Genomic DNA, 55,735 nt, shown 5'->3' on the forward strand with positions numbered 1-55,735 from the left:
CGGACCACGCGCTCGTTGGGGACGCAGTGGGTCATCTTCAGGCCGGCGACGTCGCGCGGGCCGTTCTTGCCGAGGTTGGCCAGGCGCTGGCGGTCCTCGTCGGTGAGGTCCTGGCTCTGCAGCGGCTTGAGGTGCTTGACGTCGTCGGGGGCGATGCCCAGGCCGTCGCCGACGCGCAGGCCGAGGTCGTCCTCGACCAGCAGGAAGTGCCACACCATCCGCTCCTGGATGGGACGGTCGCACTGCTTGAGGTTGGTGACCAGGTTGTTGACCAGGTCGTCGCGCTCCCAGTCCTCCATGAGCAGGTAGCGCTGGCCCGCCTGCTTGTAGTCGTTGGTGCGCGGGATGCGCTTGCGGGTCACGCGGCCCTCGATGAGCGGGCCCTGCTCGTCGTGCGTGGGGTACTGCGCCTCGCGCAGACCGCCGTTGATGGACGGCTCGTAGTTGACGTGCGGGTTCTCGCCCCGCCCGTCCACGTGGTACGTCATCTGGCCGTCGCGCAGGTTGGTGCGGACGTCGGTGCTCTTGGCCTGGTTGACCGGGAGCTGGAGGTAGTTCGGGCCGACGCGGTAGCGCTGGGTGTCGCTGTAGGAGAACGTCCGGCCGACCAGCATCTTGTCGTCGGAGAAGTCCAGGCCGTCCACCAGCACGCCGGTGCCGAACGAGATCTGCTCGTTCTCGGCGAAGACGTTGTCGACGTTGCGGTCCAGGACCATGCGGCCGACGGGCTGGGGCGGGAAGTCGTTCTCCGGCCAGACCTTGGTGTCGTCGAGCGGGTCGAAGTCCAGCTCGGGATGCTCCTCGTCGCTCATCATCTGGACGACCAGCTCCCACTCGGGGTGGTCGCCGCGTTCGATGGCCTCGTGCAGGTCCTTGCTGGCGTGGCCGAGGTCGTGGGCCTGGATCGCGGCGGCGTCGGCCTCGGTCAGGCTCTTGACACCCTGCTTGGGGATCCAGTGGTACTTCACCAGGACGGTCTCACCGGACTCGTTGACCCACTTGTAGGTGTTGACCCCGAAACCCTGCATGTGCCGGTAGTCGGCGGGGATGCCGCGCGGGCTGAACAGGTTGACGAGCATGTGCATCGCCTCGGGCGTCTGCGACATGAAGTCGAAGATCCGGTTGGGGTCCTGGCGGAACGTCACCGGGTCCGGCTTCAGGGCGTGGATCACGTCGGGGAACTTGATGGCGTCGCGGATGAAGAACACCGCGAGGTTGTTGCCGACCAGGTCCCAGTTGCCGTCCTCGGTGTAGAACTTCACGGCGAACCCGCGCGGGTCCCGCGCCGCCTCCGAGGAGTCCCGCCCGCCGATCACCGTGGAGAAGCGCAGGGCCAGCGGGGTGCGCTTGCCCTCCTCCTGGAACAGCTTGGCGCGCGTGTAACGGGAGATCGGCTCGTCGCCCCACTTCCCGTACGCCTCGAAGTAGCCGTAGGCGGTGAAGCCGCGGGCGTGGACGACGCGTTCGGGGATGCGTTCGCGGTCGAAATGGCTGATCTTCTCCAGGAAGTGGTAGTTCTCCAGGGTCGCGGGACCGCGCGCGCCCACGGTCCGCTGGTTCTGGTTGTCGTAGATGGGGTGGCCCTGGCGGTTGGTGAGGACGTCACGACGGTCGTCCGGCCGCGGTCCCTGGGATGAGACGTCGGTCATGGCGGGGATCTCCTCTTGGTCCATGGGAGGGTGGCCCTACCCCGCCGCGGGATCCCCATGCGCCGGGAAGGTCATCGTTCCGCCAAATCGGAGAAGCTCCGCGAAACGGGAGGTCACCGGCCTTTCCGCTGCTTTTCCGATCCGTTCTCGGTGATCGGGAATCGCGGGGCCCCGCTTTTGTGACGTTTTCCTCCCGTGCACGGTCGGTGTGATGCATCCTACGGTAAGTGACCGCCCGACGCGCGGCGCCGTTCCCCCGTTGCAAGGACGTGATCGATGCCCGCACCCGCCGCACCCGCGTCCGCCTCTCCCCTGGAACGGGCGCTGCTGGCCTGGCTGGTCGCCGTGATCGCCATCGGCGGCGGCTGGCTGGGCGCGGTCGTGCTCGCCGACCCGGGGCTCAAGCGCCTCGTCGCCGGGGGCGGCGGGGCGTTCGCGCTGGCGGTCGCGCTGGCCGTGGCCGTCGCCGCCTACCACGCGACGGCCGCCCGCAACGCCCGGACCGCGCTGGCGGCGTTCGCGAGCGGCGGGGACCGCCTCGAACACCGCCTGTTCGAGGTGTGCGACCGGACGCTGCCCGCGCTGGCCGCCCGCGTCCGCGACGGCGCGCCCGCCGACACCGTCCTCGCCGAGCTGCCCCCGCCGTCCGACGAGTCCCTCCGGCACCTGCTGATGGTCGTCGCCCACGAGCTCGCCGACGCGCGGCGCACCGCGACCGCCGCCCGCGCCACGGCCGCCTCCGTCGAGGACGACCTGGCGCACCTGCTGGAGGTGACGCTGCCCGCGATGGCCGAACGCGTCCGCGCCGACTGCGCCTCCCCCGGCACCCTGCGGGAGCTCTTCGAACCCCCGGCCACCGGGGCCGTCGCCCGCCTCCAGGAGGCCGTCGCGGCGGAGCTGGCCCGCACGCAGGAGAGGGGGACGGCGACGACGCTGGCGTGCGCGGAGGGGGCCGCGCGGCTCCAGGCGCAGGCGGCCGGGCTGCTGGCGGTGCTCAGCGAGCTGGAACACCGCTACGACGAGCAGGCGGTCTTCGGGGACCTGCTGGACGTCGACCACCGCGTCTCGCAGATGGGGCGCGTGGCCGACACCGTCGCGATCCTGGCCGGAGGGAGGCCGGGGCGCCGCTGGACCGCCCCCATCCCCATGGAGAGCGTGCTGCGCGGCGCGATGGGCCGCATCGCGGACTACCGGCGCATCCGCCCCCACGCCACGGGGACCTGCGCGGTCGCGGCCCACGCCGCCGAGGCCGTCATGCACGCCCTGGCCGAGCTGCTGGACAACGCGACGGCGTTCGCCCCGCGGGACACCGACGTGCACGTCTACGTCGAGGAGGAGGACGCCGGGGTGGTCGTCACGATCGAGGACGGCGGCCCCGGCATGTCCCCCCGCGAACGCGCCCGCGCCGAACGCCTCATCGCCGACCCCGACCTGACCGCGACGTCCGGCACCCGCCTGGGCCTGCCGGTGGTGGGCCGCCTGGCCCGCCGCCACGGCCTGCGCGTGGGCTTCCGCCCGTCGGCGCGCGGCGGCGTGGGCGTGGTGATGCTGATCCCCCTCGACCTGGTCACCCGCCCCCTCTCCCCGCCGGACCAGGCTCCCGCGCTCCCGCTGGAGGCCCCACGGCGGGAACAGCCGGCCCTCCCCCAGCGCCGCCGGACCGAGGGCATGGCGGCCGTCCCCCCGGAGACCCCGGCCACACCGCCGGAGAACGACCCGGAAGCGGCGGCGGCCCGCCTGACGGCGTTCCACAAGGCCACCCCACCCATCGACCACGACACCCCCACCCACACCACCCCCCTCCCGCAAGGCGCCGTTCCCCTCAACGACGCCACACCCCCACAAGGCACGGCCCTCCCACGCGGCGCCGCGTCCTCCAACCACGGCTCCCCTCCCAACGACGCCACGCCAGCGCAGAACGTGGCCCTGCCGCACGGCGTCGCCACCCCGGAGGAGGCCGCGTCTGCGCAGGAAGCCGCATCCTCCGGCCATGGCTCCCCCGCATGCACCGATCCCCTCCCGCGCGACGCCTCCGCGGAGGAGGCCGCGTCTGCGCGGGAAGCGGTGTCCCCCGGTCGTGATCCTTCCGTGCGTACCGGTCCTCTCCCTCAGGACGCCACGTCCCCGCAAGGTGCGGCTCTGTCGGGTGATGTCGCTTCTCCGGATGAGGGGGCGCCCGGGCGGGGAGGCGCGTCTTCCGGTCGTGGTTCTTCCGCAGGTGCTCCTTCGCGTGACGGCGTCTTTCCTCGCGGTGTCGGGTTCGTGCGGGGTGGGGGTTCTGATGTGGGGTTCTCGTTCGGGTGGGGGGTTGTCGGGCCTGAGGAGGCCGCTCCCCGGCGGGTCTCGGGTGAGCCCGGGGACCGCAGGGTCGCCGGGAGGCGGGACGAGGCCGGGGACGGTGGCGCGGGGTCGTGAACGGGGGCGGAGCACCGGATGTCAGGGATAGCGGGAAGGAGGCCGGGGCCGCGGTTCGGCCGGGGCCCGGGACCATCATGAGCAGCCAGGACGAGGGGCTCGCCCATCTGCTGGAGGCGTTCCAGGCGGAGGCGGCGGGGGCGCGGCACGTGCTCGCGCTGTCCAGGGACGGGTTGAAGATCTGCCGGTCCCCGGGGCTGGACGCCGACCGGGCCGACCAGCTCGCGGCCATCGCCTCGGGGATCCAGAGCCTCGCGGTCAGCGCCTCGGCCGAGTTCGGCCGGGGGATCGGGGCGGGGCAGGCGCTGGTGGAGTTCCCCGGCGGGATGCTGCTGGTCGTCCCGGCGGGGGACGGCGCGAACCTGGCGGTCGTGGCCGACGCGGACGCCGACGTCGGCCGGGTCGTCCACGCCATGAACGACCTCGTCGCCCGGCTCGGCGCGCGGCTGTCGGCCGCCCCGCGGCGGACATGAGGACCGCCGGGCCGGAACGGCTGTACGTCGTCACCCGCGGGCGCCGCGACCCCGGCGGCCCCGAACTGGACCTGATGACGCTGGTCGAGGCGGCCGACACCGCCGCGCCGCCGGGCGCGCCGTCGGAGTATCCGCGCATCCTGCGGCTGTGCCGGCGGCCGGTCGCCGTCGCGGAGATCGCGGCGCATCTGGGGTTCCCGGTCAGCGTGGTCCGGGTGCTGCTGCGGGACCTGCTCGCGGCCGGGCTGGCCGTCGCCCGTCCCCCGGCCTCCGGGCCGGCGGGAACGACCGACATGGAGACGTTGGAGCAGGTGCTCGTTGGACTTCGGAATCTGTAAGCCGGTGAAGCTGTACGGCCTGGCCGCCGACCCCGTCGAGGTGTACCGCACGCTGCGGGAACGCCACGGCCCGGTCGTCCCGGTGCTGCTGGACGGCGACGTCCCCGCGTGGCTGGTGCTCGGGTACCGGGAGGTGTGCCGGGTCGCCGGGGACGCGCGGACGTTCGCGCGGGACTGCCGCCGGTGGAACGCCTGGGACCGCGTCCCCGAGGACTGGCCGCTGATGCCGCACGTGGGGTGGACCCCGTCGGTGGTGTTCGCGGAGGGCGCCGAGCACCGGCGGCGGTCGGGCGCGCTCGGCGAGGCGCTGGACGGGGTGCGCCGCCCGGAGATGGCGCTGGCGTGCCGCCGGATCGCCGACGGGCTGATCGACGGGTTCGCCGCCGACGGGCGGGCCGACCTGGTCGACGGGTACGCGCGGCCGATGTCGCTGCTGGCGGTGGCGTGGCTGCTGGGGCTGCCGGACGAGGACGTCCCGGAGCTGGCGGAGGAGATCGACGCCGCGCGGAACGTGACGGGCGCCGTCGACTCCTGCAAGGACGCCCACCGGCGCATGCACGCCCGGATGCAGCGGCTCGTCGGCGAACGCCGGTACCGGGCGCGGGACGACGTGCCGTCGAGGCTGCTGGCCCATCCGGCGGGGCTGACCGACGAGGAGGCGGCGCTCGACCTGCTGGCGCTGCTGGTCTCCGCGCACCGGCCGACGGCCGACTGGATCGCGAGCGCGCTGCGGGTGGTGCTGGCGGGCGGCGCGTTCGCCGGGGAGCCGCGCGGCGACGGCGACGCGCTGCGCGAGGCGCTGTGGGAGGACACGCCCGTGCAGGGCGTGATCGGGCGGTGGGCGGTGCACGACTGCGTGCTCGGCGACCGCCGGATCCACCGCGGCGACCTGCTGGTCCTCGGGCTGGGCGCGGCGAACGCCGACCCGCACGCCCAGCCCGACGGCGCCGCCCCGAACCGCGCCCACCTGTCGTTCGGCCACGGCGAGCACGGCTGTCCTCCCCCGGCCCCGGAGCTCGCCGAGGTGGTCGCGCGGGCGGCGGTCGCGGCGCTGCCGGACCGGCTCGCGGACGTGCGGCTCGCGGTGCCGGCGGCGGACCTGGAATGGCGGGCGTCGCCGTGGACGCGGGGGCCGGCGGCGTTGCCGGTGGAGTTCACCCCGGAATGTTGATCATGGTTTCCGGGGTCGGGAAAAGTGATTTCGGCCACCCCGGCCCTCCATTAAGATCAAAATTTGTGAACGGGTGATCCCCTGCGGAGCGGGCGTTTCCGCCAACCGGTCTAGACCATTTTGGTATTGGGGGCGGGTCATCCGGGAAGATCTCTGTCTCACACTTTCGCCGACCGCCGCCCCACCCGGGCGGCGGCCCTCGGCGACGGCCCGACAGGAGGACAGCGACACCATGAGCACCCCTCTGGCCAACCCCCGCCGCACCAGGCTCGTCGCCTGGCCGTCGAAGCAGGGTGCGGAGGAGCAGAAGCACGAGCAGGCGACGACGACCGCCGCCGACTCCTCCTCGACCACGGCGACGGAGCAAGCCACCGCCGCCCGCTGACGGAGAGACCCGCGGGAGAACGCCGCCCGGCCGCGCGCCGAGGCGGCGTTCCGCGTGCCGGGCCCGGAATGTCGGCGACGCCCGTTAGGTTGCGACGCGATCCGACGAGTGAGGGGAACGGCATGGGCGCCTGGGGAATGGGACCGTTCGACAACGACTCGGCCCTGGACTTTCTCGGTGACCTGTCCGATCGGGGCGGGGATGTCACCGAGGGGCTGCGGGACGGGATGGCCGCGGTCGTGAACGCCCGCGAGTACCTCGACTCCGACGACATGGAGGGGGCCATCGCCGCCGCGTGCCTGGTCGCCGCGCGGATCGAGCCGGGCGTGCTGGACGATCCCAACGGCCGCGAGTATCTGGAGACGCTGGCGTTCACCGTGGACGCCGGGATGCGGGAGCTGGCGGGGAAGGTGTTCGCGCGGGCCTTCGAGCCGGGCGACAACGAGTGGTACGCCCTGTGGGACGACGGCGGCGCGATTCCCAAGGTCAGGGACGCGGTCGCGCCGTACCGCGGGGTGCTGTAGCGCCCGGGAAAACGGGATGCCGGGGCCGCCCCGCGGTGCGACGATCGCGTCCATGGACGTCTCGGTGCAGTGGGTGCGGACCTCATGGACCAAGCGGTCGCGGGGCGCGCCGGGAGCGGTGCGCCGCAACGCCTGCCCGCTCGCGTTCCCCCTTCCCGACGCGCCGCAGCCGTTCCTGCACGGCGTCACGATGACCGAGTGGGAGGACTTCCGGCCACGCTTCCGGTCCTCCGGGGAGCTTCCGCCCACCCGGTGGGTGACGTTCGGGGAACGGGACGGGCTGCTGGTGGTGGGCTTTCCCGGGGTCACCGGTTCCCGGCCGCGGTGGCGGTCGCTGCCGCTGCGCCGTCGCCAGACCCTGCGGCTGCGGACCACGTGGGCGGAGAGCGTGAGCTACTACAACCCCACGCGGATCTACCACCACGACACCTTCAACATCGCCTACGGTCCCGTCTCGGCCGAGGTGTTCCTGCGCCCGCCGTCCCGCGAGGTGGACCTGCGTCCCGGCAGGCCCGCGTCGCGTTAGGTTGCTCCCGGTGACGTGTGACGAGGGGGGACCTGTGGGGCCGTTCGACAACGACTCGGCGCTGGATCTGCTCGACGAGCTGGACGAGGACCCGGACGAGGCCGTGGCGCGGCTGCGGGCGGTCATGGGCCGGGTGCTGGACGGGCGGGCCGGCGAGTCGGCCATGGACCGGGCCGTGGCCGCCGCGTGCCTGGTCGCCGCGCGGGTCGAGCCGGGCGTGACCGACAGCCCCGACGCCGCGGAGCTCCTGGAACGGGTGCCGTTCGCCGTGGACGAGGAGCTGCGGGGCCTGGCCGGGCGGGTGTTCGCGCGGGCGTTCGCCGCCGGGGACGACGAGTGGCGCGCGCAGTGGGAGGCGGTCGGGGCGCTCCCGGACGTCGAGGCCGGTCTCGCGCCCTACCGGAGGGTCCTGTGAGCGGCTTCCACGGCCGATCTTCCGGCCGTTAGAGTGCGGTGCCCGTTGTGCACCCCTCCGGAGGGAAACCGTCCATGGCATTCCGTACGTTCCTCAAGTCGCTCGGCGCCAACGCCCCGAGCGTGGAGACCGTGATCGCCAACCGCGCCGTGCGTCCCGGGGACCGCCTCCAGACCCACGTGACCGTCAAGGGCGGCGGGGCCGACGTCCGGATCGACCGGCTGGTGCTGGAGCTGGTCACGCGCGCCGAGGACCGCGAGGGCGACGAGACGGGCTGGAACCGGCCGGTGGCGTTCGCCGAGCGGCACTTCGGGCCGTTCGAGCTGCGGGCCGGGGAGACCCTCGCCCACGGGATCGACTTCGACGTGCCGTGGGAGACGCCGCTGACGTACGTGCTGGGGCGTCCGCTGCGGGGCGGGCGGGTCGCCGTCCGCACCACCCTGGAGATCGACAACGCGGTGGACCGGGGCGACTTCGACGAGATCGCCGTGCACGCGCTGCCCGCGCAGGACGTGTTCGTCGAGGCGTACCGGCGGCTCGGCTTCCGGCTCGACGAGGCTGAGGTGAAGATGGGTGTCGTGCAGGGCGGCGACAACCAGACGATGCCGTTCTGGCAGGAGATCGAGTTCTACTTCCCCGACCACTACCGGCGTCCCCAGGGCGAACAGCTGGAGACTGGGTTCTTCGCCCGTGCCGACTCGCTCGACGTGTTCCTGGGCTCGACCGGGGCCCACCGGTTCGAGTACGCGGGGCTGACGGTGGAGGCGTGCGAGAAGTGGCTGGACGCGTACTGCCGGGAGGAGTGGCAGATGTGAGCGTCTTCCTGGAGACCGGACGGCTCGTGCTGCGGCGCGTGACCGAGGACGACGCGGACGCGCTGGTGGCGCTGGACGCCGACCCGGAGGTGCGGCGGTTCCTGGACACCGGCGGGCCCGTGCCGCCGGAGGTCGTCCGCGGCGAGGTGCTGCCGCGGATGCTGGCCGCCTACGAACGCCACGGCGGGCTCGGATGGTGGATCGCCGAGGAGAGGACGTCGGGGGCGTTCCTCGGCTGGTTCGAGCTGCGACCGCTGGACCGGCCCGGCGAGGCCGAGCTCGGCTACCGGCTGGCGCGCGCCGCCTGGGGCCGGGGGTACGCGACCGAGGGCGCGCGGGCCGTCGTGGACAAGGGGTTCCGCGAGTTCGGGATCCGGCGGGTCGTGGCGACGACGATGACGGTCAACACCGGGTCGCGGCGCGTGCTGGAGAAGACCGGGCTGCGGTACGTGCGGACGTTCTTCGAGGAGTGGCCCGACCCCGTCGAGGGCGCCGAGCACGGGGACGTGGAGTACGCCCTCACCCGCGAGGAGTGGCTTCACCAGTCCGAGCAGAGCCGGCAGCCGAACTGACCCTCGAACACGTCGTGCTCGGGGCAGCGTTCCAGGTGTCCGGGCGGCGGGGGCGAGGTCCAGTCCCGGCGGTGGGGCGGGCGTTCCATGGGCAGCGGTGTGAGGCCCTCGACCATGGCGCGGAGGTCGCGCAGGTGGGACGGCGCCCGGGCGGGCTCGTAGTCCAGGCGGTCCCAGCCGTGGCGCGCCTCCGCCAGGTCGATGACCCGCAGCAGGAACGCCTTCTCCCGCCGCCAGTCGCCGGTCCAGGGCCACTCGCTCAGGTCGTGGCCCGCGAACCCGCGGCTGTGGCGCTGCCCGTCGGCGAGGTCGACCGCCAGGTTCAGTTCCCACGGCGTCTCGGCGATCGCGCAGGCCGCCAGGGTGAGCACGTCGTAGAACGCGTCCGTGCCGCCGTTGGTCATGGACAGGTCGCCGGCGCCGGAGCCCTCCGCCGTGAACGTGTTGCCCACGGGTCAGCTCGCCGGGTAGCGGTCGCGCCAGTACCGGGTGCGCGGGTGGCGCGGCGAGTACTGGACGGCGAGGTCGTCGGCGAGCGCGGTGATCGTTCCCCGGCCCTCCAGCACGGCCAGCCAGTCGGCGGGCAGCGCCGCGTCGCCGTGCCGCGCGCCCAGGAGGTTCCCGCAGATCGCGCCGGTGGAGTCGCTGTCGCCGCCGTGGGTGACGGCCAGCGACAGGGCGCGGGCGACGTCGTCGGGCTCGGCCAGCGCGCAGTGGACGGCGATGGCCAGGGCCTCCTCGGCGACCCAGCCGCCGCCGAGGCCCTCCACCCTCTCGGCGCTCGGCCTCCCCTCGGCCGCCAGGTCGATCGCCCCGCGCAGCGCCCGGCTGGTCTCCTCGTGCGACGGATGGGCCCGCAGGAGTTCGAGGGCTTGCAGGACCGCGCCGAGCAGCGACTCCCCCGCCATCAGGTGGGCGACGATCGCGGCGAACGCTCCCGACGCCAGGGAGCCGGTGGGGTGCCCGTGGGTCGACAGGGTGCTGCGGGCCGCCAGCTCGAACGCCCGTTCCGGCGTGTGGACCAGCCCGAACGGGGCCGACCGCATCACGCCGCCGCACCCCTTGGAGTCGGGGTTGACCGGCCCCTTCTCGCCGAGGGGCGTGGCCGTTCCGGGGTCGACGCCCGACCTCAGGCCGGTCAGGCAGGCGTTGCCGGGGGCGCGCAGCGCGTACAGGAACCGCTGGTGCCGCAGCCAGCCGGTGCGGACCGGGTCGTCCTCCACGGCGGGGGGCTGCTCGTGGGTCTGGGTGTCGAGCCAGCGCAGGTGGGCGTTGCGGACGAGGTCGACGGTGTCGTCGGCGCCGTGGTCGACGAAGCGGGCGTGCGCGCGGATCAGTCCCTCGGCGGTGAACAGCGTCATCTGGGTGTCGTCGCTGATCAGGGCGGACCGCCCGCCGTTGGCGAGCACCGGCCCGGCCACCCCGCCGGGGCCGTGGACGGCCCGCAGCTGCGCGAGGCCGTGGAACTCGACGGGATAGCCGAGGGCGTCCCCCAGGGCCCCGCCCAGCAGGCACCCGCGCACCCGGGAACGGAACACGGCCTCGCCGACGGCTCCCCACGGCCTCGCGAACTCCACCACGTACGTCTCCTCCCGCGATCGCACGGAAAGTCTAGGTTGACAGGGTGGCGGTCGCCGCCGAGGGTTGTTGATCACTTGCCGTCGCGTCGTCTGGAGCCGCCTTCCATGAACAGGGCCCTTCCGGTTCTCGGTCTCGTCCTCGCGCTGCCGCTCGCGGCCTGCGGGACGGCCGGGGAGCACCGTTCCGCCTCGCCGGTCGCCGCGCAGCGGACGGCCGCGGCCGAGCGCGCCGACAAGTACCGCAACTACGCCGAGCTCTCCCGGCGCGAGAAGGAGGGACGCGACTACCGGCGCGTGCTGCGGAGCCCGCGGAACGCGCGCGTCGCGCACATCGCGGTCCACGGCGGGGGCATCGAGCCGCCGACCACGCAGCTGGCGGACCACGCGGCGGCCCGGCGCGGGGACGCCTACTACTCGTTCGTGGGGCTGAAGAAGCGGGGCAACAGCGCCCTGCACCTCACCTCCACGCGCTTCGACGAGCCCAAGGCGCTGAAGCTGCTGCGGGGCGTGAAGTACACCGTGTCCTGGCACGCCGCCAAGGGCGACCGGGCGGTCACCTACGTGGGCGGGCGCGACACGGCGCTGGCCCGGAAGGTGACGGCGGCGCTGCGCGCGAAGGGCTTCGCGGTCGCCACCCCGCCGGACGGCATCGAGGGCACGCACCCGAAGAACATCGCCAACCGCAACGCCCGCGGCAAGGGCCTCCAGCTGGAGATCAGCACGGCGCAGCGCAAGCGGTTCTTCCGCGACGGACGGCTGGACGCGGAGTGGATCAACAACCCGCGCAACCGCACCCGCGCGTTCCAGGACTACGTGAAGGCGGTCAACTCGGCCCTCGCGGGGCTGTAGGCGACGACCGGCGACGGGGACCGGCGCCCATGGCAGCGCACACGGCCGACGAAGGGGCCCGGTGGTCCGGCGCGGCCCGGCTGGAGCCGGGGGTGCTGTCGTTCACCGGCCGTCTGGGCGGCACGGCGGCGCACGCCCACGCCGCCGTCCAGATCCTCGCCGTCACCAGCGGCGCCGTGGTCCTGGTCGACCGCGACGGCCAACGGCGGCGGGCGACCGCGGCGGTCATCCCGGCCGCGGTCCGCCACGCCGTCGAGGTCACCGGGCGGGCGTACGGGACGACGCACTACCTGGATCCCGCCGGTCGCGCCGCGTCCGCCGCCACCGCCCGCGTCCGCGCCGCCGGTGACCCGCACCAGGTGTCCTCCTGGGTCGCCGCCGCCCCCTTCCCGGTCGCGCCGGACCCCTCACCGGGCTCCCGGCGGGCCGAACTGCACCCGGCGGTGGCCGCGCTGGTGAACTCGGCGTCGCCTCCCCCGGCGGGCCCGCCGCCCCTGGACGCGGTCCCGTCGCTGACCGAGGCGGCCGCAGCGGTGGGGCTGTCGGCCACCCGGTTGCGGCACCTGTTCACCGAGCAGCTCGGGCTGCCCTACACCGCCTGGCGGCGCTGGGTCCGCCTCCAGCGCGCCATGGCCGCCGTGCAGCGGGGCGCGACCCTCACCCGGGCCGCGCACGAGGCCGGGTTCACCGACAGCGCCCACCTCACCCGCGTGTGCCGGGCCATGTTCGGCATCACCCCCACCCACGCCCTGCACGCCACCGGATGGCGGGATTTTTCACAGCCCTGACCTACGGCGCTCGCCCGGGGCTCGCACCTGACCAGGTCCTGGCGAGCGCGGCATCGCGCGCTCGCGTGCGTGGCTGGGGCCGCCCTTTGAAACAGGCGCCGGGGCACGGGGCCCGAACGCGGCCGCTCCGTACAAGGCCCGCTCCCCCGGCCGGGGCGAGGCTGGCGGCATGAGCACAACCACGATCACCACCGGCGCGCCCTCGCGGCCGGTGCGGGCCGCCCGCGCGGTGGTGCGCCACGGGTACGCCCCGGCGATGCTGCTGGGCGTCAACGGCGCCGCCATCGCGCTCACCGCCGCCGGAATCACCGACGGGCTCGGCAAGCTGTGGCTGCTGGCATTGCTCGCGGTCGCCGTGGCCGCGTCGTTCGCCGCCGAACGGCTGCTGCCCTACGAACCCGACTGGAACCGTTCGCTGGACGACGGCGGCCGCGACACCGCCCACTCCCTGGTCAACGAGACCCTCGTCCTGGCGAGCGTCGCCGCCATCCCCGTCCTGGCCGCCACGGTGCCGACGGCCGACCGGTGGCCGCACTCCTGGCCGCTGTGGGCCCAGGTGCTGCTGGCGGTCCTGGCCGCCGACGCCGGGATCACCCTGGTCCACTACGCCAGCCACAAGATCGGCGTGCTGTGGCGCTTCCACGCCGTCCACCACAGCGTGAAGCGCTTCTACGGCCTCAACGGCCTGATGAAGCACCCCCTGCACCAGACCGCCGAGATGACCGCCGGGGTCACCCCGCTGCTGCTGGTCGGCCTGCCCGTCCGGGTCGCCTCGGTGCTCGCCCTGGCGGTGGCGGTGCAACTGCTGTTGCAGCACTCCAACGCCGACTACCGCGTCGGCCCGTTCAAACACGTCCTGGCGCTCAACGAGGGACACCGCTTCCACCACCTCAAATGGGCGGGCGTCGGAGACGTCAACTTCGGCCTGTTCACCCTGATCTGGGACCACGCCCTGCGCACCTACTCCTACGACCCGGCCCGCCGCTTCACCTCCGACGACCTGGGCATGGCCGCCAAACCCCACTACCCGGCGCGCTACCTGGCCCAGCTCGCCGAGCCCTTCCGCGCCTCCGGCGCCTGCTCCTCCACCACCGAGGACCCCCGGTAGGGGCACAGCGCGACCGGAAGAATTTTTGCTGCGCCACGCAGATACTTCGGCTATGTTTGCTGCGTTACGCAGATTCTGCGTGACGCAGCATAACCGTCCCCCTTCCGGCCGCCCCTCGGGAGAACCGATGACCGCCACGCCCGACGCCGCCCTCGATCCGTTCGCCGTCACCACCCGCGCGATCACCGAACCCCATCCCGCCCGCGCCGCCCTGCGCGCCGCCGGGCCCATCGTCCGGGTCGAGGCCCCGGCCGGCGGCCCGGCGTGGATCATCACCGACGACGCCCTCGCCCGCGAGGCCCTCGTCCATCCCCGCATCGTCAAGGACCCCGCCCACGCGCCGGCCGGCTGGGACCCGCGCGCCGCCGCGCTCGAACCGACCGCCGCCGCCCAGCCGTCGCTCACCACCACCGACGGCCCGGCGCACACCCGCCTGCGCCGGGCGCACGCCCCGCTCTTCACGGCCCGGCGGATCAACGGCTACACCGAACGCGTCACCGCGCTCGCCCGCGACCTGCTCACCCCCCTCGCCGACACCGGCGGAACGGTCGACCTGGCGGCCGACTTCACCACCCGGTTCCCGCTCACCGTGGTCTGCGACGTGCTCGGCGTACCGCTCGACCGCATCGACCAGGCCATCGCTGCCTGCCGGGGCATGTACAGCAGTGACCCGGGCGAGGTCGGCGCGGCGATGGCCTCCTTCGGGGACCTGGCCGCCGCCGCGCTGGCGGAGGGCCGGCACGGCCTCGCCGTCGAGCTGCGCGACCGGATCCCCGAGGAGTTCACCGAGCCCCAGCTGCACTACCTGCTCTTCACCCTGATCTACGCCGGGCAGCTGACCACCGACCCCGCGCTGGGCTTCCTGCTCGCGCGCGTGCTCGGCACCGGCCCCGCCGCGCGGGACGAGGACGCGGTCGAGGATCTCGTGCGGGACACGCTGCGCAGGCACGCGCCGGCGCCCTTCTCCCTGTGGCGCTTCACCTCCGACGAGATCGACCTCGGCGGCCTGCGGCTGCCCGCGCGCTCGCCCGTCCTCATCGACATCCAGGGCATCAACACCGACCCCGGCCGGCCGACCGGGCCGGACCTCACCTTCGGCGCGGGCCCCCACTACTGCACCGGCGCGCAGCTCGCCCTGCTGGAGCTGGGGGCGGTCGTGAACGTCCTGCGCACCGACTTCCCCCACGCCCGCCTCGCCGTCCCCTACGGCGAACTCCGGCAGACCGACTTCGGCGGCATCCAGGGAAGCAGGCTGACCGCCCTGCCGGTACGGCTGCGCGGCTGAGTCCGCCCCGAAGGCGAGGTCGCTTGCCGACCGTCCGCGCGGCGTCCCGGCGAGCAGGAGATGCCGGTGCCCCGGCGCCCGCGACAGCGCGCTCGTGTGGCCCACGTCACCGGCCGCGGGTGTCACAGCGCGGGAGGCACCGGCATCTTGTGCGTGTGACACGGTCGGGAACCAACGGGCGGGAGCCGGGCATGAGCGAGGGCGATTCCATGGGCGCCGCCACCGAGGCGTTCGTGGCCCACCGCAATCTGCTGTTCACCGTGGCCTACGAGATGCTCGGCTCGGCCGCCGACGCCGAGGACGTCCTCCAGGAGACCTGGTTGCGCTGGGCGGACGTGGACCTGGCCACCGTGCGGGACCAGCGGGCCTACCTGGTGCAGGTCACCACCCGCCAGGCGCTGATGCGGCTGCGGACCCTGGGCCGCCGCAAGGAGTCCTACCTGGGCCCCTGGCTGCCCGAGCCGCTGCTGACCACGCCCGACGTGGCCGAGGACGTGGAGCTGGCCGACAACGTCTCGATGGCGATGCTGCTGGTACTGGAGACCCTCACCCCGACCGAGCGGGCGGTGTTCGTCCTGCGCGAGGTGTTCGACTTCGGCTACGACGAGATCGCCCAGGCCGTCGACAAGAGCCCCGCCGCGGTCCGCCAGATCGCCCACCGGGCTCGCGCCCACGTCGCGGCGCGCCGACCGCGCGAGGCCGTCTCCGCGGCCGACACCCGCGAGGCGCTCACGGCGTTCCAGCGGGCGATCGAAACCGGCGACCTGCGAGAACTGCTCGACAGGCTCGCGCCGGACGTCGTCCTGCTGACCGACGGCGGCGGGGTCGTGCGGGCCGCGCCGGTGCCCATCGTGGGGGCCGACCGCGTGGCCGCCGTGCTGCGCGGACTCGACGCCGCGATGTCGCTGCGACCGGCGCAGGTCAACGGCCACCCGGCGCTGGTCCTGCGGCGCGACGGCAAGGTCGACACGGTCCTGGCGCTGCGCGTGGACGACGGCCTCGTCACCGGGCTCTACGCCGTGCGCAACCCCGAGAAGCTGTCGCACATGGAACGGGAGACCGCCCTGCGCCGCTGAGCGCCTCCCGCGGCTACCGGACGGTCATGGGCGCGAGGCCGAGGTCGGCGAGCGCGGTCCCGCCGGTGGCGGCGTGCTCGCCCCCGGCGAGCACGAGCGTGCGCGCCCACTGGTAGCGGCAGCCGGCCGCGTCGAACGCCTCCGCGGCGGCCAGCAGGCGCGGCAGGTCGCCGTCGAGCAGCGCCTCCGCCCGGTCCACCTGGGCGGTGGCGACCGGGTTCCCGGCGACCGTGGCGCGGGCGGCGTCGATCCGGTCCCGGGCGTCCGGGTGCCCGGCGAGCACCGCCGTCTCCGCGCGGAGCGCCACGTACCAGTGCAGCCAGACCCAGCAGACCCACTTCCACACCCGGTCCGGCTCCGGCGCGACCCGCCCGGCCGCCGCCTCCGCGTCCCCGTGGTGCAGCAGGACCATGGCGTCGAAGATCGCGCCGTAGCCGTGGCGGTGCTCGGGTGTGGTGTCCGCCCGGTCGACGACCGCGAGCCACGACGCCCGGGCTTCGTGGTCGCCGCGGAGGCCGTGGGCCATCGCGACCGCCGCGGCGGCGGCGCCGAGGGCGAGCGACCGCGGGCGGCCGCCGTGCTCCCAGGCGTCGAGGAACCGCACGCCGCCGGCGAGCACCCCGTCGACGTCGCCGCCGAACGCGTCCGCGACCAGCAGCCAGGCCGTGGCGTGGTCGCCCGCCTCGGCCAGCAGCGGATGATCGGCGAGCCGCCCGCCCCACCGGCGGGCCTCCGGCAGCCGGCCCACGCCGAGCGCGGTCGCGGTGGCCACGTTGAGGGCGTCCACCAGCTCGTGCGTGGCGGCGGGGGTGGGCGGCAGCGCGGTCAGCGGGTCGATCCGCAGCCGGGCGGTGGCTGCGGTGTCGAAGGACGCGCCGGTCCAGCTCTGGGCGGCGGAGAGCGCGTCGAGCGCGGCGGACTCCGCCACCGGGTCGCCCACGCGCCGGGCCAGCGCGACCGCCCGTTCGGCGTACTCGACCGACTCCCGGGCGGTCTTGCCGGTGCTTCCCTGGACGGCGCCGAACGCGTCCGCGACCACCGCCGCCTCGGCCAGCGCGACCGCCGCCACGGCCGCCGGGTCACCGCCGGACAGCTCGCGCGCCGTCGCGAGCATGGCGGTCGTCTCCGCCACGGGAGGGACCCGCGTGAACGAGGTCGAGAAGCGGTACGCGACGGTGGCGGCGGTCGCCAGGTCGCGGGCCGTGCCGGCGGCGTCCCCGGCCCGGCGGGCGGCCTCCGCGGCGGCGCGGTGCAGGCGGAACATGTCGTCGCCGAGCCTCCGGCACCCGGCCACCCCGGCGGCGTGCCGCAGCGCGGCGGCGCTCGCGGCGGCGTCACCGGCGAGCGCCGCCGCCTGCTCGTACCGCTGCTGGGCCTCGCCGAGCAGGGTGCGGGTGAAGGCCGGCCCGGCCATCGACAGGGCGAGCCGGTACGCGTCCGCGCGCCGTTCCGGCCGGTCGGCGGCCCAGGCGAGGGCGGCCCGCAGGTCGTCGGCCACCGCGTCGAACCGGCCCCGCCAGTCCGCGCCCCCGGCGCCGGCGAGGGCGGTCGCGGCGGCCAGGCACCAGTCCAGGTGCCGGGAGCGGACGTCCGCCGCCTCGCCCGCGCCGTCGAGGCGTTCGGCGCCGTACTGGCGGATGGTCTCCAGGGCCCGGTACCGGGTGCCCGTCGCGGACGGCGTCACGACGAGCAGGCTCTGCTCGGCGAGCCTGCCCAGCCCGTCCGCGACCGCGACCGGGTCCAGCGGGGCGAACCCGGCCACCTCCGCGGCCGCGTCGGCGGTGAACGGCGCGACGAACGCCGACACCCGCCGCAGCAGCGCCCGGTCCCGCGGGTCCAGCAGGTCGTGGCTCCAGTCCAGCACCGCCCGCACCGACCGGTGCCGGTCGTCGGCGCGGGGCCCGCCGGCGAGGATCCGGAGCTGGTCGGAGAGCCCGGCCGTGAGGCCGTCCAGCCCGAGCGTGGGCAGCCGCGCCGCCGCCAGCTCGATCGCCAGCGCCACGCCGTCGAGCCGTTCGCAGACCGCCGCGACCTGGTCGCGCGCCATCGGGTCCGGCGGCCAGCCGACCGCCTCGGCCCGGTCGACGAACAGGGCCGCGGCCTCCGACTCGTCGCCGCCGGCCCGCGACAGCGGCGGGACCGGGAAGACCCGCTCGAACGGCACCATCAGCCGGGCCCGGCTCGTCGCGAGCACCCGCAGCCGCGGGCAGGCCGCCAGCAGCCGTTCCAGGAACGGCGCCACCCCGTCGCGCACGTGCTCGCAGTTGTCCAGCACCAGCAGCGCCCGGCGGTCCGCCAGCGTCGCCAGCACCGCGTCGTCGATGCCGCGCCCGGGCTGCTCGCCCACGCCCACGGCCGCCGCGACCGCCGCCCCCACCCGTCCCGGATCGGTGACCGGGACCAGGTCGACGAACCACACCCCGTCGGCGAAGTCGGCGGCCGTCTCCTCCGCCACCGCCAGCGCGAGCCGGGTCTTGCCCACCCCGCCCGGGCCGACCGCGGTCACCTGCCGGTGCGCCTTCACCGCCCCGGCCAGCTCCCCGCGTTCCCGCACCCGCCCGACGAACGTCGTCAGCGGCGCCGGGAGGGCGGGCGCCGGGCGCGGCCGCTCGGCACGGGCGGCCTCGGCCGCGCACCGGGACAGCGCCCGCCGGTCCGGCACCTCCAGCTTGCGCAGCAGCGAGGAGACGTGCGACTCGACCGTGCGCACGGAGATGGACAGCCGCGCGGCGATCTCCGCGTTGCTGAGGTGCTCCCCGAGGAGCGCCAACACCTCGGCTTCCCGAGCCGAGACCACCGGACTGGACACCGACCCATTATCCGTGGTGCTCTCCGTGATCCACACGGATGTGGGCCGCGCCCCGGGCGGGAGAGGCTGTGACCACGGCGATCGGGCCCGGCGGGACGCGCCGGGCCGAGCGCGCCCACGACCCGAGGAGTGACCATGACCGGACCTTCACCCCAGGGAGCCGGGACCGTGCCGCGGCCGGGGCCCGGCCCGGCGGAGACCGCGGCGATGGACACGGCGGCGGACACGGCGGCGGACACGGCGGCGGACACGGCGGCGGACACGGCGGCGGACACGGCGGCGGACACGGCGGCGGACGCCGCCCCACGTTCCCGCGCCCGGCGCCGCCGCGACACCGAGCACCGGCTCGCCCACGACGTCGACGTCTGGGTGGCCAGCGCCTCGCCGGACGGCGTGCCGTACCTGGTGCCGCTGTCGTTCGACTGGGACGGCGCGGCCCTGCTGCTGGCCACCTCGGCGAACAGCCCGACCGGCCGGAACCTGGCCGCCGCCCGGACCGTCCGGCTGGGGCTGGGCCCCACCCGCGACGTGATCATGATCGAGGGCGAGGTGGAGGTCCTGGAGATCGGCGCGCTGCCGCCGGAGCAGGGCGACCGGTTCGCCGCGCGCACCGGCTTCGACCCGCGCACGCTGACCTCGTCCTACCGCTGGTTCCGCGTCACCCCGCGCCGTGTCCAGGCCTGGCGCGAGGAGAACGAGCTGTCCGGACGCGACCTGATGCGCGACGGCGACTGGCTGGCCTGACGACCCTGACGACCCTGACGCCCCTGACGGCACGGTGGTGGTGGGGGCGTCCGGCCGTGCCCGGTGGGATGATCACGGCTTGGCACCGGGCCCGCGACGGGACGCCGCCCACACCTCATCTGTACCCCGCGTCCCAGGTGTCTCACCCGCGGGCGTGGACGGTTCAGGGCGCCCGCCGCCGGGAAGGGGGACGGGCGCCGCCTCGTCGGAGGCGGCGAGGTCGAGGAGCGTCATCGCGTCGTGGTCCGGGCTGCCGGGGGGCGCCATGTAGACGACGAGGCGCTGGCCCTGCGCGCGGTTCAGGGTCATCCCCTCGTGCGAGAGCGTCATCGTGCCGACCTCCGGGTGCCGGAGGGTCTTCTCGCCGTCGCCGATCGTGCGCACCTCGTACCGCTCCCAGAGCCGGGCGAAGTCGGGGCTCTTGACGATCAGCTCGCCCACCAGCGAGGCGAGGTCCGGGGCGTCCGGGTCGGTGCCGGCGATCGCCCGCAGCTGGGCGACGCACCCCACGGCCTTCCGCTCCCAGTCCACCCACAGCCCGCGGGCCGCCGGGTGCAGGAAGGTGTAGCGGACGGTGTTGCGCTGCCGTTCCGGCCAGTCGGTGATGCCGTGGAGCAGCCGCAGCCCGGCGGGGTTGGCGGCCAGCAGGTCGTTGGTGCGGCTCACGACGTACGCCGGGTTGGGCCGGAGCGTCTCCAGGAGCCGCTGGACGGTGGGGCGGACCCGCCGCGAGGGCAGGGGACGGGGTTCGGGGGCCTGCCGCGCCGCGCGCGCCGCCAGTTCGCGCAGGAAGTCCCGCTCCTCGGCGTCGAGGCGGAGCGCGTCGGCCAGCGCGTCGACCACGGAGGGGCTCGGACGGGTCTCCTTGCCGCGTTCCAGCCGCACGTAGTAGTCGATGCTCACCCCGGCCAGCGCCGCCACCTCCTCCCGGCGCAGGCCCGGCGTGCGGCGCGTGCCGGTTCCGGCGGGCAGCCCGACGTCGGCCGGACGGACACCGCCGCGGCGCGCCCGCAGGAACCTCCCGAACTCGGTCATACCACCATCTTGCCAGCGGGGGGACCATGGTTCCGGCCCGGAGCCTGGCCCTGTCACACCCCCCTGTGGCGCGCCCCGGAAGAGCGCGGTCTGTCCCATCCCCGCGGGTCTCACCAGCCTGGACGGATGAGCACTCTCGCACCGGGCCGCGCGTCACGGGACGCGCGGCGACGCACGGCCGCACCGAAGCTGGTCCTGGCGACCGCGTTCATGGGCATCTTCCTGCTCAACCTCGACGCCATGGCGGTGAACGTGGCGCTGCCCGAGATCGGGCGCGCCTTCGGCGGCGGCACGGCGGGCCTCCAGTGGATCGTGGACGCCTACACGCTGATGTTCGCCGCGCTCCTGCTCTCCGCCGGCGCGCTCTCCGACCGGATCGGGGCGAGCCGCGCGTTCGGCGTCGGCGTCGCGGTCTTCACCGTCGCCTCGGCGGCCTGCGGGCTGGCGCCGGGGCTGGGCGAGCTGATCGCCGCCCGGCTGCTCCAGGGGGGCGCGGCGGCGATCATGCTGCCGTCCTCGCTGGCCCTCGTCCGGCAGGCGTTCCCCGACGCGGGCCGGCGGGCGCGGGCCATCGCGCTGTGGACCGTCGGCGGAGCCGTCGCGGTCGCCGCCGGCCCGGTGGTCGGCGGGGCGCTGTCCGGCACCCTGGGCTGGCGGGCGATCTTCGCCGTCAACCTGCCCGTCGGCGTCGCCGCCCTCGCGGTGCTGGCCCGCGCCGAACGCTCGCCGCGCCGGGCCGGACCGCTGGACCCCTACGGCCAGCTCGCGGCGGTCGTCGCGCTGGTGGCGCTCACCTTCGCGGTGATCGACGGCGGCGAGAACGGCTTCGGCGAGCCCGTGGTGCTGGGCTGCCTGGGGCTCGCCGCGGCGGCGACGGCCGCGTTCGTCGCGATCGAGGCGCGCACCGCCGCGCCGATGGTCCCGCTCGGCCTCTTCCGTTCGCGCACGGTGACGCTCTCGGTCGTGATCGGCTTCGTCGTCAACGCCGCCTTCTACGGGCTGGTGTTCGTGCTGAGCCTGTTCTTCCAGGACGTCCTGCGCCTGTCCGCCATGGCCGCGGGGCTGATGTTCCTGCCGATGACGGCCGTGATCGCCGGAGCCAACCTGGCCTCGGCCAGGGCGGCGGCGCGCTTCGGGCCACGGGTGCCGATCGCCGTCGGCCAGGCGGTCTGCGCGCTGACGATGGTCGGCCTGCTCTGGGTGGACGAGGGGACCGGCAGGCCGGTGATCGCGATGATGCTCGTCCCGGCCGGGCTCGGCCTGGGCTTCGCCATCCCCTCCCTGACCACCGTCCTGCTGAACGACATCGCCGCCGACCGGGCCGGAATGGCCGCCGGGGTCCTGAACTCCTTCCGGCAGACGGGCGGCGCGCTCGCCGTGGCCGTCTTCGGAACCCTGGTCGCGGGCCGAGGCGATTTCGTGATGGGACTGCGGATCACCCTGTGCGTCGCAGCCGCCCTGCTGGCGACCACCACAGCCGCGGCCCTCCTACTGCCCCGCAACCGCCACTGAGAACCGACCCACGCTCGCCGCGGCCGCGCGAGCTATGCGGACCGGCCCGGCAGTTCCAGGTCGTCGCGGGCTTGTTCGTAGTCTTCCGGCCAGATCCACAGGCGTTGTGACGGCGGCACCCGGTGGTAGCCGAACGGCCCCACCACGCTGCGGTCGCGCAGGTCCACGCAGATGCGCTGGAACGCGGACGCGACGGTCGCCTTGGGGTCGGGCAGGTTCCGGACGCCGAGCTTCACGCACGCCCGGAACTCGTAGGCCAGCAGCACGTCCGCGCCGAACTCGGCCCACATGCCGCGCCGCTCCGTCCAGGCCGCGTCGGCGTCGCGCAGCAGCAGCCGCAGGTCGGGCGCGGACGGCAGCGACGGGTGGACGAGGAACAGCGCGCCCCAGCCGGAGGCGACCATGTCGAGGTTGAACGTGCGGCGTTCGGGGGCGTCGCGGGGCGGCACGGGGTCGTTCGGCCCGCCCGCGAACCAGGGGGACAGGTACGCCAGCAGCCGCCCGTAGCGGTCGATCTTCTCTCCGGCGGGCAGCACGGCGACGCGGCGGCGTTCCCCGCCGGGCCGGGCCAGGCGGCGGTCCAGCAGCCGGTCGAACTCGGCGCTGGCGCGCTCCCCGGCGGTGATGTGGCGGTGGGCGGCGTCGGGGGTGAGGCGTTCCAGCAGGTGGTCGCGGAGTTCGTCGGGCAGGGCCGCGCCGTAGGTGCCGTCGGTGAGGCGCTGGCGGCAGCGGTCGAGGACGGCCTGCGCGGCGGGCGGTGCCCCGGCGTACCCGGCCTTCTCGGGCGTGTCCACCGACACCATGCGGATGGGCTGCTCGACGACGGGCGTGTCCCCGTCGGAGGTGCGGACGAGACGGCGCGGCGCGGGCTTCCGGGCCGGCGACGGGTCGGAGACGGTCATGAGGACTCCCAGGAAGGGATGAGACCTCCAGCTTCGCACCATTTGGCCTAATTGTGACCTCCGCGGGACATCGCCGCTGGGAATGCGGACCGTTTCTCCGTATGTTGTACGGAGTTAGTGACCGTCACCTACCGGAAGAGAGGCCCGTTGCCCCAGCAGCCGATCGCCGCCCCCGTCCCGACGTCCCGCGAGGAGCCCGAGATGACCGCCACCCCCACGACCGACACGACCGGCGCGCCCGGCGCGACCGGCGCGACCGGCGCGACCGGCGCGACCGGCACGACCGGCACGACCGGCACCAACGACACCGCCGCCGCGGGCGGCTTCGACGCGGGGAGCGAGTTCGACCGGCAGGTCTCGGTGCTCGTCGGCAAGGGGTATCCCGCGCTGGCCGGGATGGCCGACGAGGCGTTCGCCGAACTCCTCGCGCCGCTCCGGGCCTCCGCCGAGAAGCGCGCCGACGCGATGAGCCCGCCCGAGGAGGGGCGGGTGCCGTTCCTGGTGGTCGTCACCCGCGAGGTCGTGCCGGTCGAGGAGATGGTCGCCCGCACCGCGCTCCCGCGCCGGACCAAGCCGGGGGTCATCGACCGCCACTACAAGGAGGGGGACATCGAGCGTTTCGTCTCCACCAAGGAGGCCGAACCGCCCGCCCCCCGCGCCTACCTGCTGTTCGACGTGGACCGGGGCGAGGAGTTCTGCGGCGCGGTGCCCAACGACGCCATGGCCGTCATCGCGGACCGGGGCCGCACGCTGCTCACCATGGAGGAGGGCCTCGCGCTGGTCACGCAGTTCCCGGCGGTGCTGGCCAAGAACAAGTGCTTCTCGCTGGGCGGCTCCCGCTGCGGCGACCGCCGCGTCCCGGCGCTGTGGATCAGCCAGAACGCCCCCAAGCTCGGCTGGTGCTGGGAGGGCAACCCGCACACCTGGCTCGGCATGGCCTCCGCCGCCGGCCGCGCCGCCTGACCCCGCGGGGTGCGCCCCACGCGCCGGGCGCACCCCGCGCCACCTGCCGGAGACGTCCGGGCCTGCCGAACCCGAGGGCCGATCTTGGCAGGTTCCGCCCGTTGACCCGGAGGCCGGTCCGTACTGGTCTGGACCAGAGATGATCTCCGAAGGAGGCGCGATGCGGAACCGGCTGACGGCGACCCTTCTGACGGCGGCACTCGGCCTGCCCCTGGCCCCCGCCGCCGCGCACGCGCAGGCTGGCGGCGACCGCTGCGACCCCCGGGCGCGGCTCGCCCGGATGACCGACGCCGAGAAGGTCGGGCAGATGGTCATGGCGGTCACCCACGACGGCCCCGACGGGATGCCGAACGAGCAGACCCGCCGGGCGATCCAGGACCTGAAGATCGGCTCGGTGATCACCTCCGAGCCCCGCACGCCGGGGCTCGCCGCCCGGTACTCCAACCAGGTGCAGCGCTGGGCCGCCGGGACGCGGCCCGGCCTGCCGCTGCTGGTGTCGGGCGACTTCGAGTTCGGCACCACGCACAACGTGCGCGAGGGCACCACCCCGCTGCCGAACGCGATGGGACTCGGCGCGGCCCGCGACCCGCGCCTGGCCCGGGACGCCGCCCGCGTCACCGCCGCCGAGGCCCGCGCGATGGGCTTCCACTGGAACTACGCGCCGGTCGCCGACGTCAACACCAACCCCGCCAACCCGATCATCGGCGTTCGGTCGTTCGGGGAGCGGACCGGCCTGGTGCGCGACCTGGTGGACACGCAGGTCCGCGCCTACCGCGACGCCGGGGTCGTCGCCACGCCCAAGCACTTCCCCGGCCACGGCGACACCCGCAACGACAGCCACCTCGACCTCCCGGCCGTGGAGTACGACCGGGCCACCCTCGAACGCGTCCACCTGCCGCCGTTCCGGGCCGCCGTCGACGCCGGGGCCGAGGCGATCATGACGGCGCACGTGGTGGTCAAGGCGATCGACCCCGACCTGCCCGCCACCCTGTCGCCCAAGGTCCTCACCGGGCTGCTGCGGCGGGAGATGGGGTTCCGGGGGCTGATCGTCACCGACGGCATGGACATGGACGCCATCGACAAGAACTGGGGCACCCGCGAGGCGACCGTCATGGCCGTCAGGGCGGGCGCGGACGTGGTGATGTCCACCGGCGAGCACCAGACGCAGGTGGACGCCGTGGACGCGCTGCTGGACGCGGTCCGCTCCGGGGAGCTGCCCCGCCGGCGCGTGGACGAGTCGGTGCTGCGCGTCCTCAGCCTCAAGTGCGCCAACGTCAAGAACCGCTACGTCAGCCCCGCGCTGGCCGAACGCGTCGCGGGCAACGCCGCGTTCCGGCACCGCGCCGCCGAACTCGGCCGGGCCGCGACCACCCTGGTCAAGAACGAGGGCCGGGTGCTCCCCTTCGACGCGCGCGACACCAAGCGCACCCTGGTCGCCGGGGTCGCGCAGACCGAGCAGCTCGCGAACGCCGTGGACGCCGTCGCGTCCGGCCCCGTGACGAGCTGGCAGGCGTCCACCGTCAACCCGACCGACGCCGAGATCGCCGAGGCCGTGCGGCGGGCGAGGGAGGCCGACCGCGTCGTCGTCGCCACCTACTCCTCCGGCCCGCTGCCCGCCGGACAGGCCAGGCTCGTGGACGCCCTGCTGGCCACCGGCAGGCCCGTCGCCGCCGTCGCCACCGGACTGCCCTACGACTACGCGGCCTACCCGAGGGTCAAGGCGTACGTGGCGAGCTACGCGACCACCGCGCGCGCCCAGCGGATCAACCTGACCATGCACCGCACGACCGCCGAGGTGCTGTTCGGGCGGCGGCCCGGCGGGCGGCTGCCGGTGACGATCGCCGGGCACTTCCCCTTCGGGCACGGGCTGACGTACGGGGGCTGACGGACGGGAGCCGCCGGGCGGGGACTGACGTACCGCGGCGTTCGGCACGTACGGTGGCAAAGGTGAGCGTGGTTCGAGGCGAGGCGCGGCGGCGATGGCTCGTCGTCGCCGCCCTCGTCGCGGCGCTCGTCGCGGTCCCCGTCACCGTCGCCGCCTGGCCGGTCGGCGCGCCCGCCCCCGCGCCGGACCGCCTGCGCGCCCTGGTCCGCGCCGCGTCGGCCGCCCCCCACGAGGGCCTGGTCGAGACCCGCGGAACGCTCGGGCTGCCCACGCTGCCCGGCCTGGAGGACGCCACCGGGCTGCTCGGCGGCACCAACCGGATCCGCGTCTGGTTCGAGGAGCCGCGCCGCTGGCGGGTGGCGCTGCTCCAGCCCGCCGGGGAACGCGGCTTCCAGCAGACCCCCGGGGAGCTGACCATCTGGGACCACGAACGCGAACTGCTCACCAAGGTCCGCGGCGACCCCGCCGTCCGGCTGCCCAACGCCACCGACCTCACCCCGCCCGCGCTGGCCCGCCGCCTGCTGGCGCTGGCCGGGAGCGGCGACCGGGTCACCGCGCTGCCCGCCCGCCGCGTCGCGGGCCGCGCCGCCGCCGGGCTGCGCGTCACCCCGGCCGACCCGGGCACCACGATCGGGACGCTGGAGGTGTGGGCCGACCCGCGCACCGGCTTCCCCCTGGAGACGCGGATCACCCCGCGGGGAACCGGACGGCCCGCGCTGACCAGCCGCTTCCTGGACCTGGAGCTGCGCCGCCCGGACCGCGGCGCGGTCTCCCCCACCCCGCGGCCGCACCTGCGGACGGTCAGCGTCGCCGCGCCCGACCTGCTGACCCGGATCGCCTACCGCAGCGACCGCCGGCTGCCCGACACCCTCGCCGGACGTCCCGCGCTGGACTCCACGCCGTCGGTCGCCAGCCTGCGCGCCTACCGGGACGGGTTCGCGTCGTTCCTGGTGGCGCCGCTGCCCGGCATGTACGGCGGGCGGGTGTACCAGGCGGCGCTCCAGGCGGGCGCGCCGGAGATCCGGATCCAGCGCGGCACCGTGGCGCTGCTGCTGCGGTCGTCGCTGCTCAACGCGATGCTGGTGCGCAACTGGGGCGGCGAGCCCACGTTCCTGATCATCGGGGCGGTCGGCCAGGACCGGCTGACCGCCGTGGCCCGGGAGCTCTATCCATGATCGTCACACGGGCGCTGACCAAGCGCTTCGGCCGGGTCACGGCGGTGGACGGGGTCGATCTGGACGTCGGGGAGGGCGACCGGTACGGGCTGCTCGGCCCCAACGGGTCCGGCAAGACCACCCTGGTCCGGATGCTGCTCGGCCTCGTCTACGCCACCTCCGGCGAGATCGAGGTGCTGGGCGAGCCGGTCCCGCGCCGCCTCGGCCGGGTGCTGCCGCGGGTCGGCGCGCTGGTGGAGGGGCCGGGGGCCTACCGGCACCTGTCGGGCCGCGCCAACCTGCGCCTGCTCGACGCCGCCGGGCCCGGCGGCGCCCGCCGCGACCGCCGCCACCGGATCGAGGAGGCCCTGGAGCGCGTCGGGCTGTCCGGCGTCGACGAGCGTCCCGTCCGCGCCTACTCCCTGGGCATGCGGCAGCGGCTCGGCCTGGCCGCCGCGCTGCTGCGCCGCCCCCGGCTGCTGGTCCTCGACGAGCCCACCAACGGCCTGGACCCCCAGGGCATCCGAGAGATCCGCGACCTGCTCGCCGACCTCAACGCGGACGGCACCACGATCCTGCTGTGCAGCCACCTGCTCGCCGAGGTCGAGGAGCTGTGCACCCGCGTCGGCGTGATGGACCGGGGGCGGCTGGTCCTCCAGTCCGACCTGGCGGAGATCCGCTCCCCCACCGGCCGGGTCGCCGTCCGCTCCCCCGACGCCGACAAGGCCGCCGACCTGCTGGACGGCCGGGTCGAGCACCGCGACGGCGACCGGCTGCTGGTCCGCGCCGCCGACGCCGCCGAGCTCAACACCCTGCTCGTCACCGAAGGCCTGCGCGTCACCGAGATCGGAGCGCAGCGACGCTCCCTGGAGGAGGTCGTCCTGAACCTCACCGGCACCGGCTCCGACCGGCTCGACCGGGAGCCGCAACGATGATCACGACCGAGCTGGTGAAGCTGGTGCGGCGGCCCCGCACCTGGGTGTCGCTGCTGCTGCTGTGCGGGCTCCCGGCGATCGTGGCGGTGTTCCTCGGCGTCACCGAGATCGCGCCGCGCCCCGGCGAGGGCCCGGCGTTCCTGTCGGCCGTCCTCTCCAGCGGGCAGCTCTACCCGGCCGCGGCACTGGCGATGGTGCTGCCGCTGTTCCTGCCGGTGTCGGTCGCGGTGGTCGGCGGCGACTCGGTCGCGGGCGAGGCGGGCGCGGGCATGCTGCGCTACCTGCTGGTGCGGCCGGTCGGCCGGACCCGGCTGCTGGTGGCCAAGCTGGTCGCGCTGGTCGCCTACGTGCTGCTGGCGGTCGTCCTGATCGTGGTGACGTCGTACGCGATGGGCGTGACGATGCTCGGCGACGCGCCCGCGGAGGCCCTGGCCGGGCAGGACCTGCTCAGCTCGGTGTCGGGGACGTCGCTGACCCGCACCGAGCTGCTGCTGCGGGTCGCGGCGACCATGCTCTACGTCGGGGTGTGCATGCTGGGCGTCGGCGCGATCGCGCTGTTCCTGTCCACGCTGACCGACTCGGCGCTGGGCGCGGCGCTCGGCGCGCTCGCCGCGCTGATCACCAGCCAGGTGCTGGTGACGCTGGACGCCGCCGCGTCGGTCCGCCCCTACCTGCTGACCCGCTACTGGCTGGCGTGGGTGGACTTCTTCCGCGACCCGATCCTGTGGCGCGACATCGAACGCGGCCTGGCGCTCCAGGCCGTGTACGTGCTGGTGTTCCTGGCCGCCGCCTGGGCGAACTTCGCCACCCGCGACGTCACGAGCTGACCGTCACCCGCGCGGCGCCCCGCAGTCGCCGCGCCCGGGCCGCGACGGCGGCCCCGCGTCCAGCGCCCGCGTGACGATCGCGGTGACCAGCGGGTCGGCCGGGAGCCCGGTGTGGCCGACCCGCGCGTTCGGGCACACCTCCTGGACGCCCACCCCGGTCGCCCCCGGCAGCCGCGACGCCTCGGGCCGCACGGTCTCGTCGTCGTCGGTCCACACCGAGACCCAGCGGGGCGGGTCGGGCGCGCGGTCCCCCAGCTCCCGCAGCAGGCCGCTGCCGGGCACGAGCTGGCGGCACGCCTCCGGGCAGGCGCCCGGCGCCAGCGCCGACCCGGCCGCCGCCAGGTCCGCGCCCTGGTGCGGCGACCCGAGCGTGACGATCCGCCGCGCCTTGCCGGCGCCGTCGTGCTCGCGCACCCACAGGCGCGCCACGACGCCGCCCGCCGAGTGCGCCACCACGTCCACCGACGGCGCGCCGCCGCGCAGCGCCTCGGTCACCCGGCGGTCCAGCACCCGGGCCTGCTCGCGCAGGTCGCCGGTGCCGTCGCCGGGCATCTCCACCACGGCCGCCTCCCGGCCCGCGCCCCGCAGCCGGGCCGCCAGCACCCGCAGCCCGCCGGTCCCGCCGCCGTACCCCGGGACCAGCAACACGGGCCCGGGACGGTCCTGCGCCACCGCGTCCGCGCCGGAGGACCGCGCGAGCAGCACCCGCCCCGCCACGGCCCCGACCAGGAGCAGCGCCAGGGCCCCCACCGTCAGCACGAACACCCGCCGCTGCGGGCTGAGCCCCGCCAGCCGATCACGCATGCATCCCAGAATGCCCGGAGAATCCCCGAACGGCACGACTCCCCGCGGAGTACCGGCCCCCGCCCGCCTACGCCCGGGGGCCGAGGACCGAACACCTCCCCCGCCGGACGCGCCGCCCCGCACCCGGCGGCGAAGGTGGTGGCGACCGCGAGAGGAGGCCCCGATGGCCCGTCAGACCCGCGTCCGCCGCCGTCCCGCCCGGCGTTCCACGCCCGGCCCGGACCTGCGCACACCGAGCGGCCGCCCCCTCCCCTACTGAGCCCCTACCGACTTCCCGGGAGCACGCCATGCCCATCCTGCCGGAACTCCGGCCCATGCTGGAACGCATCGCCGCCGCCCGCGCGCGGCAGGCCGTTCCGCCGTCCCTCACCGGGCAGCGCACCATGATCGCCGCGCAGCAGCCGATGCGGCTGCGCCTGATGGAGCCCGCCCCGAAGGCCGACCGCGCCGAGCACCGCGTCCCCGTGCCCGGCGGGGAGATCATTGTGCGGGTGTTCACGCCGCCCGGCGCGGACGGGCCGCTCCCCGCCCACCTGCACGTCCACGGCGGCGGCTGGTGGCTGGGACTGCACGAGCCGCACGACGCCGCCTGCGCCCGCCTCGCCGTGGACGCCGGCTGCGCGGTCGTCTCGCCCGACCACCGGCTCGCGCCGGAGCACCCCTTCCCGGCCCCGGCCGAGGACGTGTACGCCACGCTGCTGTGGACCGTCGAGCACGCCGCCGGCCTGGGCGTCGACCCCGGGCGCGTCTCGGTCGGCGGCGTGTCCTCCGGCGGCAACCTCGCCGCCGCCGCGGCGCTCATGGCCCGCGACCGGGGCGGCCCCGCCCTGGCCGCGCAGCTCCTGGAGGTCGCGCCGCTCGACCTGACGCTGACCGCGCTCGCCGACGTCGAACCCGTCCCCGGCCTGCCGCTCACCCGCGAGGACGTGGCACGGTACGTCGGCCACTACGCCGCCGGCACCCCGCGCGAGCACCCGTACCTGTCGCCGCTGCGCGCCGAGGACCTGTCGGGCCTCCCCCCGGCGCGGATCATGACGGCGGAGTACGACCTCCTGCGCGACGACGGCGAACGCTACGCCGCCCGCCTCACCGAGGCGGGCGTCCCCGCCGCCGTCACGCGCTGGGCGGGCCACATCCACGGCTCCCACGAGATGACCGCGCTGCTGCCCTCGGCCCGCGAGTGGCAGGCGCTCAACGCGGCGTTCCTCCGCGACCGGCTACGGCGCTGACGGGCCGGTCCCGGCACCGGTGCGGTCGATGGCCGCGCGGATCTCGGCCAGGTCCTCCCCGGTCAGCTCCAGGTTCCCGGCCGTGACCCAGCCGTCGACCTGGTCGGGCCGCCGCGCCCCGACGATCGCGCCGGTCACGCCGGGCCAGGCCAGCGTCCACGCCACCGCGACCGCGCCCGGCGTCACCCCGTGCCGGTCGGCGACCGGGCGCAGGGCGTCGGCCAGCGCGAGGTTCGCGGCCAGGCCGGTGGTGAAGTCGGGGGCGGCGCGCCGCCAGTCGTCGGCGGGCAGGGCGGCGGCGCGTTCGGCGGTGAACGCCCCGGTCAGCAGCCCCGACTGCATCGGCGAGTACACGATCACGCCGGTGTCGTGGGCGGCGCACCAGGCGACCTCGTCGGCGAACGACCGGTTGATCGCCGAGAACGGCGGCTGGAGCGTGTCCACGTGCCCGGCGCGTTCGGCGGCCTCCAGCCGGTCCACGCGGTGGTTGGACAGCCCGACCGCGCGGACCTTCCCCTCGGCCCTCAGGTCCAGCATGGTCTGCCAGTACTCCTCGACGGGATCTCCCGCGTCGGGGATCTGGTGGACCTGGTACAGGTCGATGCGTTCGACGCGCAGCCGCCGCAACGACGCCTCCACCTCGCGGCGGATCGAGGCGGGCGTGACGACCCGCGACACCCGCCCCTGGTCGTCCCAGACCTCGCCGCACTTGGTGAACACGTAGGGCCGGTCGGACTCGGGCAGCCCGTCCAGGGCCTTTGCGACGATCTCCTCCGAGTGCCCGAGCCCGTACACCGCGGCGGTGTCGATCCAGTTGACGCCGTGTTCCAGCGCCCGCCGGACCGCCGCCACCGAGTCGCCGTCGTCCTGGCTCCCCCACCCGTGCTGCCACTGCCCGCCGACCGCCCAGGCCCCGAAGCCCACCCGCGTGATCTCCATGTCGGTCGTGCCGAACCGCACCTTGCGCAACGTCATGCGACCATCATGACCGGTCAGTGATCGCGGCGCGTCACCAGCCGGGCCACCGCGTCCAGCTCCTGGTGGGCCGGGGACTCCGGGGCCGCCATCGCCAGCTCGGCGAGGGCCCCGGTCATCAGCTCGTCGGCGCGCCGCGACGCCCACGCCCGCCCGCCCGCGTCCTCCACCAGCCGCGCCGCCCGCGCCAGCTCGGCGTCCCCGAGCGGCTCCTTCCCCAGATACAGCGTCCCCAGCTCCCGGCCCGCGTCCGTGCCGGACGCCAGGGCCGCCACCACCGGCAGCGACTTCTTGCGGTTGCGCAGGTCGGAGTAGACGGGCTTGCCGGTGACGGCCGGGTCGCCCCAGATGCCCAGCAGGTCGTCGACGAGCTGGAACGCCAGGCCGAGGCCCTCCCCGAACGCCCGCAGCCGCTCCACCCGTTCGCGCGTCGCGCCGCCGAACATCCCGCCCAGCGCGCACGACGCGCCCATCAGCGCGGCCGTCTTGCCCGACGCCATCGCCAGGCACTCGGCGAGCGCGACGTCGGCGCGTTCCTCGAACGCCATGTCCGCGCTCTGCCCCTCCACCAGGTCCAGCATGGCGCGGGACAGCACGCCCACCGCGCCGCGCGCCGCCGGGCCGGGGGCGGCGGCGACCATCTCGAACGCCGCCGCCAGCAGCGCGTCCCCGGCCAGGATCGCCGCGTTCGCGCCGAACACGCTCCACGCCGTCGCGCGGTGCCGCCGGGTCAGGTCGCCGTCCATCACGTCGTCGTGCAGCAGCGAGAAGTTGTGCGCGAGCTCCACGGCGACGGCGGCGGGCAGCGCGTCGGCCGCCGTCCCGCCGACCGCCTCGGCGCACAGCAGCGTCAGCGCCGGGCGGATCGCCTTGCCCGCCCCGCCCCGCGCGGGCCGGTCCTCCTCGTCGCGCCAGCCGAAGTGGTAGGCGGCGATCCGGCGCATCACCGAGGGCAGCTCCGCCACCACCTCGCGCAGCGCCGGATCGAGCAGGCCGCGGCTCCACACCAGCGCCTCGGCCGCCGAACGCGCCGTTCCCGTCTCCTGGGTCGCCGACATCGAGACCTCCTTCGCGCTCACCGGTTGATCTCGACGTTCTCCAGGACGCCGAGCGCGTCCGGCACCAGCACGGCCGCCGAGTAGTACACGCTGACCAGGTACGACAGGATCGCCTGCTCGCTGACGCCCATGAACCGCACCGACAGGCCCGGCTGGAACTCGTCGGGGATGCCGGTCCGGTGCAGGCCGATCACGCCCTGGTCGTCCTCGCCGGTCCGCAGCACCAGCACCGAGGACGTCCCGGTCCGGCTGATCGGGATCTTGTCGCAGGGCAGGATCGGCACGCCGCGCCAGGCCATCACGGGCCGCCCCTCGCACACCGTCCCCTCCGGGTAGACACCGCGCCTGGTGCACTCGCGGCCGAACGCGGCGATCGTCCTGGGATGCGCCAGGAAGAACCGCGACCTGCGGCGGCGGCTCAGCAGCTCGTCCATGTCGTCGGGGGTGGGCGGCCCGGTCCGGGTCGGGATGCGCTGCCGCAGGTCGCAGTTGTGGAGCAGCCCGAAGTCGCGGTTGTTGACCAGCTCGTGCTCCTGGCGCTCGCGCAACGCCTCGATCGTCAGGCGGAGCTGCTGCTCGACCTGGTCCATCGGGCCGTTGTAGAGATCGGCGACGCGGGTGTGGATGCGCAGCCGCGTCTGGGCGACGCTCAGCTCGTACTCGCGCGGCGACGGCTCGTAGTCCACGAACGTGCCCGGCAGCACCGGCTCGCCCTCGTGCCCGGCCGCCAGGGCGATCTCGGCCTCGCCCGCCTTGTTGCGCGGGAGGTCGGGGGCGTTGCGGTACTCCTCCAGGCGGTCCCGCAGCGCCTCGTGCCGGTCGGCCAGCTCCCCGACCGCCGCGCGCGGCAGGGCGAGGACCGTGCAGGGGGTGAGCGCCTTGGCGGCGTACTCCCATTCGGCGTCGCCGTCGGCCAGGACGTCCGCGCCGAAGAACTGCCCGTCGGCCAGCACGTCCAGCTCGACCGGCTCGCCGTACTCGCCGCGCCCGATCCGGGAGACCTTGCCGTGCGCGATCAGCACGACCCGGTCCACCGGGCGCCCCGGCTCGACGATCATGTCGCCGGGCTCGTACTCGTGCTGGGTGAGCCGTCCGGCCAGCGCCTCCAGCGCCTCCGTCCCGGCGGGCGTCGCGTGCATCCCGCGCAGCGGCGGCAGCTCGGCCAGCTCGGCGGGGACGACCTGGACGTCGGCGCCGGTGTTGAGGAACGTCAGCCGTCCGTCGCCCACCGTGTAGGCGAGCCGGCGGTTCACCCGGTAGGCGCCGCCGCGCGCCTCCACCCAGGGCAGCATCCGCAGGAGCCAGCGCGGTGTGATGCTCTGCATCATCGGCGCGGACTTGGTGGTCGTCGCCAGGTTCCGTGCCGCCCTGGTGTCGAGGCTGAGCTGCTGTGTCTGCGTCACGGTTCGTTACCTCCAGGGGGTCGCGCTGCGGAACGGTCCGAGACGGGCGGCCGACGTGCCCAGCCCGGTGGGCCCGGCCGGCCGGATGATCCGGGGCGGCCCCGCGAACGCCGCCGCACCCGGGAACGCGGCCGTCTCCCGGTAACGGCCGCTGGTGGTGCTCCACTCCAGATCCCCGGCCAGCCAGGTCTCCAGATCGCGGACATGGCGGGCGAGCCGGTCGCGGTCGGCGGCGCCCAGGTCGTGCTCGGCGGCCAGCACGGGCAGCTCCACCGAGGTGATCCGGTCGAGCTGCCGCAACCGCGCCTCGACGAGGTCGTTGACGGCGGCGGCGGCGCGCGGGGGATCGCAGTCCAGGAACCGGTGGACGGCGACGACGGCGTTGTTGATCTCCCCTTCCTCCTCGGTCTCGCGGCGGAAGGACAGCAGGTCGTTGCGGAGCGCCGCGATGTCGGCGACCGCGTCGGCGAGCGCCGCCGCGGGCCCCGTCCCCGCCAGCTCCTCGGGGACCGCCGCGCCCGTGACGTGCCGCAGCAGGGCCGCCGACAGCTCCGCGCCGCCGGTGCGCCGCCGCATCTCGACGTAGTCCACGGGGTCGGGCACGCGCTGCTGGACGAGGTTGACCATCTCCCACAGCCAGCTCTCGGCCATGTCCGTCACGGCGTCGGCGAGCCCCCGGCGTTCCCGGGGGGACATGCGGACCGCCGTCCGCCGCCACAGGTCGGCGAGCCCGCGCTCGACGGGGTCGGCGGGCTCCGGCGACGCGCCCTCCACCGGCACGAACGCCCGCAGCCGTTCCACGAACGCCCTGGCCCCCACCAGATCCCGGGGCCGCTTGAACGCCTCCACGAACACGTCGTCGAAGTACCGCCGCCACAGATGCCAGTCGTTGACGAGCGCCAGCTCGTCAGGACCGGCGTCCGGATGCGTGAGCGCCGCGAACCGACCATGATCGGCCGCCTCGAACCCGGCCACATCCCACACCCGCAACGCTTCCCCCAAGGCAACAGGCGCACCGACCTCACCGGAAACGCCCACCCCCCGAAACACACCCCCACCCCCGCGCGGGCGTGCGGCGCCGTGTGTGGTCGTGCTGGTGGGTGGGGGCGTGTTGTCGGGGGGTGGGGTTTCTGGGGAGGGGGGCAGCATTCCCATTGCGGTCGCCCAGCGCCTCGCGTGGTCCCGGACCGTGTCCAGGTGCGGGCTTGTCCGGGTGGGGTGCGGGGCCGTGAGGTCGGGGCGGGGGAACGGGGTGGCGCCCGGTCCCCCGTGGGGGGTGAGGGCGCGCAGTCGCACCGCTGACAGGCCCAGGCCCAGCGGGGTCGTCAGCGGGCCCGTCCCCCGGCCTCCCCCGTTCATGTAGCGGCTGGAGCGCATGTGCCACTGGTGGCCGCCCGACTGCCAGTCCTGGAGGCCCTTCACGTAGCGCAGGACCGCCAGGCGTTCGGCCGGGTCGAGGTCGTGCTCCTCCAGGAGGGGCGGCAGCTCGACCAGGGCCGTGTTCTCGAACTGCTGCATGCGCGAGGTCAGCAGGTCGTTGGTCACGTCGGCGGCGGTCTGCGGGTCGGTGCCGAAGAAGCGCTCCATCACCAGGACGCCGTTGTTAACCTCGCCCTCCTGCTGCGTCTCGCGCTGGTAGGAGAAGATGTCGTTGCGCAGGTGGACGGCGTCGGAGAACGTGTCCTTCAGCACCCGCAGCGGCCGCGTCCCCGCCACCCGCGCCGGGACCTCCGCCCCGACCGCCAGCTCCGTCAGGTCCGCCGACCAGGGCGCACCGCCGACCTTGCGCCGCATCGCGATGTAGTCGACCGGGTTGGGGACGCGGCCGTCGCTGATGTTGGACAGCTCCCACAGCGACTCCCGCAGCAGCGCGAGGGTGCTCTCGGAGAAGCGCTCCAGCCACGCGTCCGACATCAGCGGCGCGGTCCGCGCCCACAGGTCGGCCAGGCCGCGTTCGACGGCGTTGGTCGGCTCGGGCACCGGCGCGCCCCGCTCGCGCGGCATGAACCTCGGCAGCCGGTCCAGGTACGCCCGCGCGCCCGCCGCGTCCCGGGTCCTCTTGAACGTCTCCAGGAAGTGGTCGTCGAAGTAGAAGACCCACACGTACCAGTCGTTGACCAGGTCCAGGACGGGGCCGGGCGACTCGGGGTGGATGGAGGCGGTCAGCAACGCGTAGTCGTGCGCGTCGTAGTCCTCCTCGCTCCACACCTCGCGCCCGGTCCCGTCCCGGGGGTCACCGAGGATCCCCATGTCGCGGGACCACCGCCGGGAGTGCTCGCGGGTCCGTTCCAGGTGCGGGTTCAGCCCGGCGGGGTGCGGCAGGTAGAACTCGGGGAGCCGGTAGGGCTGTGCCGAGGTCCGCACGGTCAGCCGCCGTGCGCGATCTCGACGCCCTCCAGCACCGCCAGCGCGTCGGGCACCAGGACGGCGGCCGAGTAGTAGGCGCTGACCAGGTAGGACACGATCGCCTGCTCGCTGACGCCCATGAACCGCACCGACAGGCCCGGCTGGAACTCGTCGGGGATGCCGGTCTGGTGCAGGCCGATCACGCCCTGCGCCTCCTCGCCGGTCCGCATCAGCAGCACCGAGCTGGTCCGCGTCTTCGAGATCGGGATCTTGTTGCAGGGGAAGAGCGGCACGCCGCGCCAGGCGGGGACCTTGTTGCCGTTGACGTCGACCGCGTCGGGGTACACGCCGCGCGCGTTGCACTCGCGGCCGAACGCCGCGATCGTCTTGGGGTGGGCCAGGAAGAAGGCCGGTTCCTTCCACACCAGCGTCAGCAGCTCGTCCATGTCGTCGGGGGTGGGCGGCCCGGTCCGGGTGGCGACGCGCTGCCGCAGGTCGCAGTTGTGGAGCAGCCCGAAGTCGCGGTTGTTGACCAGCTCGTGCTCCTGGCGCTCGCGCAACGCCTCGATCGTCAGGCGGAGCTGCTGCTCGACCTGGTCCATCGGCTCGTTGTAGAGATCGGCGACGCGCGTGTGGACGCGCAGCACGGTCTGGGCGACGCTCAGCTCGTACTCGCGCGGCGACACCTCGTAGTCCACGAACGTGCCCGGCAGCACCGGCTCGCCCTCGTGCCCGGACGCCAGGGCGATCTCGGCCTCGCCGTTGTCGTCGGCGTCCGGCGGCGGGCTGTCGCGGTAGGCGGTGATGTGCGACCGGAGCTCCTCCGAACGGTCGAGCACCTCGCGGAACTCGGACGCGTCCAGCACCAGCACCGTGCAGGGGGTGAGGGCGCGGGCGGTGTAGTCCCACCGCTCGCCGTCCTCGCTGAGCAGCGTCCGGTCGCCGAAGAACCGGCCGTCGGCCAGCACCCCCAGGTCGACCTGGTCGCCGTACTCGCCGCGGCCGACCAGCCGGACCTTCCCGTGCGCGATGAGGTAGACCGCGTCCACCGGCCGGCCCGCCTCCACCAGGACGTCGCCGGGCTCGAACTCCCGCTGGGCGAACCGTCCGGAGAGGGCCTCCAGCGCCGGTTCGTCCTCGAACCCGCGCAGCGGCGGCAGCTCCCCCAGCTCGCGCGGGATCACCCGCACGTCGGCCCCGGTGGACACGAACGTGACGATGCCGTCGCCCACCGTGTAGGCGAGCCGGCGGTTCACCCGGTAGGCCCCGCCCGCCGCCTGCACCCAGGGCAGCAGTTTCAGCAGCCACCGGGAGGAGATGGCCTGCATCTGCGGCACGGACTTGGTCGTCGTGGCCAGGTTCCGCGCTGCCGCGGTGCCCAGGCTGAGCTGCTGTTCGGTCACGCTCCACCACCGATCCGGGGGTCGTCGTGTCTTGGCAAAAGCGCGCGCAGCAGTGACACTACATAGGGTAATCAGCTTGTCACAACGGGAGAGTGTCCTTACCTTTCCGCCCCAGCAGTCACCCCCGTGACGACTTCCGATCAAGTCCGCGTACATCCACGGGAGCAGGCCGGTCCGCCGACTGACATCTTCCGTCCGACGCGCGGGGGCGCACCGCCGCGCGAGAGTACCGGCATGCGCCCAACGAAGATCTCCTCCCTGCCCCGGACCGCAATGACCGCCTTCGCCACCACCGCCGTGCTGGCCGCCCCCGTCCTCGCCGCCACCACCCTCCTGACCACCGACGCCGACGCCGCGACGCGCGGGCGCGTCGTGGAGGTGACGGTGGGGACCGACGGCTTCACCGCGCCCGCCGCCGTCCGCCCGGGCCCGGTCGCGTTCCGCGTCACCGCCGCCGACCCCGAGGGCGCCTACCTCGGCCTGGTCCGGCTGCGCCCCGGCGTCACCCTCCAGCGCTACCTGACGGACCTGGAGAAGGCGTACGGCGCGGGCGACCCCGCGGCCGCCCGGGCGGTGCAGCGCGAGGTCGTCATGTTCGGCGGCGCCGCGGTCCAGCCGGGCACGCCCGTCACCTACGGGACGCGGCTGGCCCCCGGCTCCTACCACCTGATCGACTTCAGGGAGGTCGGGCGTCCGGGGCTGGCCGCCAAGGTGCGGCCGCTGACGGTGCGGCCCGGCGCGGGCGCCGCGGCCGAGCCGCGCGCCGAGGCGCGGATCGTGCAGCGCGAGACGCCCGAGGGCCCCCGCTTCGACGCCCCGGCCGAGATCCGCTCCGGCGCGACGGTCCGCGTGGTCAACCGTTCCCGCCAGTACAACGAGGCCATCCTCATGCCCGTCCGCCCCGGCACCACCGGCGAGCAGGTCGGCGCGTTCTACCGGGGCATGGACGGCGGGCCGCAGGCGCCCTCGCCGTTCACCGGCGGCCCGGCCGGGATGGTCCCGCTGTCGCCGGGGCGCGCGGCGACCTTCGCCGCGCCGCTCAGGCCCGGCACGTACGCGCTGGTCACCTGGCTGCGCAGCTCCGACACCGGCCGCATGTTCGCCGCCCAGGGCATGCACAGGCTGGTGACGGTCAGGTGAGGGAGCCGGTGGGATCTCCTCCCACCGGCTCCCGTCGCACGTCCGGGGTCAGGCGGCGGCGGGGACGCGCTCGCGGGCGGGCTCCTTCTCGCCCGCCTCCTCGATCGGGACGCCCGCCGTCTCCGGCAGCCTCAGGATCGGCACCAGCGCGATCGCGGCGGCCAGCATCAGGTAGTACGCCGGGACGCTGGTGGAGCCGGTCACCTTGATCAGCGACCCGACGACCACCGCGACGGTCCCGCCGAACAGCGCGGTCGAGACGTTGTAGCCGATCGCGAACGCCCCGTAGCGCACCCGCGTGGGGAACATCGCCGGGAACGTCGCCCCGATCACCGCCAGGATCAGCACCAGCAGACCGCCGATGACGGCGTACCCCACGGCGACCGCGAGGGTGTCATTGGTCTGCATCAGCGCGAACGCGGGCCAGCTCAGCACCAGGAAGCCGACCGCGGCGGTCAGCAGCAGCGGCCGCCGCCCGACCCGGTCCGACAGCGCCCCCAGCGGGACAATCACCGCCATCATCGCCAGCTCCACGCCGATGGTGATGAGCTGCCCGGTGGTGGCGTCCATCTTCATGGTGTCCGTCAGGTACGAGGGCATGAACGTCAGCAGCGTGTAGTCGGCGACGTTCAGCAGCAGCACGATCGCGACCAGCATGGCGATCATGCGGCCGTGGTGGCGCAGCGTCTCCCGCAGCGGCGACCGGACGGTCTCGCCGCGGCTCTCCATCCGCCGGAACGCCGGGGTGTCCTCGATCCGCGACCGCACGTACAGGCCGACCAGGCCCAGCGGCAGCGCGATCAGGAACGGGATCCGCCAGCCCCAGGCGCGCATGGCCTCGTCGCCGAGCGCCTGGTGGACGCCGAACACCAGCGCCGCGCCCAGCACGAACCCGGCCAGCGTGCCCAGCTCCAGGAAGCTGCCGAAGAACCCGCGCCGCCGCGTCGGCGCGTACTCGGCGATCATCGTGGCGGCGCCGCCGTACTCGCCGCCGGCCGAGAAGCCCTGCACCAGCCGCACGGCCAGCAGCACCAGCGGGGCGGCCAGGCCGATGGTCTCGTAGCCGGGCAGCACGCCGATCACGAACGTCGAGCCCGACATCAGGATGATCGTCATGGCGAGCACGCGCTTGCGGCCGATCCGGTCGCCCAGCGGCCCGAAGAACATCCCGCCGAACGGGCGCGCGATGAACGCCGCCGCGAGCAGGGCGAACGAGCGCAGCACCGCGCCGTCCTCGCCGCCGGGGAAGAACACCGTCCCGATGATCGCGGTCATCACCCCGGCGGAGAACACGCCGAAGTCGAACCACTCGATGCAGTTGCCCATCGCCGAGGCGATCACGGCCTTGCGGACCGTCGCCTCGTCCACCGCCGCCTCGTCCGGGGCCCGGTCATCCGACCGCCGCCCGGCGTTCCGGGCGGCGGTTCCGTCCTTCGCTCGTGGGCGCGGCCCACGTCCCCGTGGTCCGGGGTCGTCATCCAGCAGTGACACGGTCGTACCTCCCGGGCCTCCCCCTCCCCGAAGACCGGAAGGGATAACCCGGGAGCGGCGAATATGGATCAGGTCACACCGGTCGGGCGCGACGCGCCCGGCGACGCCTCCGTCAGCGCTCCCCGCGCTCCTCCTCCAGCAGCTCCTCCAGCTCCGGGAGCTTCTGGGTGCGGCCGGGATCGGGCTCGATGTTCAGCGGGCCGTCGTCCTCGGGGATCATCAGCAGCGCCTGGGTGGTCTGCGACTCGCGGGTGATCACGCCGCTGGACAGCACGGTGTTGCGGTGCCGCAGCGCGCCGTTCTGGCGCAGCAGGTCGTCGATCTCGGCGCGCTGCCGGGCGACCCGTTTGGACATGCGGAGGTTGTCGACGAACCCGCCGACGGCCAGTCCGACGATGAGGGCGGCGATGGGGAACCCGACGGCCGGGGGCAGCGTCAGGGTGGCGGCGGCGACCAGTGCCAGGCCGACCACGATCGCAAGTGCGCCAAGGTGAGCCTCCGCCCAGTCCAGGACGGTGTTGACGCGCTTGGGGATCCTCACTCGCCTTCTCCTCCTCTTCGGCCGGGCCGCGGTCCCGGCTGTCGCGGAACGGGGGCGCGCCTCGGGGCGACGTCCGCGCCTCCCCGCGGGGACGGCGCCGCGCGGGCGGTCCGCGCGGATGACTCCGCATGAACGACAGCGGCGGGCGGGGTGTTCCGGTCCCGGAGTGAGACGCGCGTCACCCGCCCCTCAGGATCATCGCTGTGGGAGTCCTCCGAAACCCTAACAGCCGACCGAAAAGGCTCCGGCGGAGGGGCGATCGAGATGCGAGCACCTGCGCGCGCCGAATATCGTCACTAGATATGAGCAATCACTTTGACGTCGTGGTCCTGGGCGCGGGCCCGGGTGGTTATGTCGCCGCGATCCGGTCGGCTCAGCTCGGGCTCAAGACGGCGATCATCGAGGAGAGGTACTGGGGCGGCGTCTGCCTGAACGTCGGCTGCATCCCCTCCAAGGCGCTGCTGCGCAACGCCGAGCTGGCGCACATCTTCACCCACGAGGCGGAGAAGTACGGGATCAAGGCCGAGGGATCGGTCTCGTTCGACTACGGCGTCGCGTTCAAGCGCAGCCGCGAGGTGTCTGACAAGCTCGTCAAGGGCGTGCAGTTCCTCATGAAGAAGAACAAGATCACCTCGTTCAACGGCCGCGGCACCTTCACCGACCCCCACACCGTCCAGGTGGCCAAGCAGGACGGCTCGTCCGAGACCGTCACCTTCGACCACTGCATCATCGCCGCCGGCGCGCACACCAAGCTGCTGCCCGGCACCTCCCTGTCCGAGCGCGTGGTGACCTACGAGGAGCAGATCCTCTCCGACACCCTGCCCGAGAGCATCGTGATCGCCGGCGCGGGCGCGATCGGCGTCGAGTTCGCCTACGTGCTGCACAACTACGGCGTCAAGGTCACGATCGTCGAGTTCCTGGACCGCATGGTGCCCAACGAGGACGCCGACGTGTCCAAGGAGCTGGCCAAGCGGTACCGCAAGCTGGGCATCGAGGTCCTCACCTCCACCCGCGTCGACTCCATCGACGACTCCGGCGACAAGGTCAAGGTGACCGTCACCGGCAAGGACGGCGCGTCCCAGGTGCTGGAGGCCGACAAGGTCCTGCAGGCCATCGGCTTCGCCCCGAACGTCGAGGGCTACGGCCTGGACAAGACCGGCGTGAAGCTGACCGACCGCGGCGCGATCGACGTGGACGGCCGCTGCCGGACCTCCGTGCCGCACATCTTCGCCATCGGCGACGTCACCGCCAAGCTGATGCTGGCGCACGCCGCCGAGGCCATGGGCATCGTCGCGGCCGAGACCATCGCCGACGCCGAGACCATGGAGATCGACTACGTCATGGTCCCGCGCGCCACCTACTGCCAGCCGCAGATCGCCTCGTTCGGCTGGACCGAGGCGCAGGCCAAGGAGCAGGGCTTCGACGTCAAGGTCGCCAAGTTCCCCTACAGCGCCAACGGCAAGGCCCTCGGCATGGGCGAGGGCGACGGCTTCGTGAAGGTCGTCTCCGACGCGAAGTACGGCGAGATCCTGGGCGCCCACATGATCGGCCCGGAGGTCACCGAGCTGCTGCCGGAGCTGACCCTGGCCCAGCAGTGGGACCTGACCGTGCACGAGGTCTCCCGCAACGTCCACGCCCACCCGACCCTGGGCGAGGCCGTCAAGGAGGCGGTGCACGGCCTGGCCGGGCACATGATCAACCTCTGACGGAGGGTCGTTTCCCGAGGGCGGCGCGGGTTTCCGCGCCGCCCTCGCGCGTCCGCGCGGCACCCTCCGCGCGGGTGCGCAACGATTCGCCGCACACGCCCCGCGAAAAGCAACGAACCACCAGGTCATCGCAACTTCGGCGCATTGGCTGCCGCCCCGCGGCTTCCTAGGCTTTCGATCGCCATCCTCCGTCACTCGGAACGCCAAGGGAGCACGCATGACCGTCACCCCGGCAATGGAGCCCACCACCGCCCCGGCGATCCCGGAGCGCACGGCCCTCCACCGCCGCTTCCTCATGTGCCGGCCCGAGCACTTCACCGTCTCCTACGCCATCAACCCGTGGATGGACCCCGCGGCCGGGGCCGACGCCGACCTCGCCGTGAAGCAGTGGGAGGAGCTGCGCGCCGCCTACCTGTCCCTCGGCCACGACGTCGAGCTGATCGACCCGGTCCCCGGCCTGCCCGACATGGTGTTCGCCGCCAACGGCGCCCTGGTCGTCGGCGGCCGCGCCTACGGGGCCCGGTTCGCCCACCCCGAGCGCGCCGCCGAGGGTCCCGCCTACGCCGCGTGGCTGCGGGCCAGGGGCTTCGAGGTGATGGACCCCTCCCACACCAACGAGGGCGAGGGTGACTTCCTGACCCTCGACCACGTGATCCTGGCCGGGACGGGCTTCCGCACCGAGATCGCCGCCCACCAGGAGGCGCAGGAGTACCTGGGCCGCCCGGTGGTGACCCTGCGCCTGGTGGACCCGCGCTTCTACCACCTGGACACCGCCCTGTTCCCGCTGAACGGCGACAACGTGGCCTACTACCCCGGGGCGTTCTCGCCCGGCAGCCGCGCGGTGCTGGAGCGGCTGTTCCCGCACGCGGTCCTCGCGACCGAGGCCGACGCCGCCGTCCTCGGCCTGAACGCGGTCAGCGACGGCCGCAACGTGGTGATCAACGCCGAGGCGACCGGGCTGACCGGGGCGCTGCGCGCGGCGGGCTTCCACCCCGTCCCGGTGGACCTGAGCGAACTGCGCAAGGCGGGCGGCGGGCCCAAGTGCTGCACGCTGGAACTGCGCACCTGAGGTCCGAGCATTCCGGGGCATCCGGGACCATTGGGACATGCGGTTCGATGACGAGTACGGCCATATCGCCCTCGACGGCGCCGAGAACGTCCGCGATCTCGGCGGGATCCCCCTGACCGGCGGGGGCGAGACGGCCCACGGGCGCCTGCTGCGCGCCGACGCCCTGAACAAGCTGACCGACGCCGACCTGGAGCGGCTGTCGGGCGTGCGCACCGTCGTCGACCTCCGCACCGACCTGGAGGTCCGGACCAACGGCGCCGACCGGCTCCCGGCCGGCGCCGAACTGGTCCACCTGCCGGTCGCCGGCGGCGACCTGGACGTCTTCTACGAGGTGATCGGCAGCGGCGACCCGGCCCGGCAGGAGCAGATCTTCGGCGACGGCCGCTGCGAGCACGTCCTGGTCGAGATCAACCGGAACTTCGTGGCGATGCCGATCGAACGCGAGAAGTTCGCCGCCGCCCTCCACCGCGTCGCCGACGCCGCCTCCCTGCCCCTGCTGTTCCACTGCACGGCGGGCAAGGACCGCACCGGCTGGATGGCGGCGATCCTGCTGACGATCGCGGGCGCGCCGCGCCCGGCGGTGATGGAGGACTACATGCGGTCCAACCACTACCACCGCGAGAGCTACGGCAAGCTGCTGGCGTTCCTGGGCGACAGCGGGCAGATGAAGAACCCCGAGCTGCTGCGTCCCCTGCTGGAGCAGCGTCCGGCGTACCTGGAGGCGGCGTTCGACGAGGCCGAGCGGACCTACGGGTCGTTCGAAGCGTTCCTGTCGCGGGGCCTGGACCTGGACGAGGCGGCGCGGGCCCGCATCCGCGCGGCCCTGCGCGGCTGACGCCGGTCACTCCTCCGTCGCGGCCCGCGCCGCGTCCCGGGACGCGGCGCGGCTCCGGCGCGGGGCGGCGGAGCGGGGCGGGAGCGCGCGCATGTGGTCGCGCACCCGCGTCATGATGTCGCCGAGGTGGCGCAGGTCGGCGTCGCTCAGGGGCGCGAACAGCAGGCGGCGGGCGACCCGGATGTGGCCGGGCATGACCCGGGCGACGCGGGCCAGGCCGGCGTCGGTGACGGTGACCAGGGTGGCGCGCTCGTCCTCGGGGCCGGGGCCGCGGGTGACGAGGCCGGCCCTCTCCAGCAGCCCGGCCTGGTAGGTCAGTCCGCTGCGGCTGTAGACGACGCCGTCGGCCAGCTCGGTCATGGTGAGCCGCCCGCCGGCGGCGGCGAGGCGGGCCAGTAGCTGGAACTGCACGTAGCTGAGGTCGCCCTCGGCGCGCACCTGCTGCTCGACGGCGTGCTGGAGCAGGCTGACGGACTCCATGAGCGCGAAGTAGGCCCCCAGCTGCTCGGGGGCGAGCGCCTCGTCCGTCGTGCCGGGCGTCGTGTCGGGCGTCGTCTCGGGGTCGGCCACCCTCCCACCCTACTGCTTCGAATTCGAAGCATGTGACGAGAGTCACACCGCGCACCGGGATTGCTTCGAATTCGAAGCGGGTTGACGCCCATAGCTGCTTCGAATTCGAAGCACACGGGTGAGGAGAGATCATGAAGGCAGTGCGTTACCACCGGTACGGCGACAGCGACGTCCTGGTGCACGAGGAGGTCGACCGGCCGGTCGCGGGCGCCGGGCAGGTGGTGGTGAAGGTGGCCGCGACCTCGTTCAACCCGGTGGACGCGACCCTGCGTTCCGGGGCGCTGCGGGAGGTGTTCCCGCTGACCCTGCCGCACGTGCCGGGCATCGACGTGGCGGGCGTCGTCGCCGAGGTCGGCGCGGACGTGACCGGCTGGCGGGAGGGGGACGCGGTGGTGGCGTTCCTGCCGATGACCGCCGCCGGCGCGGCCGCCGAGCACGTCGCGGTCCCGACCGGGGTGCTGGCCGCCGCGCCCCGCGCGGTGGACCTGCCCGACGCCGCGGCCCTGCCCGCGACCGGCCTGACGGCCTGGCAGGCCCTGTTCGAGCACGCCGGGCTGGAGGAGGGGCGGACCATCCTGGTCAACGGGGCGGGCGGCGCGGTCGGCGGCTACGCCGTCCAGCTCGCCAAGGAGGCCGGTGCCGTCGTCACCGCGACGGCGAGCGCGCGCAGCGCCGACCGGATCCGCTCCCACGGCGTCCACCGGGTCATCGACTACACCGCCGGCCCCGTCGCGGAGGCGGCCGGGGAACGCTTCGACGTGGTGCTGAACCTGGTTCCCACCTCGCCGGAGGAGACCGCCGCGCTGGTCGGGCTGGTCGCCGACGGCGGGATCCTGGTCAGCGCCACCACCCCGGCGCCCGAGGACACCGCGCGCGGGGTGCGGACGGCGCAGGTGTTCGCCCGCAGCGACGCCGCCCAGCTGTCGGAGCTGGTCGCCCGCGTCGACGCCGGGCGGCTGCGGATCGAGGTGGCCGACCGCCGTCCCCTCGCCGACCTGGCCGCCGTCCACGACGCGGCCGCCGCCGGGCGGCTGCCAGGCAAGACCGTCCTGCTCCCCTGATCCCCGGCCGGGGTCAGAGCAGTCCCTCGGCCCGCATCCGGCGACGCGCCAGGGTGCGGGTCCGCAGGACGCCCGCGACGCCGACCGCCCAGACCAGGGCCTGGACCGTCCAGGCGACGCGGAACGCCCCGGGCGTGAACTCCCGGCCCGGGGACGCCGCGTCCAGCACGAAGCCGATCATCAGGATCGTGAGCAGGGAGGCGGCGAAGCCGCCCACGTTCACGATGCCGGTGGCGGTGCCCTGGCGGCCCGGCGGGTTGAACGTGCGGGCGAAGTCGAACCCGATCATCGCGCCGGGGCCGCCCAGCGCGACGCCGACGACCAGGACCGTCAGCAGCCAGGTGGGCGCGGGCGGCGGCCAGGCCAGGGCCGCCGCCCAGACCGCGACGTTGACGCCGACGATGCCGAGCACCAGCCAGGACCGGCGCAGCGGGTAGCGGGCGACGAGCCTGCCGACGAACGGCCCGGAGACCACGTTGGTCAGCACGAACACGGTCAGCAGCGTGCTCGCGCCCGCCGGGTCCATCCCCTGCCCCGACACCAGGTACGGGTAGCCCCACATCAGGGCGAAGGTGTTGGAGGAGAACTGCGTCACGAAGTGCGACCACAGGCCCAGCCGGGTGCCGGGGTGCCGCCAGGCGTCCGCGAGGTTGCGCCCGACCTCCCGCAGCGAGGGCGCGGCGGAGCGTTCCACCCCGGGCGGGGCGTCGCGGAGCACGGCCACCGACAGCACCGCGACCAGCACGCCGAGGCCCGCCGCCGCCCCGAACGCGGGCGTCCAGCCGGGCCCGTGCAGCAGCGCGACCAGCGGCACCGCGCTGAGCACCTGCCCGAGCTGCCCGAGCATCCCGGTCAGCTGCGTGACCACGGGGATCTGCCGCGCCGGGAACCACAGCGACACGATGCTCAGCACGCTGATGAACGTCATGGCGTCCCCGGCCCCGACCAGCACCCGCGCGACGACGGCGGTGGGGACGTTCCCGGCGACGGCCAGCAGCCCCTGCCCGGCGGCCATCACCAGCGCGCCCCCGGCGACCATCCGCCGCGGCCCGAGCCGGTCCAGCAGCAGCCCGACGGGCACCTGGAGTCCCGCGTAGACGAGCAGTTGCAGCACGGTGAAGGTGGCCAGGATCCCGGCCGAGGCGTCGAAGCGCTCGACGGCGTCGAGCCCGGCGACCCCGAACGAGGTGCGGTGCAGGACGGCGACGACGTAGGCGAGTACGCCGACCCCCCACAGCGCCCAGGCGATCCGCGGCGCCCGCCGCGCCGCCCCGTCCGGCTCCCGTTCTGTGATCACCTGGTCGCTTTGCACGATTCATCACCATAAAGGAGTCCGGCGCGCGGGCCCGGACCCGGGGGTCAGGGGCGGGAGCGGAGGCGTTCGACCTCGTCGCGGGCCCCGGCCCCGGCGGCCCGGACGAAGCGGAGCGCCGAGGCGAGCTGGTCGTCGGTGAAGCCCGCCAGCACCTCGCGCGTGTGGGCGTTCAGGCCGGAGTAGTACGCGTCGATGCGGGCCAGGCCCTCGGCGGTCGGCTGGACGAGGGTCTTGCGCCGGTCACCGGGGTCGGGACGGCGCTCGACCAGCCCCGCCCGCTCCAACCGGTCGATCATCCGGGACACCGAGCCGGGGGTGAGGCCCACCCGGCCGGCCAGCGCGGCGGCGGTGGCCGGGCCACCGCGGTTGAGGACGTGCAGGCAGTGGAAGTCGGAGGTCACCACGCCCATCCGCTCCGCGATCAGATCGTTGAGCTGGACGAACGCGGTCACCAGATCGGGCATCGACTGGATGATCAGATCCGCCGTCGCCGCGTCGCCCGTCTCCCGGCCGCCCGTCTCCCGGCCGCCCGCCTCCCGGCCGTCGTCGGTCTTCTCCATCGCTTTGACACGCCTCGCTTCCCCGGATATACATTCGTCGCGCAACCATTGCGTCACGCAATCAGTGCGTGGCGCACGAGATGAGTGTATCCACCTCCCGGCAAGGAGACCGCCTTGACATCCACCACCGTCCCGCCCGCCGGGGCCGACGTCGGCAGGAACCGGAGCCTGGCGCTCACGGTCATCCTGCTGGCGGCGTTCCTGGACCTGATCGCGGTCACGATCCTCAACGTCGTGCTGCCCGCCGTCCAGGCGGACCTGCGGGCCGGTCCGGCGCACCTGCAGTGGATCCAGGCCGGGTACACCCTGGCCTTCGCGCTGGGGATGATCAGCGGCGCCCGGCTCGGCGACATGCTCGGCCACCGGCGCGTCCTCGTGGCCGGGGTCGCCGGGTTCGCGGCGGCGTCGGCGCTGTGCGGCCTGGCTCCGGACCCGGACGTCCTGGTCGCGGCCCGCGTGCTCCAGGGGCTCTGCGCCGCCGCGATGATCCCGCAGGTGCTGTCGCAGATCCAGGTGATGTACGCGCCCGAGGAACGGGGCGGCCCGATGGCGGCCTTCGCGGCCCTGTCGGGACTGGCGGCGACGCTCGGGCCGATCGTGGGACCGGCGCTGCTGGAGTGGGACCTGTGGGGGACGGGCTGGCGCCTGGTGTTCTGGGCGAACGTCCCGCTGGCCGCGCTGGTCGCCGTCGCCGCGCTGCGGATGCTGCCCGACAGCCGCTCGCCCTCGGCCGACCGGCTCGACCTGGTCGGCGTCGCGCTGTCGGCGGCGGGACTGCTGCTGGTGCTCTACCCGCTGATCACCGCGGCGGACCGGACCGGCTGGCCGCTGTGGACCTGGCTCTCGCTCGCCGCCGGGCTGGCCGTGCTGGCCGTCTTCGCCCGGTGGGAACGGCGGGTGGCCGCCCCGCTGGTGCGCATGTCGCTGTTCCGCTTCCGGTCGGTGAACGGCGGCCTGCTGGTCCAGATGCTGTTCTTCGTCCCGACGATGGGCTTCTTCATGGTGTTCATGCTGTTCCTGCAGACCGGGCTGGGAATGGGCCCGGCGCGGGCGGGGCTGGTGATCCTGCCCTGGTCGGTGGCGGTCCCGGTCTTCGCCACCATGGCGGCGGTGCTGTCCCCCCGCCTCGGCCGCGCCACCGTCCAGATCGGCCTGGTCGTGATGGCCGCCGGCTTCGCGCTGATCGCCGTCCCGGCCGCCGCCGCGACCCCGGACACCGGCTGGACCGACCTGGTCTGGGGCGTGCTGGTGGCCGGCGCCGGAATGGGCCTGGTCGTCGCGCCGCTGACCCAGCTCACGCTGCGGGACGTCCCGGTCGCCGACGCCGGTTCGGGCTCGGCGCTCTACAACACCGTCACCCAGCTCGCCGCCTCCGTCGGAGTCGCGGTCGTCGGGACGTTCTTCTTCACCCGCGTCCGCGGGACCGCGCCGACCCGCCAGGCCCTCGCCGAGCGGTTCGGCGAGGCGCAGGCCGCGACGCTGTGGCTGGGCGTCGCCCTGCTGGCGGTCGCGTTCGCGGCGTCCTTCCTGCTGCCGCGCGAGCCCGCCGCCTGAGGTCAGGGGGCGAGGAGGCGGCGGACGGCGGCGGGGGTGCGGCCCAGTTCGGCGCGCATGGTCCGGGTCAGGTGGGCCTGGTCGGAGAAGCCCAGCTCGGCGGCGAGCGCCGCCAGGTCGTCCGCCCCCTCCTCCAGCCGGTCCAGGGCGCGGGTGACGCGCAGCCGGTTGCGGTAGCGGCTCAGCGTCACGCCCGTCTCACGGCGGAACACCCTGCTCAGATGGCTCGGCGTGACGCCCAGCAGCCGGGCCAGCGGGACCAGCCCCGCCGCCGCGGGATGGTCGGCCAGCAGCGCCTCGCGCGCCTGGTCCGTCAGCGCCCGGCCGCGTCCGCCGGGCCCCCGGACGGGGACCGCCGTCTGGCTCAGGACCTCCGTCAGCAGCCCGACCAGATGCTCGGCCAGCGCGAACGAGGCGTCCGCCGACGACCTCAGCAGCCCCCGGTGCGCCAGCTCGATCCGCCCGTCCACCCGCACCGGGAGCGCCGTGGCGGGATGGCCGTCCGTCGCCTCATCCCAGAAGTGCGGCGCGAACGAGACCGCCGTGCACGCGTCGCCGCCCGCCGGGTGCGCGTAACGCATCTCGTCCCCGGGGTGCTGGAGGTAGCCCGTGGCGGGCTCGATCACCGAGCCCCAGCCCTCGGCGCGCAGCCGGAACCGCCCCGACCGCACCAGCACCACCTGGTGCTGGTCGGCGGGCTCCGGCGGCGACCAGCCGGAGCGCCCTCCGGCGCAGCGCACCGACACCACCGAGAACTCCGGCGACTCGGCCACCACGGTACGGCTCATCACACGACCAGCCTAGACACCGCATCGCAAATTTGTTCAAGCCCGGCACGGGCGGCGGCGGCCACACTCCTCCCGAGCGTTCCCGGAGGAGGTCCCATGCGTCGAGGGCTGCTCGCCGCCCTGCTGACGGCCCAGGTCACGGTGTCGATGGACGGGTCGATCGTGACGGTGGCCATGCCGCACGTCCGCGAGACGCTGGACGCGTCCGGCGCGGTGCTCCAGCTGGTGACCGGCGGCTACATCCTGGCGGTGGCGGTGCTGGTGGTCACCGGCGCGCGGCTGGGCGACCTGCTGGGGCACCGGCGGGTGTTCCTGGCGGGGCTGGTCGCGTTCGGGGTCGCGTCGCTGGCGTGCGGGCTGGCCCCGAACGGCCCTGCGCTCGTCGTCGGCCGCGTCGTGCAGGGCGCGGCGGGCGCGCTGGTGCTGCCGCAGGTGCTGTCGCTGATCCAGCTGCACTTCACGGGGGCGGCGCGGGCGCGGGCGCTCGGGCTGTACTCCATGGTGCTCGCGCTGGGCGTGGCGATCGGGCAGATCGCGGGCGGTGTCATCGTGAACTGGGCGGGCTGGCGTCCGGTGTTCCTGGTCAACGTCCCGATCCTCGCCGTCGTCGTGGCCGTGGGCCGCCGGGCGCTCCCCGAGGGCGCGCCGCGCGGGAAGGGGCGGCGGCTGGACCTGGCCGGGGTGGTGTTGCTGTCGGCGGCGATGTCGGCGCTGGTCCTGCCGCTGGTCCTGGGGCGGGAGCAGGGGTGGCCCTGGTGGAGCCCGGTGTCGTTCGCGGCGGGGTGCGCGGGGCTGGCGGCGTTCGCGTCCTATGAGCGCCGGACCGCGCATCCGCTGCTCGACCTCGGCGCCCTGGGCGTGCGGGGCGTCCGCTCGGGGCTGCTGGCCTGCTGCGCCGTGATGGCCGCCTACACCGCGCTGCTGTTCGCGCTGGCCCTGCACCTCCAGAACGGGCTGGGCCGGTCGCCGCTGGTGGCGGGGCTGGCGTTCCTGCCCTACCCGCTGGGGTTCGCCGCCGTCAGCCTGACCTGGACGCGGCTGCCGGCGCGGCGCGCGCTGCCGGTCGTCGGGGCGCTGTGCTTCGCGGCGGCCGTGCCGGCGGTGGCGCTGGCCGTCCGGGACGGCTGGCCGCTCGGGCTGGTCGGCCCGCTGCTGGTGCTGGCGGGCGCGGGGCACGCCGCCGGGTTCGCCCCGATCGTCGACCGGATGGCGACCGCCGTCGGGCGGGAGCGCGCCTCGGCGCTGTCGGCGCTGACCAACACCACGACCCTGCTGGCGAACGTCGCCGCCATCGCCGCGCTCGGCGGCGTGTACCTGTCGGCCCCGTCGTCGGCGGCCGGGGTGGGCCGGGTCGCCGCGTCGCTGGCGGTGCTGCTGGCGGCCGGGGCGCTCGCCGCGTGGCGGGCGGGACGTGGCACGGCGGTCCCCGCCCCGCCGCCCGCCGCCGAGCCGGTCGGGGCCGACGGCGGGGAGGCCGCCAGGGCGTGAGCCCCGGCCGGGGCGCGCTAGGCCGTGTTTCAAAGCCCTGGCCCACGGCGCTCGCCCGGGGGCTCGCACCTCACCAGGACTTGGCGAGCGCGACATCGCTTCGCGATCTGACCTGCGGGCCCTCGCCTCCGGCCTCGGACCCGCAGGTCAGGTCACGCGCTCGCGTGCGTGGCTGAGGCCCACTTTGAAACAGGCCCTAGCCGCGCGCGGCGCGGAAGCGCTGGAGGACGCGGTTGGCGCTGACGGCGAGCACGCCCAGGGCGGTGACGGTGTAGAAGCCGTCCAGCACCTTCACCTCGGCCAGGAACGCCGGGTCGAAGAACGCCTCCCGGTACAGCACCCACGCCAGCGGCAGCGCGAACAGGGCCTCGGCGGCGACGGTCCAGACCGCCAGCCGGACGGTCCAGCCGCGCACGGCGATCCGCACCAGCTCGATCGCCGACAGGGCGACCAGGCCCGCCAGGATCGGCCAGATCCAGCCCGACCACAGACCGGCGTCGAGGACCTCGGCCTCCCGTCCCGCGTGCTCCAGCGGCGTGGCGACGTGCTGCCAGACGATCAGGCCGAGCAGCAGGATGTTCCAGGCGACCGAGGCGGCGGCCCCGACGGCGCGCTCGTCCCGGTTCCGGAGCGGCGGCAGGTCGTCGGGGGTCCAGGAGCCGGCGTCGCGGACCACGCGGTCGCGGTACCGGGAGCGTTCCACCAGCGCGAACACCACCGTCGGCCACGCGATCATCTGCGCGCCCACGGTGATGAGCGCGCCGACGCCGCTGCCGATCGCCGCGCCGGCGTCCCCGCCGTCCAGCACCGCCAGCGCCGCCGCCAGCACGGCCACGAGCGGCAGCACGGTGCTCAGCAGGACCGTCAGCAGCCGCACGTACGCCGGGTAGAGCTCGGGCCCGACCAGCGACAGCGGCCGGTCCGCGTACCGCGCGGCCAGCCGGATCGGGTCGCCCATCTCGGCGAGCACGGCGCGTTCGTCGGCCCCGCGCCCCTCCAGGGCGTCGGCGATCGTGGCCCGCAACTCGTCGCCGATCTCCGCACGCTGGTCGGCGGGGACCCGCCGGACGACCTCGTGCACGTAGCGCTCGGTCAGGGTGTTCGCGCTCAACGGCTCTCCTTGGTCAGACGCGCCATGGAGGCGGCCAGGTCGTCCCACTCGCGCACCAGCTCGGCGCGCACCCGGGACCCCTCGTCGCTCACGCGGTAGAACTTCCGGGGTCGCGACTCCTCGGTGTTCCACTCGCTGACGAGCAGACCTTGCTTCTCCAGCCGGCGCAGCAGGGGGTAAAGGGTGTTGCCCTCGACGACGATCCCGGCGTCGTTGAGCGTCTCCAGGAGCGCGTAGCCGTACTGCGGCTCCCGGAGCAACGCCAGGCACGCGAGCACGACCGTTCCGCGGCGCAGCTCCTGGACCTGACTGAGGATCAACTCTTCGGAGGACACGCGTCACACCATAGTGTGCGCCACACACTATTGCCAGTCCCACAGCAATGTACGCCGCCACGTCAACCGAGGTTGACATCTGGATTCTGTCAACCTACATTGACAGATGGAGGTGATCCCATGATCCGCACCGGCTTCGCCGAGGACGACGACCCGCTCACCGCGCTGCACGCCGCGCTCCAGGCCCGCCGCGCCGCCGACCGCGCCCTGACCACCCAGGTCCGCCGCGCCCGCAACCACGGCCTCACCTGGCACGAGATCGCGACCCTGCTGGGCACCACCCCCCGCAGGGCCCGCCGCGCCTACGGCAAGACCTGACCCCACCCGAACGCCGAGCGCCGCCGCGACAGCCCGGCCACCACCACGTCGTCGCCGTACCCCGGCGGCTCGGGCTGTGCCCCGGCGGCTCGGGCTGTGCCCCGGCGGCTCGGGCTGTGCCCCGGCGGCTCGGGCTGTGCCCCGGCGACTCGGGCTGTGCCCCGGCGACTCGGGCTGTGCCCCGGCGACTCGGACCGTGCCCCCACGACCCGGACCGTGCCCCCACGACCCGGACCGTGACCCCACGACCCGGACCGTGACCCCACGACCCGGACCGTGGCTCGGCGGCTCGGGCTGTGCCCCGGCGGCGAGGGCCCGGGGGTCAGGTCGTGGAGCGATGTCGTGCCGGCCGGGACCTGGTGACGTGCGAGGCGAGCGCCGTAGGCCGGGGCTTCGCGACACGACCTAGGGTGGCGGCATGGGCGCGCGGGAGTGGCTGGAGGTCAGGGAACGGCTGGTGCGGGACCGGGAGCGGTTCGGAAGGATCGCCGACGCGTACTACGCCAACATGACGCGGGTCGCCGGGACCCCACTGCTCGGCCGGGACGCCTGGACGCCGGACGCGCCCGTGCCGCTGGAGCGCGTCCGGCTGGAGTGGACCGAGCATGCCCCTCCCCCGGCGGTCACCGGCCCCGGGCGGGGGCTGCCCGAGGGCTTCGCCGACTACGCCGGGGCCGTCGGGGCGCTCGCCGCGCCCAAAGTGTTCGAGAACCGCCCCGCCTACCGCCTGCTGGCGGTCGGGCTGCGCGGGGACCCCGTGCTGCGGTTCGGCCGGGCGCGCTACTTCGACGCCGTGAACGTCGGGGAGGCCGCCGCCCACGAGCTGGCCGAGGGCGGGCGGGCGCTGCGGGAACGCGTCGGCGACCCCCGCGACCTCGCCCGGCGGCCCGCGCTGATGGCGGTGACCACGCTGACCGTCACGGTGTCGGGCACCTACGTGCTGCACTGGCGCGACCCCGCCAAGGTGGCGCACGCGGGCGGGCTGCACCAGGTCATGCCGGTGGGCGTGTTCCAGCAGGCGACCGACGAGCGCGCCGACCTCGACCTGTGGTGGAACATCACGCGCGAGTACGGCGAGGAGTTCCTCGGCACGGGCGAGGACTACACGCGCGCCGACGACCGCTTCACCGCGTTCCGGCGCGACTGGGACGCCGCCCGCGAACGCGGCGACGTGCGCCCCTACTGCCTCGGCCTCGGCGTCGACCCGCTGACGTTCGCCGTCGACCTGCTGACCGTGACCGTCGTCGGGGACGCGGCCTTCGCCGCCCTGTTCGGCGGGCTGGTCGCCGAGAACGACGAGGGCCGGGTGTCCCTGGCCGCGTTCGACGGGTCCGTCCCCGAGCCGATGCAGCCCGCCGGGGCCGCCGCGCTGCGGCTCGCCTGGCGGCACCGGCGGGCGCTCGGCGTCAGTCCCGCGCGTTCCGCGTGAGGTCCTTCAGCTCGTCCAGCGCGTCGTTCAGGTGGTCGATCAGCTCGGCCGGGTCCGGGACCAGGTCGCGGCAGGCGACCACGCCCACGTCGACCTTGCCGTCGTAGGAGAACACCGTGATGTTCAGGCCGCCGCTGAGGTCGGTCACCACCGAGATCGGGTAGTAGCCGAGGACCCTCGCGCCGCACAGGTACAGCGGGAACTGCGGGCCGGGCACGTTCGAGATGATGAGGTTCAGCGGCAGGAACCCGGCCGTCGGGAACGCCGTCATCGCCAGCCGGATGATCGGGGCGGCCAGCGGTGCGGGCAGCAGCCCCGCCATCTCCTGGACCCACGCGCCCGACGACGACACGAAGCGGCGCTTCGCCCGGTCCATGTCGGCGCGGGTCGCGGCGTACCGGTCGGCCGGGTCCGCCAGGTGCGTCGCCAGCGGCGCGGTCATGATGGAGACCTGGTTGCCCGCGTCGGGGT

At 74.6% G+C, this 55,735-nt stretch carries 53 protein-coding genes (2 of these 53 cut by a window edge); 32 read left to right on the forward strand and 21 right to left on the reverse strand.

Annotated features, from left to right (window positions below; genetic code table 11):
* A protein-coding gene (locus AKI01S_RS00275) for a catalase (RefSeq protein WP_067810791.1) crosses the window boundary here: on the reverse strand, nt 1-1,649 show its 5' portion. It extends 16 nt beyond the left edge of the window; the window shows 1,649 of its 1,665 coding nt (coding positions 1-1,649); its start codon is at nt 1,647-1,649; the stop codon falls past the left edge of the window.
* Nucleotides 1,650-1,925: 276 nt separating this feature from the next.
* On the opposite strand from AKI01S_RS00275, the gene AKI01S_RS00280 reads away from it, so the two are divergent.
* From AKI01S_RS00280 to AKI01S_RS00320, 10 genes are all read left to right on the forward strand, one after another.
* A complete protein-coding gene (locus tag AKI01S_RS00280; RefSeq protein ID WP_067810793.1) occupies nt 1,926-4,064 on the forward strand; it encodes an ATP-binding protein in 2,139 nt (712 codons plus the stop codon).
* A gap of 77 nt (nt 4,065-4,141) precedes the next feature.
* Nucleotides 4,142-4,537 carry a roadblock/LC7 domain-containing protein gene (locus AKI01S_RS00285; protein WP_067810795.1) on the forward strand — a complete coding sequence of 132 codons (396 nt, stop codon included), beginning with the start codon at nt 4,142-4,144 and terminating at the stop codon, nt 4,535-4,537.
* Entirely contained in the window at nt 4,534-4,875 is a 342-nt protein-coding gene (locus tag AKI01S_RS00290; protein WP_067810799.1) for a DUF742 domain-containing protein, read from the forward strand. The genes AKI01S_RS00285 and AKI01S_RS00290 overlap by 4 nt, the downstream gene beginning before the upstream one ends.
* Nucleotides 4,876-4,879: 4 nt before the next feature.
* Nucleotides 4,880-6,046 carry a cytochrome P450 family protein gene (locus tag AKI01S_RS00295; protein ID WP_067810802.1) on the forward strand — a complete coding sequence of 389 codons (1,167 nt, stop codon included), beginning with the start codon at nt 4,880-4,882 and terminating at the stop codon, nt 6,044-6,046.
* Between the two features lie 232 nt (nt 6,047-6,278).
* The gene (locus AKI01S_RS50130) at nt 6,279-6,431 is read left to right on the forward strand and encodes a hypothetical protein (protein ID WP_157419555.1); all 153 of its coding nucleotides are present in this window, start codon (nt 6,279-6,281) and stop codon (nt 6,429-6,431) included.
* 122 nt (nt 6,432-6,553) lie between these two features.
* Nucleotides 6,554-6,955: a DUF4259 domain-containing protein gene (locus tag AKI01S_RS00300; RefSeq protein WP_169813886.1), complete on the forward strand. Its 402-nt coding sequence runs from the start codon at nt 6,554-6,556 to the stop codon at nt 6,953-6,955.
* 52 nt (nt 6,956-7,007) lie between these two features.
* Nucleotides 7,008-7,481 (forward strand): hypothetical protein, encoded by a 474-nt coding sequence (locus AKI01S_RS00305; RefSeq protein ID WP_067810807.1) that lies wholly within the window; start codon nt 7,008-7,010, stop codon nt 7,479-7,481.
* 10 nt (nt 7,482-7,491) lie between these two features.
* On the forward strand, nt 7,492-7,896 hold the full coding sequence (locus AKI01S_RS00310) for a DUF4259 domain-containing protein (protein ID WP_169813887.1): 405 nt from the start codon (nt 7,492-7,494) through the stop codon (nt 7,894-7,896).
* A 74-nt stretch (nt 7,897-7,970) separates the two neighbouring features.
* Complete coding sequence (locus AKI01S_RS00315) at nt 7,971-8,711, forward strand: sporulation protein (protein WP_067810813.1); 741 nt, start codon at nt 7,971-7,973, stop codon at nt 8,709-8,711.
* Entirely contained in the window at nt 8,708-9,283 is a 576-nt protein-coding gene (locus AKI01S_RS00320; protein WP_067810816.1) for a GNAT family N-acetyltransferase, read from the forward strand. Before AKI01S_RS00315 ends, AKI01S_RS00320 begins: the two co-directional genes overlap by 4 nt.
* Here the strand turns inward: AKI01S_RS00320 and AKI01S_RS00325 are convergent.
* Together AKI01S_RS00325 and AKI01S_RS00330 are read right to left on the reverse strand one after the other, a co-directional pair.
* Entirely contained in the window at nt 9,250-9,735 is a 486-nt protein-coding gene (locus AKI01S_RS00325) for a hypothetical protein (protein WP_067810818.1), read from the reverse strand. The two genes, AKI01S_RS00320 and AKI01S_RS00325, sit on opposite strands and share 34 nt — an antisense overlap.
* A 3-nt stretch (nt 9,736-9,738) precedes the next feature.
* A complete protein-coding gene (locus AKI01S_RS00330) occupies nt 9,739-10,863 on the reverse strand; it encodes an ADP-ribosylglycohydrolase family protein (RefSeq protein WP_067810821.1) in 1,125 nt (374 codons plus the stop codon).
* A 105-nt stretch (nt 10,864-10,968) separates the two neighbouring features.
* Between AKI01S_RS00330 and AKI01S_RS00335 the strand changes: the two genes are divergently transcribed.
* From AKI01S_RS00335 to AKI01S_RS00355, 5 genes are all read left to right on the forward strand, one after another.
* Nucleotides 10,969-11,712, forward strand: a complete 744-nt coding sequence (locus AKI01S_RS00335) for a poly-gamma-glutamate hydrolase family protein (protein WP_067810823.1) — start codon at nt 10,969-10,971, stop codon at nt 11,710-11,712.
* A 29-nt stretch (nt 11,713-11,741) separates the two neighbouring features.
* Nucleotides 11,742-12,500 carry a helix-turn-helix transcriptional regulator gene (locus AKI01S_RS00340; RefSeq protein WP_067810826.1) on the forward strand — a complete coding sequence of 253 codons (759 nt, stop codon included), beginning with the start codon at nt 11,742-11,744 and terminating at the stop codon, nt 12,498-12,500.
* Nucleotides 12,501-12,669: 169 nt separating this feature from the next.
* The gene (locus AKI01S_RS00345) at nt 12,670-13,608 is read left to right on the forward strand and encodes a sterol desaturase family protein (protein WP_067810829.1); all 939 of its coding nucleotides are present in this window, start codon (nt 12,670-12,672) and stop codon (nt 13,606-13,608) included.
* 127 nt (nt 13,609-13,735) lie between these two features.
* Nucleotides 13,736-14,893 carry a cytochrome P450 family protein gene (locus AKI01S_RS00350; RefSeq protein ID WP_067810832.1) on the forward strand — a complete coding sequence of 386 codons (1,158 nt, stop codon included), beginning with the start codon at nt 13,736-13,738 and terminating at the stop codon, nt 14,891-14,893.
* Between the two features lie 191 nt (nt 14,894-15,084).
* Nucleotides 15,085-15,969 carry an RNA polymerase sigma-70 factor gene (locus AKI01S_RS00355; protein WP_067810840.1) on the forward strand — a complete coding sequence of 295 codons (885 nt, stop codon included), beginning with the start codon at nt 15,085-15,087 and terminating at the stop codon, nt 15,967-15,969.
* Between the two features lie 13 nt (nt 15,970-15,982).
* On the opposite strand, the gene AKI01S_RS00360 is transcribed toward AKI01S_RS00355, so the two are convergent.
* Complete coding sequence (locus AKI01S_RS00360) at nt 15,983-18,778, reverse strand: ATP-binding protein (RefSeq protein WP_067810843.1); 2,796 nt, start codon at nt 18,776-18,778, stop codon at nt 15,983-15,985.
* Between the two features lie 135 nt (nt 18,779-18,913).
* Between AKI01S_RS00360 and AKI01S_RS00365 the strand changes: the two genes are divergently transcribed.
* The gene (locus AKI01S_RS00365; protein WP_245681422.1) at nt 18,914-19,522 is read left to right on the forward strand and encodes a pyridoxamine 5'-phosphate oxidase family protein; all 609 of its coding nucleotides are present in this window, start codon (nt 18,914-18,916) and stop codon (nt 19,520-19,522) included.
* Nucleotides 19,523-19,594: 72 nt separating this feature from the next.
* On the opposite strand, the gene AKI01S_RS00370 is transcribed toward AKI01S_RS00365, so the two are convergent.
* On the reverse strand, nt 19,595-20,557 hold the full coding sequence (locus AKI01S_RS00370; RefSeq protein ID WP_083998646.1) for a helix-turn-helix transcriptional regulator: 963 nt from the start codon (nt 20,555-20,557) through the stop codon (nt 19,595-19,597).
* 126 nt (nt 20,558-20,683) lie between these two features.
* Between AKI01S_RS00370 and AKI01S_RS00375 the strand changes: the two genes are divergently transcribed.
* Nucleotides 20,684-22,069, forward strand: a complete 1,386-nt coding sequence (locus tag AKI01S_RS00375; protein WP_067810846.1) for an MFS transporter — start codon at nt 20,684-20,686, stop codon at nt 22,067-22,069.
* Nucleotides 22,070-22,101: 32 nt separating this feature from the next.
* On the opposite strand, the gene AKI01S_RS00380 is transcribed toward AKI01S_RS00375, so the two are convergent.
* Nucleotides 22,102-22,971, reverse strand: a complete 870-nt coding sequence (locus tag AKI01S_RS00380) for a hypothetical protein (RefSeq protein ID WP_067810848.1) — start codon at nt 22,969-22,971, stop codon at nt 22,102-22,104.
* A 201-nt stretch (nt 22,972-23,172) separates the two neighbouring features.
* On the opposite strand from AKI01S_RS00380, the gene AKI01S_RS00385 reads away from it, so the two are divergent.
* From AKI01S_RS00385 to AKI01S_RS00405, 5 genes are all read left to right on the forward strand, one after another.
* A complete protein-coding gene (locus AKI01S_RS00385; RefSeq protein ID WP_245681423.1) occupies nt 23,173-23,934 on the forward strand; it encodes a DUF5701 family protein in 762 nt (253 codons plus the stop codon).
* Between the two features lie 160 nt (nt 23,935-24,094).
* Complete coding sequence (locus AKI01S_RS00390) at nt 24,095-25,819, forward strand: glycoside hydrolase family 3 protein (RefSeq protein ID WP_067810850.1); 1,725 nt, start codon at nt 24,095-24,097, stop codon at nt 25,817-25,819.
* 62 nt (nt 25,820-25,881) lie between these two features.
* Nucleotides 25,882-26,994, forward strand: coding sequence for a hypothetical protein (locus AKI01S_RS00395; RefSeq protein ID WP_067810852.1), 1,113 nt, complete (start codon nt 25,882-25,884; stop codon nt 26,992-26,994).
* The gene (locus tag AKI01S_RS00400) at nt 26,991-27,908 is read left to right on the forward strand and encodes an ABC transporter ATP-binding protein (protein WP_067810854.1); all 918 of its coding nucleotides are present in this window, start codon (nt 26,991-26,993) and stop codon (nt 27,906-27,908) included. The genes AKI01S_RS00395 and AKI01S_RS00400 overlap by 4 nt, the downstream gene beginning before the upstream one ends.
* Nucleotides 27,905-28,735 carry an ABC transporter permease gene (locus tag AKI01S_RS00405; protein ID WP_067810857.1) on the forward strand — a complete coding sequence of 277 codons (831 nt, stop codon included), beginning with the start codon at nt 27,905-27,907 and terminating at the stop codon, nt 28,733-28,735. Before AKI01S_RS00400 ends, AKI01S_RS00405 begins: the two co-directional genes overlap by 4 nt.
* Before the next feature lie 3 nt (nt 28,736-28,738).
* Here AKI01S_RS00405 and AKI01S_RS00410 read toward each other — a convergent pair whose 3' ends face one another.
* A complete protein-coding gene (locus AKI01S_RS00410; protein ID WP_067810860.1) occupies nt 28,739-29,539 on the reverse strand; it encodes a lipase family alpha/beta hydrolase in 801 nt (266 codons plus the stop codon).
* A 287-nt stretch (nt 29,540-29,826) separates the two neighbouring features.
* Here AKI01S_RS00410 and AKI01S_RS00415 point away from each other — a divergent pair, with 287 nt between their 5' ends.
* Entirely contained in the window at nt 29,827-30,768 is a 942-nt protein-coding gene (locus AKI01S_RS00415) for an alpha/beta hydrolase (RefSeq protein WP_067810863.1), read from the forward strand.
* Here AKI01S_RS00415 and AKI01S_RS00420 read toward each other — a convergent pair.
* The 5 genes from AKI01S_RS00420 to AKI01S_RS00440 are packed head-to-tail and all read right to left on the reverse strand — an operon-like array spanning nt 30,757 to nt 37,953.
* On the reverse strand, nt 30,757-31,743 hold the full coding sequence (locus tag AKI01S_RS00420; protein WP_067810865.1) for an aldo/keto reductase: 987 nt from the start codon (nt 31,741-31,743) through the stop codon (nt 30,757-30,759). The genes AKI01S_RS00415 and AKI01S_RS00420 overlap by 12 nt on opposite strands.
* Before the next feature lie 17 nt (nt 31,744-31,760).
* Nucleotides 31,761-32,801, reverse strand: a complete 1,041-nt coding sequence (locus AKI01S_RS00425; RefSeq protein WP_067810867.1) for a family 2 encapsulin nanocompartment cargo protein polyprenyl transferase — start codon at nt 32,799-32,801, stop codon at nt 31,761-31,763.
* A 17-nt stretch (nt 32,802-32,818) separates the two neighbouring features.
* Nucleotides 32,819-34,204 (reverse strand): family 2B encapsulin nanocompartment shell protein, encoded by a 1,386-nt coding sequence (locus tag AKI01S_RS00430; RefSeq protein ID WP_067810870.1) that lies wholly within the window; start codon nt 34,202-34,204, stop codon nt 32,819-32,821.
* Nucleotides 34,205-34,210: 6 nt separating this feature from the next.
* Entirely contained in the window at nt 34,211-36,568 is a 2,358-nt protein-coding gene (locus AKI01S_RS00435) for a terpene synthase family protein (protein WP_218009506.1), read from the reverse strand.
* A gap of 2 nt (nt 36,569-36,570) precedes the next feature.
* Nucleotides 36,571-37,953, reverse strand: coding sequence for a family 2B encapsulin nanocompartment shell protein (locus AKI01S_RS00440; protein WP_067810873.1), 1,383 nt, complete (start codon nt 37,951-37,953; stop codon nt 36,571-36,573).
* A gap of 234 nt (nt 37,954-38,187) precedes the next feature.
* Between AKI01S_RS00440 and AKI01S_RS00445 the strand changes: the two genes are divergently transcribed.
* Nucleotides 38,188-39,093, forward strand: a complete 906-nt coding sequence (locus AKI01S_RS00445) for a hypothetical protein (protein ID WP_157419557.1) — start codon at nt 38,188-38,190, stop codon at nt 39,091-39,093.
* A gap of 48 nt (nt 39,094-39,141) precedes the next feature.
* Here the strand turns inward: AKI01S_RS00445 and AKI01S_RS00450 are convergent, their stop codons facing one another.
* Together AKI01S_RS00450 and AKI01S_RS00455 are read right to left on the reverse strand one after the other, a co-directional pair.
* Complete coding sequence (locus tag AKI01S_RS00450) at nt 39,142-40,461, reverse strand: MFS transporter (RefSeq protein WP_067810879.1); 1,320 nt, start codon at nt 40,459-40,461, stop codon at nt 39,142-39,144.
* Between the two features lie 235 nt (nt 40,462-40,696).
* Nucleotides 40,697-41,125, reverse strand: a complete 429-nt coding sequence (locus AKI01S_RS00455) for a hypothetical protein (RefSeq protein ID WP_067810880.1) — start codon at nt 41,123-41,125, stop codon at nt 40,697-40,699.
* A gap of 302 nt (nt 41,126-41,427) precedes the next feature.
* Between AKI01S_RS00455 and lpdA the strand changes: the two genes are divergently transcribed.
* The 3 genes from lpdA (at nt 41,428) to AKI01S_RS00470 (ending at nt 44,735) form a co-directional block, all read left to right on the forward strand.
* On the forward strand, nt 41,428-42,831 hold the full coding sequence (gene lpdA / locus AKI01S_RS00460) for a dihydrolipoyl dehydrogenase (RefSeq protein ID WP_067810881.1): 1,404 nt from the start codon (nt 41,428-41,430) through the stop codon (nt 42,829-42,831).
* Nucleotides 42,832-43,048: 217 nt separating this feature from the next.
* Nucleotides 43,049-43,900, forward strand: coding sequence for a dimethylargininase (ddaH, locus tag AKI01S_RS00465; RefSeq protein WP_083998666.1), 852 nt, complete (start codon nt 43,049-43,051; stop codon nt 43,898-43,900).
* A gap of 37 nt (nt 43,901-43,937) precedes the next feature.
* Entirely contained in the window at nt 43,938-44,735 is a 798-nt protein-coding gene (locus AKI01S_RS00470; RefSeq protein WP_067810886.1) for a tyrosine-protein phosphatase, read from the forward strand.
* Between the two features lie 6 nt (nt 44,736-44,741).
* Here the strand turns inward: AKI01S_RS00470 and AKI01S_RS00475 are convergent, their stop codons facing one another.
* Nucleotides 44,742-45,305 carry a MarR family winged helix-turn-helix transcriptional regulator gene (locus AKI01S_RS00475; protein ID WP_218009507.1) on the reverse strand — a complete coding sequence of 188 codons (564 nt, stop codon included), beginning with the start codon at nt 45,303-45,305 and terminating at the stop codon, nt 44,742-44,744.
* A gap of 131 nt (nt 45,306-45,436) precedes the next feature.
* On the opposite strand from AKI01S_RS00475, the gene AKI01S_RS00480 reads away from it, so the two are divergent.
* A complete protein-coding gene (locus AKI01S_RS00480) occupies nt 45,437-46,366 on the forward strand; it encodes an NADP-dependent oxidoreductase (protein WP_067810887.1) in 930 nt (309 codons plus the stop codon).
* Nucleotides 46,367-46,379: 13 nt separating this feature from the next.
* Here AKI01S_RS00480 and AKI01S_RS00485 read toward each other — a convergent pair whose 3' ends face one another.
* Together AKI01S_RS00485 and AKI01S_RS00490 are read right to left on the reverse strand one after the other, a co-directional pair.
* Nucleotides 46,380-47,663 carry an MFS transporter gene (locus AKI01S_RS00485; RefSeq protein WP_245681424.1) on the reverse strand — a complete coding sequence of 428 codons (1,284 nt, stop codon included), beginning with the start codon at nt 47,661-47,663 and terminating at the stop codon, nt 46,380-46,382.
* A 62-nt stretch (nt 47,664-47,725) separates the two neighbouring features.
* Entirely contained in the window at nt 47,726-48,241 is a 516-nt protein-coding gene (locus AKI01S_RS00490; protein WP_083998668.1) for a MarR family winged helix-turn-helix transcriptional regulator, read from the reverse strand.
* Nucleotides 48,242-48,355: 114 nt separating this feature from the next.
* On the opposite strand from AKI01S_RS00490, the gene AKI01S_RS00495 reads away from it, so the two are divergent.
* Nucleotides 48,356-49,795 (forward strand): MFS transporter, encoded by a 1,440-nt coding sequence (locus AKI01S_RS00495; RefSeq protein ID WP_067810890.1) that lies wholly within the window; start codon nt 48,356-48,358, stop codon nt 49,793-49,795.
* A gap of 2 nt (nt 49,796-49,797) precedes the next feature.
* Here the strand turns inward: AKI01S_RS00495 and AKI01S_RS00500 are convergent, their stop codons facing one another.
* Nucleotides 49,798-50,583 carry a helix-turn-helix domain-containing protein gene (locus tag AKI01S_RS00500; protein ID WP_067811021.1) on the reverse strand — a complete coding sequence of 262 codons (786 nt, stop codon included), beginning with the start codon at nt 50,581-50,583 and terminating at the stop codon, nt 49,798-49,800.
* Between the two features lie 96 nt (nt 50,584-50,679).
* On the opposite strand from AKI01S_RS00500, the gene AKI01S_RS00505 reads away from it, so the two are divergent.
* The gene (locus AKI01S_RS00505; protein WP_067810893.1) at nt 50,680-52,071 is read left to right on the forward strand and encodes an MFS transporter; all 1,392 of its coding nucleotides are present in this window, start codon (nt 50,680-50,682) and stop codon (nt 52,069-52,071) included.
* Nucleotides 52,072-52,267: 196 nt separating this feature from the next.
* On the opposite strand, the gene AKI01S_RS00510 is transcribed toward AKI01S_RS00505, so the two are convergent.
* The gene (locus AKI01S_RS00510) at nt 52,268-53,182 is read right to left on the reverse strand and encodes an HAAS signaling domain-containing protein (protein ID WP_067810895.1); all 915 of its coding nucleotides are present in this window, start codon (nt 53,180-53,182) and stop codon (nt 52,268-52,270) included.
* Nucleotides 53,179-53,517 carry a PadR family transcriptional regulator gene (locus tag AKI01S_RS00515; RefSeq protein ID WP_067810898.1) on the reverse strand — a complete coding sequence of 113 codons (339 nt, stop codon included), beginning with the start codon at nt 53,515-53,517 and terminating at the stop codon, nt 53,179-53,181. Before AKI01S_RS00515 ends, AKI01S_RS00510 begins: the two co-directional genes overlap by 4 nt.
* Before the next feature lie 120 nt (nt 53,518-53,637).
* On the opposite strand from AKI01S_RS00515, the gene AKI01S_RS00520 reads away from it, so the two are divergent.
* A complete protein-coding gene (locus AKI01S_RS00520) occupies nt 53,638-53,835 on the forward strand; it encodes a hypothetical protein (RefSeq protein ID WP_067810901.1) in 198 nt (65 codons plus the stop codon).
* Nucleotides 53,836-54,253: 418 nt separating this feature from the next.
* Entirely contained in the window at nt 54,254-55,264 is a 1,011-nt protein-coding gene (locus AKI01S_RS00525; protein ID WP_067810907.1) for a hypothetical protein, read from the forward strand.
* Here the strand turns inward: AKI01S_RS00525 and AKI01S_RS00530 are convergent.
* Nucleotides 55,242-55,735: the final stretch of a WS/DGAT/MGAT family O-acyltransferase gene (locus AKI01S_RS00530; RefSeq protein ID WP_067810910.1), read on the reverse strand. 961 nt of this gene lie beyond the right edge of the window; the window shows 494 of its 1,455 coding nt (coding positions 962-1,455); the start codon falls outside the window, past its right edge; it ends in the stop codon at nt 55,242-55,244. The genes AKI01S_RS00525 and AKI01S_RS00530 overlap by 23 nt on opposite strands.

This window comes from Actinomadura kijaniata NBRC 14229, assembly GCF_001552175.1.
In the GTDB taxonomy this organism is placed as follows: Bacteria; Actinomycetota; Actinomycetes; order Streptosporangiales; family Streptosporangiaceae; genus Spirillospora; species Spirillospora kijaniata.

What these genes read in the sequence shown, in the direction of transcription:
- AKI01S_RS00350 (WP_067810832.1), top strand. Translation starts at nt 13,736, where the DNA reads ATGACCGCCACGCCCGACGCCGCCCTCGATCCGTTCGCCGTCACCACC.
- AKI01S_RS00405 (WP_067810857.1), top strand. Translation starts at nt 27,905, where the DNA reads ATGATCACGACCGAGCTGGTGAAGCTGGTGCGGCGGCCCCGCACCTGG.
- AKI01S_RS00280 (WP_067810793.1), top strand. Translation starts at nt 1,926, where the DNA reads ATGCCCGCACCCGCCGCACCCGCGTCCGCCTCTCCCCTGGAACGGGCG.
- AKI01S_RS00525 (WP_067810907.1), top strand. Translation starts at nt 54,254, where the DNA reads ATGGGCGCGCGGGAGTGGCTGGAGGTCAGGGAACGGCTGGTGCGGGAC.
- AKI01S_RS00355 (WP_067810840.1), top strand. Translation starts at nt 15,085, where the DNA reads ATGAGCGAGGGCGATTCCATGGGCGCCGCCACCGAGGCGTTCGTGGCC.
- AKI01S_RS00385 (WP_245681423.1), top strand. Translation starts at nt 23,173, where the DNA reads ATGACCGCCACCCCCACGACCGACACGACCGGCGCGCCCGGCGCGACC.
- AKI01S_RS50130 (WP_157419555.1), top strand. Translation starts at nt 6,279, where the DNA reads ATGAGCACCCCTCTGGCCAACCCCCGCCGCACCAGGCTCGTCGCCTGG.
- AKI01S_RS00415 (WP_067810863.1), top strand. Translation starts at nt 29,827, where the DNA reads ATGCCCATCCTGCCGGAACTCCGGCCCATGCTGGAACGCATCGCCGCC.
- AKI01S_RS00375 (WP_067810846.1), top strand. Translation starts at nt 20,684, where the DNA reads ATGAGCACTCTCGCACCGGGCCGCGCGTCACGGGACGCGCGGCGACGC.
- AKI01S_RS00505 (WP_067810893.1), top strand. Translation starts at nt 50,680, where the DNA reads ATGCGTCGAGGGCTGCTCGCCGCCCTGCTGACGGCCCAGGTCACGGTG.
- AKI01S_RS00400 (WP_067810854.1), top strand. Translation starts at nt 26,991, where the DNA reads ATGATCGTCACACGGGCGCTGACCAAGCGCTTCGGCCGGGTCACGGCG.
- AKI01S_RS00490 (WP_083998668.1), bottom strand. Translation starts at nt 48,241, where the DNA reads ATGGAGAAGACCGACGACGGCCGGGAGGCGGGCGGCCGGGAGACGGGC.
- AKI01S_RS00300 (WP_169813886.1), top strand. Translation starts at nt 6,554, where the DNA reads ATGGGCGCCTGGGGAATGGGACCGTTCGACAACGACTCGGCCCTGGAC.
- AKI01S_RS00470 (WP_067810886.1), top strand. Translation starts at nt 43,938, where the DNA reads ATGCGGTTCGATGACGAGTACGGCCATATCGCCCTCGACGGCGCCGAG.
- AKI01S_RS00345 (WP_067810829.1), top strand. Translation starts at nt 12,670, where the DNA reads ATGAGCACAACCACGATCACCACCGGCGCGCCCTCGCGGCCGGTGCGG.
- ddaH (WP_083998666.1), top strand. Translation starts at nt 43,049, where the DNA reads ATGACCGTCACCCCGGCAATGGAGCCCACCACCGCCCCGGCGATCCCG.
- AKI01S_RS00285 (WP_067810795.1), top strand. Translation starts at nt 4,142, where the DNA reads ATGAGCAGCCAGGACGAGGGGCTCGCCCATCTGCTGGAGGCGTTCCAG.
- AKI01S_RS00500 (WP_067811021.1), bottom strand. Translation starts at nt 50,583, where the DNA reads ATGAGCCGTACCGTGGTGGCCGAGTCGCCGGAGTTCTCGGTGGTGTCG.
- AKI01S_RS00335 (WP_067810823.1), top strand. Translation starts at nt 10,969, where the DNA reads ATGAACAGGGCCCTTCCGGTTCTCGGTCTCGTCCTCGCGCTGCCGCTC.
- AKI01S_RS00425 (WP_067810867.1), bottom strand. Translation starts at nt 32,801, where the DNA reads ATGTCGGCGACCCAGGAGACGGGAACGGCGCGTTCGGCGGCCGAGGCG.
- AKI01S_RS00420 (WP_067810865.1), bottom strand. Translation starts at nt 31,743, where the DNA reads ATGACGTTGCGCAAGGTGCGGTTCGGCACGACCGACATGGAGATCACG.
- AKI01S_RS00480 (WP_067810887.1), top strand. Translation starts at nt 45,437, where the DNA reads ATGAAGGCAGTGCGTTACCACCGGTACGGCGACAGCGACGTCCTGGTG.
- AKI01S_RS00305 (WP_067810807.1), top strand. Translation starts at nt 7,008, where the DNA reads ATGGACGTCTCGGTGCAGTGGGTGCGGACCTCATGGACCAAGCGGTCG.
- AKI01S_RS00445 (WP_157419557.1), top strand. Translation starts at nt 38,188, where the DNA reads ATGCGCCCAACGAAGATCTCCTCCCTGCCCCGGACCGCAATGACCGCC.
- AKI01S_RS00315 (WP_067810813.1), top strand. Translation starts at nt 7,971, where the DNA reads ATGGCATTCCGTACGTTCCTCAAGTCGCTCGGCGCCAACGCCCCGAGC.
- AKI01S_RS00290 (WP_067810799.1), top strand. Translation starts at nt 4,534, where the DNA reads ATGAGGACCGCCGGGCCGGAACGGCTGTACGTCGTCACCCGCGGGCGC.
- lpdA (WP_067810881.1), top strand. Translation starts at nt 41,428, where the DNA reads ATGAGCAATCACTTTGACGTCGTGGTCCTGGGCGCGGGCCCGGGTGGT.
- AKI01S_RS00365 (WP_245681422.1), top strand. Translation starts at nt 18,914, where the DNA reads ATGACCGGACCTTCACCCCAGGGAGCCGGGACCGTGCCGCGGCCGGGG.
- AKI01S_RS00370 (WP_083998646.1), bottom strand. Translation starts at nt 20,557, where the DNA reads ATGACCGAGTTCGGGAGGTTCCTGCGGGCGCGCCGCGGCGGTGTCCGT.
- AKI01S_RS00340 (WP_067810826.1), top strand. Translation starts at nt 11,742, where the DNA reads ATGGCAGCGCACACGGCCGACGAAGGGGCCCGGTGGTCCGGCGCGGCC.
- AKI01S_RS00380 (WP_067810848.1), bottom strand. Translation starts at nt 22,971, where the DNA reads ATGACCGTCTCCGACCCGTCGCCGGCCCGGAAGCCCGCGCCGCGCCGT.
- AKI01S_RS00390 (WP_067810850.1), top strand. Translation starts at nt 24,095, where the DNA reads ATGCGGAACCGGCTGACGGCGACCCTTCTGACGGCGGCACTCGGCCTG.
- AKI01S_RS00410 (WP_067810860.1), bottom strand. Translation starts at nt 29,539, where the DNA reads ATGCGTGATCGGCTGGCGGGGCTCAGCCCGCAGCGGCGGGTGTTCGTG.
- AKI01S_RS00520 (WP_067810901.1), top strand. Translation starts at nt 53,638, where the DNA reads ATGATCCGCACCGGCTTCGCCGAGGACGACGACCCGCTCACCGCGCTG.